General features: G+C 62.6%; 59 protein-coding genes (2 of these 59 cut by a window edge). 34 read left to right on the top strand and 25 right to left on the bottom strand.

Annotated elements, in window-relative coordinates; translation table 11 throughout:
• Window positions 1-270 carry the 3' end of an undecaprenyl-diphosphate phosphatase gene (locus NKJ67_RS18275; protein WP_127269760.1) on the top strand. 537 nt of this gene lie to the left of the window's left edge, so only the last 270 of its 807 coding nucleotides appear in the window; its start codon lies beyond the left edge, outside the window; its stop codon occupies window positions 268-270.
• 157 nt (window positions 271-427) lie between these two features.
• Here the strand turns inward: NKJ67_RS18275 and NKJ67_RS18270 are convergent, their stop codons facing one another.
• Both NKJ67_RS18270 and rsmI read right to left on the bottom strand, forming a co-directional pair.
• Window positions 428-805, bottom strand: a complete 378-nt coding sequence (locus tag NKJ67_RS18270; RefSeq protein WP_292337315.1) for a YraN family protein — start codon at window positions 803-805, stop codon at window positions 428-430.
• Window positions 798-1,724, bottom strand: coding sequence for a 16S rRNA (cytidine(1402)-2'-O)-methyltransferase (gene rsmI, locus NKJ67_RS18265; protein WP_352582193.1), 927 nt, complete (start codon window positions 1,722-1,724; stop codon window positions 798-800). The genes NKJ67_RS18270 and rsmI overlap by 8 nt, the downstream gene beginning before the upstream one ends.
• A gap of 134 nt (window positions 1,725-1,858) precedes the next feature.
• Between rsmI and NKJ67_RS18260 the strand changes: the two genes are divergently transcribed.
• Window positions 1,859-2,047: a hypothetical protein gene (locus tag NKJ67_RS18260; protein ID WP_127269534.1), complete on the top strand. Its 189-nt coding sequence runs from the start codon at window positions 1,859-1,861 to the stop codon at window positions 2,045-2,047.
• 73 nt (window positions 2,048-2,120) lie between these two features.
• Here the strand turns inward: NKJ67_RS18260 and NKJ67_RS18255 are convergent, their stop codons facing one another.
• The 5 genes from NKJ67_RS18255 to rph all read right to left on the bottom strand — a co-directional run bounded on the left by NKJ67_RS18255 (window position 2,121) and on the right by rph (window position 6,074).
• On the bottom strand, window positions 2,121-2,558 hold the full coding sequence (locus tag NKJ67_RS18255; protein ID WP_127269533.1) for an EamA family transporter: 438 nt from the start codon (window positions 2,556-2,558) through the stop codon (window positions 2,121-2,123).
• Between the two features lie 398 nt (window positions 2,559-2,956).
• Complete coding sequence (gene hemW / locus NKJ67_RS18250) at window positions 2,957-4,120, bottom strand: radical SAM family heme chaperone HemW (RefSeq protein WP_352582190.1); 1,164 nt, start codon at window positions 4,118-4,120, stop codon at window positions 2,957-2,959.
• Window positions 4,117-4,764: an RdgB/HAM1 family non-canonical purine NTP pyrophosphatase gene (rdgB, locus tag NKJ67_RS18245; protein ID WP_127269531.1), complete on the bottom strand. Its 648-nt coding sequence runs from the start codon at window positions 4,762-4,764 to the stop codon at window positions 4,117-4,119. Before rdgB ends, hemW begins: the two co-directional genes overlap by 4 nt.
• Window positions 4,764-5,174 (bottom strand): VOC family protein, encoded by a 411-nt coding sequence (locus tag NKJ67_RS18240; RefSeq protein WP_352582188.1) that lies wholly within the window; start codon window positions 5,172-5,174, stop codon window positions 4,764-4,766. Before NKJ67_RS18240 ends, rdgB begins: the two co-directional genes overlap by 1 nt.
• A 183-nt stretch (window positions 5,175-5,357) precedes the next feature.
• A complete protein-coding gene (gene rph / locus NKJ67_RS18235; RefSeq protein ID WP_056585385.1) occupies window positions 5,358-6,074 on the bottom strand; it encodes a ribonuclease PH in 717 nt (238 codons plus the stop codon).
• A gap of 198 nt (window positions 6,075-6,272) precedes the next feature.
• Between rph and hrcA the strand changes: the two genes are divergently transcribed.
• The 6 genes from hrcA (at window position 6,273) to NKJ67_RS18205 (ending at window position 11,851) form a co-directional block, all read left to right on the top strand.
• A complete protein-coding gene (gene hrcA / locus NKJ67_RS18230) occupies window positions 6,273-7,355 on the top strand; it encodes a heat-inducible transcriptional repressor HrcA (RefSeq protein WP_027040272.1) in 1,083 nt (360 codons plus the stop codon).
• 24 nt (window positions 7,356-7,379) lie between these two features.
• On the top strand, window positions 7,380-7,577 hold the full coding sequence (locus NKJ67_RS18225; RefSeq protein ID WP_023814156.1) for a hypothetical protein: 198 nt from the start codon (window positions 7,380-7,382) through the stop codon (window positions 7,575-7,577).
• A 97-nt stretch (window positions 7,578-7,674) separates the two neighbouring features.
• On the top strand, window positions 7,675-9,027 hold the full coding sequence (locus tag NKJ67_RS18220; RefSeq protein ID WP_352582185.1) for a PQQ-dependent sugar dehydrogenase: 1,353 nt from the start codon (window positions 7,675-7,677) through the stop codon (window positions 9,025-9,027).
• 274 nt (window positions 9,028-9,301) lie between these two features.
• On the top strand, window positions 9,302-9,919 hold the full coding sequence (locus NKJ67_RS18215) for a LysE family translocator (protein WP_352582183.1): 618 nt from the start codon (window positions 9,302-9,304) through the stop codon (window positions 9,917-9,919).
• A gap of 194 nt (window positions 9,920-10,113) precedes the next feature.
• A complete protein-coding gene (gene cysK / locus NKJ67_RS18210; protein ID WP_352582181.1) occupies window positions 10,114-11,094 on the top strand; it encodes a cysteine synthase A in 981 nt (326 codons plus the stop codon).
• Window positions 11,095-11,224: 130 nt separating this feature from the next.
• Entirely contained in the window at window positions 11,225-11,851 is a 627-nt protein-coding gene (locus tag NKJ67_RS18205) for a glutathione S-transferase family protein (RefSeq protein ID WP_352582179.1), read from the top strand.
• A gap of 3 nt (window positions 11,852-11,854) precedes the next feature.
• On the opposite strand, the gene NKJ67_RS18200 is transcribed toward NKJ67_RS18205, so the two are convergent.
• Window positions 11,855-13,099, bottom strand: a complete 1,245-nt coding sequence (locus tag NKJ67_RS18200) for an RNA polymerase sigma factor (protein ID WP_127382779.1) — start codon at window positions 13,097-13,099, stop codon at window positions 11,855-11,857.
• 7 nt (window positions 13,100-13,106) lie between these two features.
• Window positions 13,107-13,475 (bottom strand): YciI family protein, encoded by a 369-nt coding sequence (locus NKJ67_RS18195; RefSeq protein WP_292457134.1) that lies wholly within the window; start codon window positions 13,473-13,475, stop codon window positions 13,107-13,109.
• A gap of 274 nt (window positions 13,476-13,749) precedes the next feature.
• Here NKJ67_RS18195 and NKJ67_RS18190 point away from each other — a divergent pair, with 274 nt between their 5' ends.
• From NKJ67_RS18190 to NKJ67_RS18180, 3 genes are all read left to right on the top strand, one after another.
• Window positions 13,750-14,709: a TAXI family TRAP transporter solute-binding subunit gene (locus NKJ67_RS18190; protein ID WP_352582177.1), complete on the top strand. Its 960-nt coding sequence runs from the start codon at window positions 13,750-13,752 to the stop codon at window positions 14,707-14,709.
• 233 nt (window positions 14,710-14,942) lie between these two features.
• Window positions 14,943-17,063, top strand: a complete 2,121-nt coding sequence (locus tag NKJ67_RS18185) for a TRAP transporter permease (protein WP_352582175.1) — start codon at window positions 14,943-14,945, stop codon at window positions 17,061-17,063.
• Complete coding sequence (locus NKJ67_RS18180; protein ID WP_352582173.1) at window positions 17,060-17,443, top strand: DUF1850 domain-containing protein; 384 nt, start codon at window positions 17,060-17,062, stop codon at window positions 17,441-17,443. Before NKJ67_RS18185 ends, NKJ67_RS18180 begins: the two co-directional genes overlap by 4 nt.
• 47 nt (window positions 17,444-17,490) lie before the next feature.
• On the opposite strand, the gene NKJ67_RS18175 is transcribed toward NKJ67_RS18180, so the two are convergent.
• A complete protein-coding gene (locus tag NKJ67_RS18175; RefSeq protein WP_352582171.1) occupies window positions 17,491-17,922 on the bottom strand; it encodes a thiol-disulfide oxidoreductase DCC family protein in 432 nt (143 codons plus the stop codon).
• 60 nt (window positions 17,923-17,982) lie between these two features.
• On the opposite strand from NKJ67_RS18175, the gene NKJ67_RS18170 reads away from it, so the two are divergent.
• Complete coding sequence (locus NKJ67_RS18170; RefSeq protein ID WP_352582169.1) at window positions 17,983-18,216, top strand: hypothetical protein; 234 nt, start codon at window positions 17,983-17,985, stop codon at window positions 18,214-18,216.
• On the top strand, window positions 18,200-19,108 hold the full coding sequence (locus NKJ67_RS18165; protein WP_352582167.1) for a hypothetical protein: 909 nt from the start codon (window positions 18,200-18,202) through the stop codon (window positions 19,106-19,108). Before NKJ67_RS18170 ends, NKJ67_RS18165 begins: the two co-directional genes overlap by 17 nt.
• 202 nt (window positions 19,109-19,310) lie before the next feature.
• Here the strand turns inward: NKJ67_RS18165 and NKJ67_RS18160 are convergent, their stop codons facing one another.
• On the bottom strand, window positions 19,311-19,451 hold the full coding sequence (locus NKJ67_RS18160; protein WP_013528645.1) for a hypothetical protein: 141 nt from the start codon (window positions 19,449-19,451) through the stop codon (window positions 19,311-19,313).
• Between the two features lie 378 nt (window positions 19,452-19,829).
• Between NKJ67_RS18160 and ku the strand changes: the two genes are divergently transcribed.
• Window positions 19,830-20,687: a non-homologous end joining protein Ku gene (gene ku, locus NKJ67_RS18155; RefSeq protein ID WP_352582309.1), complete on the top strand. Its 858-nt coding sequence runs from the start codon at window positions 19,830-19,832 to the stop codon at window positions 20,685-20,687.
• 12 nt (window positions 20,688-20,699) lie between these two features.
• On the top strand, window positions 20,700-23,216 hold the full coding sequence (ligD, locus tag NKJ67_RS18150; protein ID WP_352582165.1) for a DNA ligase D: 2,517 nt from the start codon (window positions 20,700-20,702) through the stop codon (window positions 23,214-23,216).
• 12 nt (window positions 23,217-23,228) lie between these two features.
• On the opposite strand, the gene NKJ67_RS18145 is transcribed toward ligD, so the two are convergent.
• Window positions 23,229-23,903, bottom strand: coding sequence for an ArsR/SmtB family transcription factor (locus tag NKJ67_RS18145; RefSeq protein ID WP_352582163.1), 675 nt, complete (start codon window positions 23,901-23,903; stop codon window positions 23,229-23,231).
• Window positions 23,904-23,971: 68 nt separating this feature from the next.
• Between NKJ67_RS18145 and NKJ67_RS18140 the strand changes: the two genes are divergently transcribed.
• The 3 genes from NKJ67_RS18140 to NKJ67_RS18130 all read left to right on the top strand — a co-directional run bounded on the left by NKJ67_RS18140 (window position 23,972) and on the right by NKJ67_RS18130 (window position 24,924).
• Window positions 23,972-24,187, top strand: coding sequence for a DUF1127 domain-containing protein (locus NKJ67_RS18140; RefSeq protein ID WP_127321960.1), 216 nt, complete (start codon window positions 23,972-23,974; stop codon window positions 24,185-24,187).
• A gap of 63 nt (window positions 24,188-24,250) precedes the next feature.
• The gene (locus NKJ67_RS18135; protein ID WP_127268912.1) at window positions 24,251-24,583 is read left to right on the top strand and encodes an NIPSNAP family protein; all 333 of its coding nucleotides are present in this window, start codon (window positions 24,251-24,253) and stop codon (window positions 24,581-24,583) included.
• Entirely contained in the window at window positions 24,580-24,924 is a 345-nt protein-coding gene (locus tag NKJ67_RS18130; protein WP_127268914.1) for an antibiotic biosynthesis monooxygenase family protein, read from the top strand. The genes NKJ67_RS18135 and NKJ67_RS18130 overlap by 4 nt, the downstream gene beginning before the upstream one ends.
• A 164-nt stretch (window positions 24,925-25,088) precedes the next feature.
• Here the strand turns inward: NKJ67_RS18130 and mbfA are convergent, their stop codons facing one another.
• A complete protein-coding gene (gene mbfA / locus NKJ67_RS18125) occupies window positions 25,089-26,072 on the bottom strand; it encodes an iron exporter MbfA (protein ID WP_352582160.1) in 984 nt (327 codons plus the stop codon).
• A 176-nt stretch (window positions 26,073-26,248) separates the two neighbouring features.
• Here mbfA and NKJ67_RS18120 point away from each other — a divergent pair, with 176 nt between their 5' ends.
• The 3 genes from NKJ67_RS18120 to NKJ67_RS18110 all read left to right on the top strand — a co-directional run bounded on the left by NKJ67_RS18120 (window position 26,249) and on the right by NKJ67_RS18110 (window position 28,547).
• Complete coding sequence (locus NKJ67_RS18120) at window positions 26,249-26,572, top strand: hypothetical protein (protein ID WP_352582158.1); 324 nt, start codon at window positions 26,249-26,251, stop codon at window positions 26,570-26,572.
• A gap of 294 nt (window positions 26,573-26,866) precedes the next feature.
• The gene (locus NKJ67_RS18115; RefSeq protein WP_352582156.1) at window positions 26,867-27,850 is read left to right on the top strand and encodes a threonine/serine dehydratase family protein; all 984 of its coding nucleotides are present in this window, start codon (window positions 26,867-26,869) and stop codon (window positions 27,848-27,850) included.
• A 97-nt stretch (window positions 27,851-27,947) separates the two neighbouring features.
• Complete coding sequence (locus NKJ67_RS18110; RefSeq protein ID WP_352582154.1) at window positions 27,948-28,547, top strand: DNA-3-methyladenine glycosylase; 600 nt, start codon at window positions 27,948-27,950, stop codon at window positions 28,545-28,547.
• 83 nt (window positions 28,548-28,630) lie between these two features.
• Here the strand turns inward: NKJ67_RS18110 and NKJ67_RS18105 are convergent, their stop codons facing one another.
• From NKJ67_RS18105 to NKJ67_RS18090, 4 genes are read right to left on the bottom strand one after another with little or no spacing between them, the layout of a single operon-like run.
• The gene (locus NKJ67_RS18105) at window positions 28,631-29,767 is read right to left on the bottom strand and encodes an ABC transporter permease (RefSeq protein WP_352582152.1); all 1,137 of its coding nucleotides are present in this window, start codon (window positions 29,765-29,767) and stop codon (window positions 28,631-28,633) included.
• Entirely contained in the window at window positions 29,764-30,684 is a 921-nt protein-coding gene (locus tag NKJ67_RS18100) for an ABC transporter ATP-binding protein (protein ID WP_352582150.1), read from the bottom strand. The genes NKJ67_RS18105 and NKJ67_RS18100 overlap by 4 nt, the downstream gene beginning before the upstream one ends.
• On the bottom strand, window positions 30,681-31,634 hold the full coding sequence (locus NKJ67_RS18095) for an HlyD family secretion protein (RefSeq protein WP_128362696.1): 954 nt from the start codon (window positions 31,632-31,634) through the stop codon (window positions 30,681-30,683). The genes NKJ67_RS18100 and NKJ67_RS18095 overlap by 4 nt, the downstream gene beginning before the upstream one ends.
• A gap of 13 nt (window positions 31,635-31,647) precedes the next feature.
• Window positions 31,648-32,334, bottom strand: a complete 687-nt coding sequence (locus NKJ67_RS18090) for a CerR family C-terminal domain-containing protein (RefSeq protein WP_127320690.1) — start codon at window positions 32,332-32,334, stop codon at window positions 31,648-31,650.
• 90 nt (window positions 32,335-32,424) lie between these two features.
• Here NKJ67_RS18090 and NKJ67_RS18085 point away from each other — a divergent pair, with 90 nt between their 5' ends.
• From NKJ67_RS18085 to NKJ67_RS18075, 3 genes are all read left to right on the top strand, one after another.
• On the top strand, window positions 32,425-32,898 hold the full coding sequence (locus tag NKJ67_RS18085; RefSeq protein WP_352582147.1) for a CYTH domain-containing protein: 474 nt from the start codon (window positions 32,425-32,427) through the stop codon (window positions 32,896-32,898).
• The gene (locus tag NKJ67_RS18080) at window positions 32,895-33,827 is read left to right on the top strand and encodes a CHAD domain-containing protein (RefSeq protein WP_127268426.1); all 933 of its coding nucleotides are present in this window, start codon (window positions 32,895-32,897) and stop codon (window positions 33,825-33,827) included. Before NKJ67_RS18085 ends, NKJ67_RS18080 begins: the two co-directional genes overlap by 4 nt.
• A gap of 81 nt (window positions 33,828-33,908) precedes the next feature.
• Entirely contained in the window at window positions 33,909-34,715 is an 807-nt protein-coding gene (locus tag NKJ67_RS18075; protein ID WP_127269745.1) for a C40 family peptidase, read from the top strand.
• Window positions 34,716-34,787: 72 nt separating this feature from the next.
• On the opposite strand, the gene NKJ67_RS18070 is transcribed toward NKJ67_RS18075, so the two are convergent.
• On the bottom strand, window positions 34,788-35,759 hold the full coding sequence (locus NKJ67_RS18070; protein WP_127269743.1) for a helix-turn-helix transcriptional regulator: 972 nt from the start codon (window positions 35,757-35,759) through the stop codon (window positions 34,788-34,790).
• Between the two features lie 175 nt (window positions 35,760-35,934).
• On the opposite strand from NKJ67_RS18070, the gene NKJ67_RS18065 reads away from it, so the two are divergent.
• Genes NKJ67_RS18065 through NKJ67_RS18050 form a run of 4 tightly spaced genes read left to right on the top strand, consistent with a single transcriptional unit; the run spans window position 35,935 to window position 37,408 of the window.
• The gene (locus NKJ67_RS18065; protein WP_127269741.1) at window positions 35,935-36,078 is read left to right on the top strand and encodes a hypothetical protein; all 144 of its coding nucleotides are present in this window, start codon (window positions 35,935-35,937) and stop codon (window positions 36,076-36,078) included.
• A gap of 11 nt (window positions 36,079-36,089) precedes the next feature.
• Window positions 36,090-36,434, top strand: a complete 345-nt coding sequence (locus NKJ67_RS18060) for a hypothetical protein (protein WP_127398858.1) — start codon at window positions 36,090-36,092, stop codon at window positions 36,432-36,434.
• Window positions 36,427-36,945: a hypothetical protein gene (locus NKJ67_RS18055; RefSeq protein ID WP_352582143.1), complete on the top strand. Its 519-nt coding sequence runs from the start codon at window positions 36,427-36,429 to the stop codon at window positions 36,943-36,945. Before NKJ67_RS18060 ends, NKJ67_RS18055 begins: the two co-directional genes overlap by 8 nt.
• 25 nt (window positions 36,946-36,970) lie before the next feature.
• Window positions 36,971-37,408 (top strand): hypothetical protein, encoded by a 438-nt coding sequence (locus tag NKJ67_RS18050; protein WP_352582141.1) that lies wholly within the window; start codon window positions 36,971-36,973, stop codon window positions 37,406-37,408.
• A 436-nt stretch (window positions 37,409-37,844) separates the two neighbouring features.
• Here the strand turns inward: NKJ67_RS18050 and NKJ67_RS18045 are convergent, their stop codons facing one another.
• Entirely contained in the window at window positions 37,845-40,406 is a 2,562-nt protein-coding gene (locus NKJ67_RS18045) for a glycosyltransferase (RefSeq protein WP_352582139.1), read from the bottom strand.
• Between the two features lie 87 nt (window positions 40,407-40,493).
• Here NKJ67_RS18045 and gmd point away from each other — a divergent pair, with 87 nt between their 5' ends.
• The gene (gene gmd / locus NKJ67_RS18040) at window positions 40,494-41,534 is read left to right on the top strand and encodes a GDP-mannose 4,6-dehydratase (protein WP_352582137.1); all 1,041 of its coding nucleotides are present in this window, start codon (window positions 40,494-40,496) and stop codon (window positions 41,532-41,534) included.
• Between the two features lie 7 nt (window positions 41,535-41,541).
• Here the strand turns inward: gmd and NKJ67_RS18035 are convergent, their stop codons facing one another.
• Entirely contained in the window at window positions 41,542-42,330 is a 789-nt protein-coding gene (locus NKJ67_RS18035; protein ID WP_352582135.1) for a sulfotransferase family protein, read from the bottom strand.
• A gap of 126 nt (window positions 42,331-42,456) precedes the next feature.
• Between NKJ67_RS18035 and NKJ67_RS18030 the strand changes: the two genes are divergently transcribed.
• From NKJ67_RS18030 to NKJ67_RS18020, 3 genes are read left to right on the top strand one after another with little or no spacing between them, the layout of a single operon-like run.
• Complete coding sequence (locus NKJ67_RS18030) at window positions 42,457-45,201, top strand: hypothetical protein (RefSeq protein WP_352582133.1); 2,745 nt, start codon at window positions 42,457-42,459, stop codon at window positions 45,199-45,201.
• Window positions 45,198-46,112 carry a UbiA family prenyltransferase gene (locus NKJ67_RS18025; RefSeq protein ID WP_352582131.1) on the top strand — a complete coding sequence of 305 codons (915 nt, stop codon included), beginning with the start codon at window positions 45,198-45,200 and terminating at the stop codon, window positions 46,110-46,112. The genes NKJ67_RS18030 and NKJ67_RS18025 overlap by 4 nt, the downstream gene beginning before the upstream one ends.
• 52 nt (window positions 46,113-46,164) lie before the next feature.
• Complete coding sequence (locus tag NKJ67_RS18020) at window positions 46,165-46,935, top strand: glycosyltransferase family 2 protein (protein ID WP_352582129.1); 771 nt, start codon at window positions 46,165-46,167, stop codon at window positions 46,933-46,935.
• A 135-nt stretch (window positions 46,936-47,070) separates the two neighbouring features.
• Here NKJ67_RS18020 and NKJ67_RS18015 read toward each other — a convergent pair whose 3' ends face one another.
• A complete protein-coding gene (locus tag NKJ67_RS18015; protein WP_352582127.1) occupies window positions 47,071-48,972 on the bottom strand; it encodes a sulfotransferase family protein in 1,902 nt (633 codons plus the stop codon).
• A 312-nt stretch (window positions 48,973-49,284) separates the two neighbouring features.
• Here NKJ67_RS18015 and NKJ67_RS18010 point away from each other — a divergent pair, with 312 nt between their 5' ends.
• Entirely contained in the window at window positions 49,285-50,007 is a 723-nt protein-coding gene (locus NKJ67_RS18010) for a class I SAM-dependent methyltransferase (protein WP_352582125.1), read from the top strand.
• Between the two features lie 43 nt (window positions 50,008-50,050).
• On the opposite strand, the gene NKJ67_RS18005 is transcribed toward NKJ67_RS18010, so the two are convergent.
• From NKJ67_RS18005 to NKJ67_RS17990, 4 genes are all read right to left on the bottom strand, one after another.
• Complete coding sequence (locus NKJ67_RS18005; protein WP_352582123.1) at window positions 50,051-51,784, bottom strand: SulP family inorganic anion transporter; 1,734 nt, start codon at window positions 51,782-51,784, stop codon at window positions 50,051-50,053.
• 69 nt (window positions 51,785-51,853) lie between these two features.
• On the bottom strand, window positions 51,854-52,132 hold the full coding sequence (locus tag NKJ67_RS18000) for a helix-turn-helix domain-containing protein (RefSeq protein WP_127320695.1): 279 nt from the start codon (window positions 52,130-52,132) through the stop codon (window positions 51,854-51,856).
• 253 nt (window positions 52,133-52,385) lie between these two features.
• Entirely contained in the window at window positions 52,386-53,105 is a 720-nt protein-coding gene (locus tag NKJ67_RS17995; protein WP_352582121.1) for a phosphatase PAP2 family protein, read from the bottom strand.
• A 14-nt stretch (window positions 53,106-53,119) separates the two neighbouring features.
• Complete coding sequence (locus NKJ67_RS17990) at window positions 53,120-53,461, bottom strand: hypothetical protein (protein ID WP_013528672.1); 342 nt, start codon at window positions 53,459-53,461, stop codon at window positions 53,120-53,122.
• 172 nt (window positions 53,462-53,633) lie between these two features.
• Here NKJ67_RS17990 and NKJ67_RS17985 point away from each other — a divergent pair, with 172 nt between their 5' ends.
• A protein-coding gene (locus tag NKJ67_RS17985; RefSeq protein ID WP_127331926.1) for a sensor histidine kinase crosses the window boundary here: on the top strand, window positions 53,634-54,773 show its 5' portion. 255 nt of this gene lie beyond the right edge of the window; 1,140 of the gene's 1,395 nt are visible here — the first part of the coding sequence; its start codon is at window positions 53,634-53,636; its stop codon lies beyond the right edge, outside the window.

The raw sequence follows: 54,773 nt of genomic DNA, 5'->3' as shown, positions 1-54,773 counted from the left end.
GATAAGCGCGCGGCCGCGGAATTTTCCTTCTTCCTTGCAATCCCGACCATGGTCGGCGCCTTCGCCTTCGACCTGTTCAAGAACCGCAACGTGCTGAGCAGTGCCGACCTGCCGATCATCGCCGTCGGCTTCGTCGCCGCCTTTGTCACGGCGCTCATCGTCGTGCGCTTCCTGCTCGACTACGTCTCGCGCAAAGGCTACGCGCTGTTCGGCTGGTGGCGACTGGTGGTCGGCGGTGTCGGGTTGATGGCGTTGATGATCTGGGGGTGAGGAGTGGTCCGCGAAGCGGACGGAAAGCCAATTGCTTGGCTTTCCGAACGACGAACGGTGAAGGCCCGGTTCGCCTTCGGGCGGATCAAAAGGTCCGGTGGACCTTTTGAAGGGACTGAACGCCCGAAGGGCAGGGAGCCAGCGAAGGGCGAGCAACTCAACTCCTCCCGTAAAACGCGTTCTCGACATGCACCGGCCAGCGCCAGGGCAGCACCGCGACCATGTCGAAGCGCATCGACAGCCTGCCGTAGTCCGCTTGGCGCGACAGCCAGATGTCAGCCGCGCCTTCTATGCGACGTTCCGATTCGTGACCGATCGCCTCCATGGCTTCCATCAGCGTGCGGCGCGCCTTGACCTCGACGAACAGCACAAGGTCGCCGCGCCGCGCGATCAGGTCGATCTCGCCGAAGCGCGTGCGATGGCGGCGGGCGAGAATGCGATAGCCCTTCAACATCAGCGCCGCAGCCGCCAGCCATTCGCCGCGATGGCCGCGCCGATAGGCTTTTTGACGGCTGGCGCTCGGGCGCTCAGCCACCATCCTCTCCGGAGGCATCCTTAAGTTCCAGCAGACGACGATAGAGCGCCTGTTTCTGGCCGCCGGTCATTTTCGCGGCTTCCGCCGCCGCCTTGGAAGCCGGCATCTCGGCGGCGAGCGACAAAAGCAGGCGGTCGATATCGGCCGGCTCGTCGGCCTTGGCCTCGGCCGGGCCGACGCAGACGACGATCTCGCCCTTCGGCGTATCGGCCGCCGCATAGTGGTCGGCCAACGCCTGCAGCGTGCCGGTTCGCATCTCCTCGAAGGTCTTGGTCAATTCCCTGCCGATAGCGGCCTTGCGCTCGCCGCCGAGGGCCTCGACCATGGCAGCCAGGGAGTCAGCCAGCCGGCGCGGCGATTCGAAGAAGATGAGCGTCGCCGGCACGGCCTTCAGTGCTTCCAGCCGCGTCAGCCGCTGTCCTGTTTTTACCGGCAAGAATCCGGCGAACAGGAAGGCATCTGAGGGCAGGCCGGATGCGGTCAGCGCCGCAAGCGGCGCCGACGGGCCGGGGATCGGCACGACGCGAATGCCGTGGTCGAGCGCCTCGCCGACCAGCCGGTAGCCGGGATCGGACACCAGAGGCGTGCCGGCATCCGAGATCAGCGCCACGCTGTGTCCGGCCTGCAGAGCCGCGATCAGCTTCGGCCCGGCCTCGCCGGCATTGTGTTCATGATAGGCCGTGGTGCGGCGGCGAATGCCGTAGCGGTCGAGCAGCACGCGCGACACCCGCGTGTCTTCGCAGGCGACGATGTCGGCGGCGGCCAGCGTCTCCAACGCGCGCAGCGTGATGTCGGCGAGATTGCCGATCGGCGTCGCCACCAGATAGAGCGCCGGCTCCAATGGCCGTGCCGCGATCTCGGTCTGCCCTACCACATAGCTGCGCTTGCTCGTCTCTGCGGTCACCGATGACTTCTCCATTCAGCCCTGTTTGGCACGGCTGACGCGGGCTTGCAAAAGCTGACGCCGATGTAAGGAATTCGCCTTTCCTTTGCCACAGTGGGGAACCAAACCGGCGTTGGCAGATTAGCCCCCTGATTCCGGAGGAGGACAGGATGGACAGCCTGAAGATACAGGACGCTTTCGAGCCCTACTATGCCGGCCGCAAGCGCGGTGCCGCGCCCAGGGACAAGCGCCTATCTGCCAAGACCGAGCACAGCCTGGCCAAAGAGCGAGCCGTGAGCGCTTTGCCGACCAACGTCAGGCTTTCCGACAACAAACCCGATAGCACGACGGAGCACTGACCGGACGATGCCCAATCGCTTCGATATCTTCATCACCCGTCTTGAAACAAAGAATGCCCGCAACGGCGCGCAACTAGCCTCGATAGGCGACCAGCACCGCGCCCGCCGCGATAAGAGCGACGCCAAGCCAATTCGCTCCGGACAACCGCTCGCCGAGAAAGGCCGCGCCAAACACCGCCACAAGCACGACGCTTAGCTTGTCGATCGGCGCCACCTGCGCCGCATTGCCGATCTTCAGGGCGCGAAAGTAGCAGAGCCATGACGCGCCGGTCGCCAGACCGGACAGGCCTAGGAAAGCCCAAGTCTTTGCCGAGATCGTGGCCGGCGACTGGAACTGGCCGCTGGCAAGCAGGATGGCACCGAGCACGATCAGGATGATGACCGTGCGGATGAAGGTGGCGAAATCGGAATTGATGTTCTCGATGCCAACCTTGGCGAAGATCGCCGTCAGGGCAGCGAACGCAGCTGAGAGCAATGCCCAGAATTGCCAGGAGGATACGGTCAGGTTCATGCCGGTGGCCTTTGCGGATGAGGTCTCAACCGAGATACCGTGAAACGCGTGCCTTCAGAAGTGTAATCCTAAGCTTCGGAGATTGGACGAGGCTTCCCCACCTTCGTCATCCACGGGCGGAGCAGGAGCGAAGCGACGTCGCGAAGACCCGAGGATCCATTCCGTGACTTCTGAATTTCGCTACGGTGCAGAATTTGGAAAGCTGGCGTGGAGAAGATGCGCCGGCAACGAAATCTATTGTTTGACGGGACAAGTGGCAGAGCAGGCATGCCCATTCTGGACCGTGACGCCCCGCAGCAGCCGTCGCGGCATGGATCCTCGGGTCTGCGCGCCGCTTCGCGTCGCTCCGCCCGTGGATGACGAGGCGGGAGGAGCTTGGCGCAGGCAAAGCTACCTGCCTACCGCGCCAGATCGGCGACCACGGCGTCGAGCACGATCATGCCGGCGGCCGTGGCGCGCAGGCGCGCATTGCCGATCGGCGCCACCAGCCCCTCTCCCTGCAGCATCGACAGCCGTGCTGACGACAGGCCGCGTCCGGAGAACGCCTCGTAGCGGGAGAGGTCGATGCCTTCGGCGAGCCGCAGGCCCATCAGCAGGAATTCGTCGGCCTCTTCCGAACGCGTCAGGATTTCGCCGCCGGTGACGCCATGGCCCTTGGCCTCGACCAGATTGGCCCAGGTTTCCGGCATCCGCTCGGCGATCGTCACCGTGCGGCGGCCATGCTCGACGAAGCGGCCATGCGCGCCCGGCCCGACCCCGACATATTCGCCATAGCGCCAATAGGTGAGGTTGTGCCGGCTCTCGGCACCCGGCCTTGCGTGATTGGAAATCTCGTAAGCCGGCAAACCATGCGCCGTGGTGATCTCCTGCGTCAGCGCATAGAGGTCGGCGGCGTGGTCATTGTCGGGAATGATGAATTTCTTCGCCGCATGCAGGGCGTGGAAGGGCGTGCCTTCCTCGATGGTCAGCTGGTAGAGCGACAGATGGTCGGCGGCATGGCCGATCGCCTGTTCCAGCTCCGATGCCCAGGCCTCAGGCGTCTGACCGGGGCGGGCGTAGATGAGGTCGAAGGACAGCCTTGGGAATATTTCCCGCGCGAGGCCGATGGCGTGCAGGGCCTCTTCGACATTGTGCAACCGGCCGAGGAAGCGCAAATCCTTGTCATTCAGCGCCTGCACGCCGAGCGACACGCGGTTGACGCCGGCTGCCCGGTAGCCGCGAAAGCGTTCGGCCTCGACCGAGGACGGATTGGCCTCCAGCGTCACCTCGATGCCGTCAGGCACAGTCCAGCTCTTCGCCACGGCGTCAAGAACCCTGGCCACGGTTTCCGGCTTCATCAGCGACGGCGTGCCGCCGCCGAGAAAAACGCTGGTCACCTCGCGCGGCCCGGTGCGTTCGCGCATCGTCGCCAGCTCGGCCTCGAAGGCGGCGGCAAAGCGGTCCTGATCGACCGGCTGGTGGCGGACATGGCTGTTGAAGTCGCAATAGGGGCACTTGGCCGCGCAGAATGGCCAGTGGACATAGACGCCGAAGCCGGGCGTCCGGTCGAGCAGCATGCTCATGCCGAGCCCAATCTCGCTTTAGCGAACTTCTGGAAAGCGCGGGCGCGGTGCGACAGCGCCGTCGGCTGGCCGGGCCTCCAGCCGTGTTTTTCCTCAGCGCTCATTTCGCCGAAGGTCTTTTCGAAGCCGTCGGGGAGGAAGACCGGGTCGTAACCGAAGCCGAGTTCGCCGCGCGGTGGCCAGACCAGCGTGCCCTCGGCCTCGCCGCGATAATATTCGGCCTCGCCGTCGGGAAACGCCAGGCAGATGACGGCGACGAAGCGTCCCTTGCGCTGTTGCGGCAAGGCCGCTCCCACTTCCTGCAATGCCACTTCGGTGCGTTGCATGGCCATGCCGAAATCTCTGCTGCCATCCGGGGTTTCGGCCCAGTTGGCGGTGTAGACGCCGGGCGCGCCATCAAGCGCGTCGACGCATAGGCCGGAATCGTCCGACAGCGCCGGCAGGCCGGTCGCCTTGGCGGCGGCGAGCGCCTTGATGTAGGCGTTCTCCTCGAAAGTGGTGCCGGTCTCATCCGGCTCCGGCAGGCCATACTCCTTGGCCGACTTCGCTTCGAAGCCGAACGGCCCCATCAGGTCCGCGAATTCGCGCAGCTTGCCTTCATTGTGGCTGGCGACGACGATCTTCTTGCCATCAAGAGAATGCATCAAAGGCCCCAGATTCGTGGCTCGGCAAATTCGATCGAATTGCCCGAGGGGTCGCGTATATAGATCGAACGGCCGCCCTGCGGCCACTCGAATTCGCTTTCGATGGCGATCTTCTTCGCCGCGAGATGCGCTTTCCAGCCGACGATTTCATCGGCGGTCGCAGCAAAGCACAGATGGCCCTCGCCGACCGTGCCATGCGGCGGCACCGGCAGCCTTGCGTCAGGCGCCGGCGGGATTTTAGTCGCCTCGGCGTTGAAGACGAGCAGCACGCCCGGTCCGCAGCGGAAGAACAGGTGGCGACCGTCGACCTTGCCGAGCAGGGTAAGGCCGAGGATGTCGGTGTAGAACGTTTCCGCGGCGGTCAGGTCTGTGACGTAGAGGGCCGATTCCAGGATCGCGGAGGGTGTCACGAGGCGCCCCCCTCTGGCCTGCCGGCCATCTCCCCCTCAAGTGGGGAGATCGGATGCCATTTCGGTATTCGCCAATCTCCGGCGTTGCAGGGTGCGCGACAACGCAGAAGTCGCCAATCTCCCCACTTGAGGGGGAGATGGCCGGCAGGCCAGAGGGGGGCGCTCAAATTCGGCATCGAAAAACTAAGCCACCGCCATCTGCTGCAAACTCACCAACCTCTGGATGCCCTTCTTGGCCAGACCCATCAAGTCCGCGAACTGCTCTTCCGAAAAGGGCTCGCCCTCGGCGGTGCCCTGGATCTCGACGATGCCGCCCTTGCCGGTCATGACGAAATTGGCGTCGGTGCCGGCCGAAGAATCCTCGATATAGTCGAGGTCGATGACCGGCTGGCCGTCATGGATGCCGCAGGAGATCGCCGCGACATGGTCCTTCAGCACCTTGGCGACGCTGGCCATCTGGCGCGCTTCCATCCAGCGCAGGCAGTCATACAGCGCCACCCAGCCGCCGGTGATCGAGGCGGTGCGGGTGCCGCCATCGGCCTGGATGACGTCGCAGTCGACGGTGATCTGCTGCTCGCCCAGCGCCTGCAGATCAACCACGGCGCGCAGGGAGCGGCCGATCAGCCGCTGGATTTCCAGCGTGCGGCCGCCCTGCTTGCCAGCCGAAGCCTCGCGGCGCATGCGCTCGCCGGTCGAGCGCGGCAGCATGCCGTATTCCGCCGTCACCCAGCCCTTGCCCGAATTGCGCATCCAGCCCGGCACCTTCTCTTCGAGGCTGGCCGTGCACAGGACATGCGTGTCGCCGAACTTCACCAGGCATGAGCCTTCGGCATGCTTGGAGACGCCGCGCTCGAAGGAGATGGCACGCATTTCGTCGAATTGGCGTTTGGAAGGGCGCATTCAGGCTGCTTTCTTGTCATTTTTCGGAATCTTGGCCGGCTTGTAACCGCATGGGCCCCGTGGCGCAAAGGAAAATGGCCTGACGATCGGACTCAGACACCGGGTGATCTCACCAAAACACCGGGTGATCTCACACAGACACCGGGTTGCGCGGGTGCAGTGTGAGTCTGTATCCTTGGGCCGGAGGTTTTTGGCCGTATGACCAAGGCAGTCGATCCCGCTTCGCAGTCGCCCGCGCTCCAGTCGCTCGACATGCGTTCGCGCGACATCTTCCGGCGTATCGTCGACTCCTATCTAAGGGACGGCGAACCCGTGGGCTCGCGCAGCCTGTCGCGCATCCTGCCGTCTTCGCTGTCGCCGGCCACCATCCGCAACGTCATGAGCGACCTCGAGCATCTCGGCCTGATCTACGCGCCGCACATTTCGGCCGGCCGGCTGCCGACGCAGGCCGGCCTGCGTTTCTTCGTCGATGCCTTCATGGAGCTTGGCGATCTTTCCGACGAGGAGCGCCGCGCCATCGAGGCACAGGTGCGGGCGTCCGGCTCGGGCGCGACGCTGGAACACATGCTGACCGAGGCCAGCCAGATGCTGTCGGGCATGTCGCGCGGCGCCGGCCTGGTGCTGGCCGCCAAGAACGAGGTGGCGCTGAAGCACATCGAATTCATCCAGCTCGAACCGACCAAGGCGCTGGCGGTGCTGGTGTCGCAGAATGGCGACGTCGAAAACCGCGTTGTCGAGCTGCCCGCCGGCATCACCGTCTCGCAACTGCACGAGGCCTCGAATTTCCTCAACGCCCATATACGCGGCCGCACGCTGGCCGAGGCGCGGATCGAGATCGCCCGCATCAAGGAAGAAACCAGGGCCGCGCTCGACACGCTGTCGCAGGACCTGGTCGAGAAGGGGCTGGCGGTGTGGGCCGGCGCCGATAGCGGCCTGCCGGCACGGCTCATCGTGCGCGGGCGCGCCAATCTGCTCGAAAACGTCACCGCCCAGGCCGACATCGAACTGCTGCGCCATCTGTTCGAGGACATGGAGACGCAGGACGGGCTTATCCAGCTGCTCGACCTCGCCGAGGAAGGCTCGGGCGTGCGCATCTTCATCGGCTCGGAAAACAAGCTGTTTTCGCTGTCGGGCTCGTCGCTGGTGGTGGCGCCTTATCGCGACAAGGATGCCCGCGTCGTCGGCGCGCTCGGCGTCATCGGCCCGACCCGGCTGAACTACGCGCGCATCGTCCCAATGGTCGACTATACGGCGCAGCTGATTTCCCGCATGCTGCGCTGAGCTGATCCAACCGAGGAGACGATGATGGCGCTCGAAGAATTCAAGGCCCGGATCAGCCTCCTGCTGGAGGAGATGGTCAACCAGCCGGAAGACCAGCACGAGATCCAGGAGCAGTTGCGCGAAAAACTGCAGGAAATGCGCGCCATGGGCCTGCCGCTGCCGGCCGATCTCGTCGAGCTGGAAAAACGCCTCGACGACGATTTCTACGCCGCCGGGACCTGAAACGGGAAACCGGGAGCTTCCTTCACCTCATCATGTGCCGTGGAACGATCGACGAAACCGGTCGTTCCTGTTTTCACGCCAAACATTGGAGGACCGAATGATGCGTTTTGCCGGCCCCGCACTTTCCGCCGCACTGTTTCTCTCGACCGCTTCATTCGCCCAGCAGGCGGACGAGCCCGTGCTGAAAGGCGCGGACGCCTTCGGTGACTGGCGAGCGGACAAGCCGGGCACACGCCGCCTGATCGAACCGGATGATCTGCCTAAGCCCTATGCCAACAGATCGACCTCTAACAGCGCCGGCGTTGCGGACATGCCGGCAGACGCGAAGCTGCAACTGCCGCCGGGGTTCTCGGCTGAGCTGGTTGCATCGGGCATCGACAATCCACGCGTCGTGCGCGTCGCGCCGAACGGCGACCTGTTCGTCGCCGACAGCAAAGCCAACCAGGTCCGCATCTATCGCCTCGCCGAAGGCGGTGCGAGCCCTGTGCAGGACGGCATCTTTGCCGGCAGTCTCAAACGGCCCTATGGCATTGCCTTCTATCCGCCGGGCGCTGACCCGCAATGGGTCTATGTCGCCAATAGCGACAGCATCGTGCGCTTTGCCTACCGCAATGGCGACCTGAAGGCCTCCGGCGATCCGGAAACCATCGTCGGCAACATCCCGGCCAATCATCACTGGACCCGCGACATCGCCTTCTCGCCGGATGGCAAGACGCTTTATCTGTCGGTCGGCTCGGGATCGAATGTCGCCGAGCGCATGGGCAAGGAACCGAAGGGCGGCCTCGATGCCTGGGCGAAATCGCAGCCGCTCGGCGCCACATGGGGATCCGAGGACGGCCGCGCCGGCGTCCTAGCCTTCGATCCCGATGGCAAGAACGGCCGCATCCTTGCCACCGGCCTGCGCAACTGCTCGGGCATGACCGTGCAGCCGGCGACCGGCGCGCTGTGGTGCGTCGTCAACGAACGCGATGCGCTTGGCGACAATGTGCCGCCCGAATACGCAACCGTGGTCAAGGAGGGCGCCTTCTATGGCTGGCCCTGGTACTATATCGGCGACAATGAGGATCCGCGCCACAAGGGTGAGCGCCCCGATCTTGCCGGCAAAACGACCGTTCCCGATGTGCTGATGCAGGCGCATTCGGCTCCGCTCAACATCGCCTTCTACGAAGGGAAGAGCTTTCCGGCCGAATACAAGGGCGATGCTTTCGTCGCTCTGCACGGTTCATGGAACCGCGGCAACCGGACCGGCTACAAGGTGGTGCGATTGCTGTTCAAGGACGGCAAGCCGACCGGCGAATATGAGGATTTCATCACCGGCTTCGTCGTCTCCAACGGCGAGGTCTGGGGCCGGCCGGTCGGCGTAGCGGTGGCGAACGACGGCGCGCTGATCGTCAGCGAGGACGGCAACGGCACCATCTGGCGTGTCACCCATGGCGACGGTCGCTCCTGATCTGCTCGGGTAGCGCAGGCCCCCTCACCCGGATTGCCAACCGAATTGCGAAGAGCAATTCGGGACAATCCGACCTCTCCCCGGCGGGTAGAGGAGGTAGGCGGGCCCGTGCTCGTCTCTTCTCCCCAGCGGGGAGAAGGTGGCCGCGAAGCGGCCGGATGAGGGGGCTTCGTGAGGCGAGGCCCCCGATATCTGGTGCAATAGAATCCGACCCCAGGGAATTCAATCTTAGCCGGTCCCATGCGACAAGGCATTCTGATCTGAGACGAATGCCATGACCCTTACCGGATTCCTCGCCTACAGCGCCGCCCTCGGCATCGCAGCCGCGATCCCTGGTCCCGGCATCACCGCGCTGGTCGCGCGTGCGCTCGGCTCCGGCTTCCGCTCGTCGCTGGCGATGTCGTTTGGCCTGATGGTGGGCGACATCACCTACCTGACCGCCGTGGTGCTCGGCCTCGCCTTCGTCGCACAGAGTTTCGGCATGGTTGTCCTCGCCATCAAATGGCTCGGCGTCGCCTATCTCGCCTTCCTCGGCTGGCGCTTCTGGAACAGCGGCATCACGTCCGAGACCGTCGAAGCCCAAACGGGCAGGGCGGGATTGCTGTCGAGCTTTGCCGCCGGCCTGACTGTCACGCTCGGCAATCCGAAGACGATGATCTTCTATCTCGCCATCACGCCGACCATCGTCGACCTGAAAACCATCACGCTGGCAGACTATGGTATCCTCGTCGCGCTGACCGTTGTCGTGCTGTTGGTGGTGCTGGTGCCGTATCTTGCGCTGGCTGCCAAGGCGCGCTGGTTCCTGAAATCTCCGCGCGCGCTCAAGGCGCTGAACCGCACGGCTGCCGGCTTCATGGTCGGTGCTGCTGCAGCGATTGCCGCCCGCCAATAGCGAGCTTTCGGCCAAAGCATTTCGCAAACAGGCCTTTGCGGGAAATGCTTTTCCGAGACGGCACTGTTTTAGACACAGGTCCCACTCGGATATTTTCAATCGACAGTCTATCTTGCACGGTCGAAGGTCCTATCTTGCCTGCAATTCCACTTGCCTGAAATCCTTACTCGCCTGAAGTTCTGGGAGCGAAACAAATGAAGAAGCCCGCCACATCAGCCTGCGTGCCCGGCCGCGGCCGCGTCTACGATTCCATCACCGACACGATCGGCGATACGCCCCTGGTGCGGCTCGACAAGTTCGCCCGGGAAAAGGGCATCGTCGCCAATCTCATCGCCAAGCTCGAATTCTTCAATCCGATCGCCTCGGTCAAGGACCGCATCGGCGTGGCGATGATCGAGGCGCTGGAGGCGTCGGGCAAGATCTCTCCCGGCAAGACCACGCTGATCGAACCGACGTCGGGCAACACCGGCATTGCGCTTGCCTTCGCCGCTGCCGCCAAGGGCTACAAGCTGATCCTGACGATGCCCGAAACGATGTCGATCGAGCGCCGGAAAATGCTGGCGCTGCTGGGCGCCGAGCTGGTGCTGACAGAAGGCCCGAAAGGTATGAAGGGCGCCATCGCCAAGGCCGACGAACTGGCAGCGACGATCCCCAACGCGATCATCCCGCAGCAGTTCGAGAACCCGGCCAATCCAGAAATCCATCGCACGACGACGGCCGAGGAAATCTGGAACGATACGCATGGCGAGGTCGACATCTTCGTCGCCGGCATCGGTACCGGCGGCACCATCACCGGCGTCGGCCAGGTGCTGAAGAAGCGCAAGCCCTCCGTGCATGTCGTCGCCGTCGAGCCGGACTCCTCGCCTGTTCTGTCGGGCGGCCAGCCCGGCCCGCACAAGATCCAGGGCATCGGCGCCGGCTTTGCGCCCAAAATCCTCGACACGACGATCTATGACGAGATCGTCAAAGTGTCGAACGAGGATTCCGTGGCCAATGCCCGCCTCGTCGCCCGCCTCGAAGGCGTGCCGGTCGGCATCTCTTCGGGCGCCGCCCTGCAGGCGGCCATCGTCGTCGGCTCGCGGCCGGAGAACAAGGGCAAGAACCTTGTGGTGGTTATCCCGTCCTTCGCTGAGCGTTACCTGTCGACAATCCTGTTCGAGGGGCTGGGATCGTAGTCCGGCGCTTCTTCGCGACCAAGCTGGCCCGCTGAAAAAACGCCCGTGGCCGCCATCGGCGGCTTGAGCGCCACACCGCTTCCGGTTCATATCTCCCCCGGCCTGCTTTGCGCAGGCCGGGGGAGAATTTATGTACAAGCTTTATACCCGTCCCGGCAGCGGTGGCTTCGTGGTCGAGGCGGCGCTGGCGCTGGCCAATGTACCATTTGAGCAGATCGACGTGCCGAAGACCGACCGGCCCGATCCCGCCTTCCTCGACATCAGTCCGTTGAACCAGGTGCCGGTGCTGACCTTGCCCGACGGAAGCTCGATGACCGAATCGGCGGCGATCTGCATCGTGCTTGCCGAGCGCCACCCCGACGCCAATTTGGCGCCGGGAGCAGAAGCGCCTGCCCGCGCGGATTTCCTGCGCTGGATGGCCTTTATGTCGTCTGTGCTCTATTCGGCGGTGCTGCGTTTCTACTACGCATACCGCTACACTGCCGATCCCGAAGGCACCAAGGCGGTCAAGCAGGCGGCCGTGGCCGAGATGGACCGCGGCTTTGCCGTTATCGATGCCGCGCTCGAAGGCCGCGACTGGCTGGTCGGTGACCGGATGTCGCTGGCCGACATCTATCTGGTCATGCTGGTGGCCTGGTATCCCGACATCGACAGCGCGCGGACGGCATGGCCGAACATCGAACGCCTGTGGGCGCGGCTGCGCGACCATCCGCTGATGAAGACGCTCAACACCTCGCACGAGATGTGGCCGGGCTGAAGCTCAATTTCTGAGCACCGCTCTTTTTCCTTGCAGGAACCGGCGCACCGCCGGGTCGCGCTCGAGGCCGATCGCCCGGTCATAGGCTTCGCAGGCTTGCGGTACCTGACCAAGCCTGGCCAGGAGACCGGCGCGTGCGGCCCAATAGGGCTGGTACTCGTCAAGCCGCTTGTCGTCGCCCAGCACGTAAAGAGCCGCCAATCCGGCCACTGCGCCCTCGGCCTCGGCGATCGCCACCGCGCGGTTTATCGCCACCACCGGCGATCCTGCGATCGAAAGCAGCGCGTCGTAGAGTTCCTGGATTGCCACCCAGTCGGTGCGGCCGGTGAGCCTTCGTGCCGCATGCGCGGACTGCACGGCCGCCTCAAGCTGGTAGCGGCCGATGACGCCCTTGGCCGCTGCGTGGGAAAGCAGCGCTTCCGCCTCGTCGATGAGGGCACGGTCCCATAGAAGGCAATCCTGCTCCGCCAACGGCACGAAGTCGCCTTCGGCGCTGCGCCGTGCGGCGCGGCGAGACTCGGCAAACAGCATCAGCGACAACAGGCCCAGTGCCTCCGGTTCCTCCGGCATCAGCGAGGCCACCAGCCGGCCGAGCCAGATGCCTTCGGTCGCCAGGTTGCGGCGCCGCGTTTCGGTGCCGGCCGGATCGGACCAGCCTTCGGCGAAGGCGGCATAGATCGCCTCCAGCACCGCGTCCAGCCTTTCGCCGAGTTCGGCCCGCTCCGGCACGCGGAACGGAATGCCGGTTTCACGGATGCGGCTCTTGGCCCGCACCAGGCGCTGGCCCATGGTTGCGGGGGAGACCAGGAAGGCGGAGGCGATCGTCGCGGCGTCGAACCCCAGCACCGTCTGCAGAATGAGCGGCGAACGCACGCTCGATTCGATCGCCGGATGGGCGCAAGCGAACATCAGCCGCAGCCGATCGTCGGGCAGGTCTTCCTCGGTCATGCGTGCCTCCGCCTCCTGCGCAATCAGCTTGAGATGCTCGCGACCGGCCTCGCTGGTGAGCCGCCGCCGCACCGCATCGACACGGCGCCGCCGCGCCACCGCCAGCAGCCAGGCTTCCGGCTTTTCCGGCACGCCGGTTCGCGGCCAGCGCTCGAGGGCGGCGGCAAAGGCATCGGCCAGCGCGTCCTCGGCGGCGGCCACGTCGCGCGTGCGCGCAGCGAGCCAGGCGACCAGCTTGCCGTAGCTCTGCCGGGCGGCAGCCTCGGCGGCCGCCCGGGCGGTCTCGGAGCGACTGTCCATCACATCGTCATTTCTCAGACAGGTACTCGGTCAGTTCCCAGATCGGCCGCAGCTCGACAGTGCCGGCGCTGGCCGCCGGGCAGCGCGCCGCCCAGGCGATCGCGGCGTCGGCATCCGCGGCCTCGATCATGTAGAAGCCTGCAAGCTGCTCCTTGGTGTCGGCATAGGGGCCATCGAGGACGTTGGTCTTGCCATCGGCCACCCGAACCGAGGTGGTCGCCTGACTCGGGCGCAGCCGGTCACCGGCCAGCCACGCGCCGGATTTCTTCAGGGCTTCGGTATAGGCGCCATAGGCGGCACTCATCTGGTAGGTCGCCTCGGCCGGGGCATTCGCCATCGCGGCTTCGTCGGCATAGATCAAAATCATGTATCGCATGGTCTTCTCCCGTTGTTTCGAAGGCCGCTTCGTTGCGAGCCGGACGTATGTCGCGCGGCAGCATCCGATTTCGACAGGCCGCTCGAAAAAACTTTCGGCTCCGATGGCTTTTAGCGCAAGCCGCCATCTCTTTCCGGATCCGTCACCCTGATCCCTCAACCGTTCGTCTAACGAGCACAATTGCGGGTTGGCATTTGCGGCCCGCTGTCTACACTCGCCCCGGTTCGCATCCAGGGAGGCGGTGCGGTCGTCGATATTCCAGGGAGGAGATCAGATGTTGCATTTCAGAACGAAATTTGTTGCGGCCGGCGCCGTGGCGCTCTCGCTTGGTCTTGGCTCTGTCTCAGCCAAGGCGCAGGAATTCATCAATGTGCTGACCGGCGGCACATCCGGCGTCTATTATCCGCTCGGTGTGGCGCTGTCGGAAATCTACGGCAAGGGCATCGAAGGCGCCCGCACCCAGGTGCAGGCGACCAAGGCTTCGGTCGAAAACCTCAATCTGCTGCAGCAGGGCAAGGGCGAGATCGCGTTTGCGCTGGGCGATTCCGTCAAGCTGGCCGCCGAAGGCAATGCCGAGGCCGGTTTCCCCGGCAAGCTCGATAAATTGCGCGGCATCGCCGCCATCTATCCCAATTATATCCAGATCGTCGCCAGTCGGGAGTCCGGCATCAAGACGCTGGCCGATCTCAAGGGCAAGAGCCTGTCGGTCGGCGCGCCGGCATCCGGCACCGAGCTCAACGCACGCGCCATCTTCGCCGCCGCCGGGCTGAAGTATGAAGATCTCGGCCGGGTCGAATATCTGCCCTTCGCGGAATCGGTCGAGCTGATCAAGAACCGCCAGCTCGACGCCACGCTGCAATCGGCCGGGCTCGGCGTCGCCTCGATCCGCGACCTCGCCACCTCGGTGCCGATCAATGTCGTGGCGGTGCCGGCCGAGGATGTTGCGAAGATCGGCTCGCCCTATCTTTCGGTGGTCATCCCCAAGGGTACCTATGAGGGCCAGAGCGAGGATGTCGCCACCGCCGCCGTCGGCAATTTCCTCATCACACGCGCCGATGTGCCCGACGAAACCGCCTATCAGATGACCAAGCTGATGTTCGACCATCTCGACCAGCTGGCCGCGGCGCATGCCGCTGCCAAGGCGATCGATCCGACCAAGGCACTCGACGGCATGCCGGTGCCGCTACACCCCGGTGCCGAGCGGTATTACAAGGAGAAGGGCTTGTTGAAGTAGCAGAGCATGGCTCGGCAACTAGACATGTCTTCGACAAGCGCCCCCCTCTGCCCTGCCGGGCATCTCCCCCTCAAGGGGGGAGATTGGCCGACACCACTCCTTTCGCCAATCGCCAACGTTGCAAGACGAGCGCCGGCATGGATGCTGCTGATCTCCCCCCTTGAGGGGGAGATGTCCGGCAGGACAGAGGGGGGCGCCTCGCACTACACTTCGCTCCTTCTGGAGACCGTCGGATGAGCGAAGCAACGTCTGGAACAACACCCGACAACAAACCCGCCACCTTCCATCTGCCTGCCGTCGAAGAACAGGTCGAAGGCCTGCCGCCGGGCTTCGGCGACGGCCTTGCCGGCAAGGCCGCCTTTCTCATCGCCGTCGCCTTTTCCGTGTTCCAGATTTATGTCGCAGCCTATGGCAGCATTCCGAGCCAGGTGGTGCGGGCGATGCATGTCGGCTTCCTGCTGCTGCTCGGCTTCGGCCTGATCGCCAATCTGCGCGCCAAGAGCATGCCGGCCAAAGCAGCGTTCTGGGCGCTCGGGGCGCTCGGCTTCGGCACCGGCCTGTACAATTGGGTGTTCTACACCGATCTCATTCGCCGCTCCGGCTTCCTGACCACGCCGGATCTCATCGTCGGCGCGGTGCTGGTGGTGCTGGTCTTCGAGGCGGCGCGGCGGCTGATGGGCCTGCCGCTGGCGATCATCGCCCTCATCTTTCTCGCCTACTGCTTTTTCGGCAACCATCTGCCGCCGCCGCTCGTCCATCGCGGCTATGATTTCGCCCAGTTGGTCGACACCTTCGCCTACGGCACCGAAGGCATATACGGCACGCCGATCTATGTCTCGGCCGCCTACATCTTCATCTTCGTCGTCTTTGCCGCCTTCCTCGAACGCGCAGGCATGATCGCGCTGTTCAACGATTTCGCGCTGGGCCTTGTCGGCACATGGCGCGGCGGCCCGGCGCAGGTCTGCGTGCTGTCGTCGGCGCTGATGGGCACCATTTCCGGTTCGGGCGTCGCCAATGTGGTGGCCAGCGGCCAGTTCACCATCCCGCTGATGAAGCGCTTCGGCTTCCGCTCGGCCTTTGCCGGAGCCGTCGAGGCGACCTCCTCGATGGGCGGCCAGATCATGCCGCCGGTGATGGGCGCGGTCGCCTTCATCATGGCCGAGACGCTGAACGTGCCTTATGCCGAGGTGGTCAAGGCGGCGATCATCCCGGCGCTGCTCTATTTCGGCGCCTGCTTCTGGCAGGTGCATCTGGAAGCCGGCAAGGCCGGCCTGCACGGCATGGCCAAGGCCGAGCTGCCCAACCCGTGGGACGCGGTGCGGCAACACTGGCCGCTGGTGCTACCGCTGGCAGCGCTGATCTATCTGCTGTTTGCCGGCTACACGCCGATCTTCGCCGGCACGATGGGCCTGGCGCTGACCATCGTGCTCATCCTCGGCACGCCGCTGGCAGCAGCGATCGGACCGCTCGCCTTCCGCATCGTCTTCTGGATCGCGCTCGGGCTTGCCGCCGCTTCGTTCATGAAGTTCGGCGTCAATCTCCTCGGCCTGGTGATCGCCGCACTGGTCGTCGCCTGCTTCACGTTCAAGGGCGGCCGCGCGACGTTGCAAATCTGTGTCGACTCGCTTGCCGAAGGCGCCAAGAACGCACTGCCGGTCGGCATTGCCTGCGCCATCGTCGGCATCGTCATCGGCACGCTGACGCTGACCGGCATCGCTTCGACCTTCATCGGCTGGATCATCTCGATCGGCGAGAACAATCTGTTCCTGTCGCTGTTGCTGACCATGCTCACCTGCCTGGTGCTCGGCATGGGCATCCCGACCATTCCCAACTACATCATCACCTCGTCGCTGGCCGGGCCGGCGCTGCTCGAGCTTGGCGTGCCGCTGCTGGTCAGCCACATGTTCGTCTTCTATTTCGGCATCATGGCCGATCTGACGCCGCCAGTGGCGCTGGCCGCCTTTGCCGCGGCACCCATGGCCAAGGAAAGTGGCCTGAAGATCGGCATCCAGGCGACCAAACTCGCCATTGCCGGCTTCGTCGTGCCATTCATGGCGGTCTACACGCCAGCGCTGATGCTGCAGGACGCCGGGCCGATCGCTGCCCAGTTCGGTTATCCGGTCGAGGTTGCCTACATCGTCGCCAAGGCGTGCATGGGCATCGTGCTGTGGGGTGCCGCCGCCGTCGGTTTCCTCGCCAGCCGCATGGCATTGTGGGAACGGCTCATCGCCTTCGCGGCCGGCGTGCTGCTGGTCGCCGCGGTGCCGCTGACCGACGAGGCCGGCTGGGCGCTGGCGCTGGCCTGGATCGGCTGGCACTGCTTTCGTGCGCGGCGGGCTTCAGGCAGAACATGAGCCTGTGCATCCTGGCCGCTGGCAAGACGGTAACGCTCTCCGTCGCCGCCTTCACGCTGTCCTGGACGCATTCGGTGGAACGGACGCGCTGGCAGGAGGACTGGAAGGTCACGCCTTCCGGCCTGCAGCTGATCGAGGCGCGGATCAAGGGCTCGGGCGCCGGCATGGAGCCTCCGGAAGACGCGGTGCTGAAGAATGGCTGGTGGATCTACGCGCCTGGTGTCGGTCCACAGCGGCGCGTCGTGCTCGCCGCCTCGGGCACAACCGGCGAAGGCTGGATGCTGTGCTCGGTCCAAGGCTGCCGGGAACTCGGCAAGGCGGCCGGCGATACAATCGCGCTGGAGCCGTGCGGATCGGACGGCACGAGCCAGCCGCGGTAGCATAATCAAGCCGGTGAGCGGCGGCTCATTCTCCAGCAGCCACACCCTCAGCCAAGGAACCGCTCGCGCAGCTCCGGAGAAGGAATGTCGCAACTATCCTTCCTGCCGAATAGCGCGTAGCGGTTCTTGGCAACGCGATCATAGAGCCAGTCGCGTAGCGGGCGCGGCAGCAGCAGCAAAGCCTTCATCGCCCGCCACGGCCAGCCGAGTTCCGACATGACGGCGACAAAACTGTCGAGGCGCGTGAAGGCGACGCCGTCGATCAGGACGAGGTTGGTTTCGTAGGAGTCCGTGCGCAGTCCATGCTTCCGGAACAGCGCGTCACCGAAGGGCGACTGCGCGGTGGCGAAGCGGAAACGGCCTTGGCGGTCGAGCCTGACCACCATGCGCACGAAGCCGGAGCAGAGCACGCAGACGCCATCGAAGACGATCAGCGGATGATGGACGTCGAACGGAGAAGGACTGGGAAGGTCGGTCACGCTGGCCTCGGCAGCTCATGTCCCTGGGAGATTAAGCCAGCCGGGGGCGGCGTCAAAGACTTGGCAGTGTCGCATGTCGCCGTCGGCGAAAACCGGGCGCTCGCCGCGATAGGCGATAGCGGCACAATCGGTGAGCTGGTGATACTTGAACAGAAGGCTGGTAACAACTCGACTGCCTGCACTTATCAAAGCTGGCAAATGTCGCATTTATGCTTGGCTAAAGAGAGATTATTAACAGAGTTCATAGCAGTCTACACCCGGATCAAGGGGTTCAACGATGTCAGCCAATTCTGAACGCGCTAAGCTGATTGAAGAATTTCGAGCTTGGAAGAACAATATTTTCAACGTTACCAGGCAGATTGTCGATCAGCGAGAGTTTGCGGCGGGAAAAGAACACCTCGCGAAGACCCTGAGGGATATGCCGATCCGGGACTTCGATTTTGTTCTCGGGCTCGGGATCGGTGATGAGAAAGCCGATATCCAGCGCTCGATCTCAGAACTGTTCAACGCCATAGAACATGACCACGGCACCATCGATCAGATCGTTGGCCTGAGCATCGATATTTCAGATCACGAGCAGCTGGGCGACGCCAAACACGGTTTCACGCAAGGCGTCGACGTCAGTCTCTACAATCGCAACGTCTATGATTTTCTTGTGAAATCAGACGAGGACATAGGGCTTCAATACGCTGCAACCGCGAGCAAATGGCAAGGTGGCTTCGACCAGGTCGGTGTCGCCGAGATCGATGGGATGCATGAAGTACTCGCCTTCAAGAGATCGATCGTTCGCGGCGACCATTCGCGGTACGGGTTCGTCGTGCAAGATGCCGGAACAGCGTCCGAAAAAGTCGGGCGCGACGCCGCGCCTTATACCGAGACCATTTTCAATGCGCTTGTCGCTGTAGAGTTTCACCGCTTCATCTACGAGCTTGTGCCGCAATTGACCCTTCCGCACGACATGGTGGTCGTCGCGGGGAACCATGACATGATCTATGTGCCCCACACGCACTACCGCGTGAAAGGAAGCCCGGATTGGAAGGGCCGGCCCGCGCCGAAGCCTGAAATAGCTGAAATGGTTGACGACACATATCGTCGACTTGCCGAGATGGGCCGCTTCGCTCGCGGTCTCGGTATTGTCACCGGCAGCGGACCAAAGGTTTTTGGGCGCCGGGGGAACAAGCCTTAGTCATCGGCTTGAGGTGGTAGTCGATGGAGACTTCGGCAGCCCGTCTTAAAGAGACAGGCTCGCCAGCGATCGCATCAAAGCCGTGGCGTTGTCGCACGGCGCCTGTCGGCGAGAGCGGGACGCTCGGCGCGATAGGTGGTGGCGCGGGTAGAGGCGGCCGGCCTGCAGATCCTGCTGTTGTGGCGATTTTCGAAAGCCATGATCAGTGCGCACCCAGCGAGTTGCCGCGACGGGCGCAAGCAGGGCCGGGGCCGCGCATGTAATAGCGCTCGGGCCGATAGGTCGGCGCGACGAATTCGCGGATGGCGGCGGCATAGCCGATGAGGTGCGCGAGGAAGTTCATTACCCTTGTCCCTGTCCCGATTTTCGGATGTCCCTTCCGAATTGCGGTCATCATAGCGTCGAGGCGTGAATAGTCGGTGAACGTGATGTTAATATCTGGTCGAAAATGCCTTGCTTCGTGGCTGGATTGCGGCTGATTCGGGGTCTTTCGGTGCAGTTCGTCGGCATTCCGGCCAATGTGACTTTTGCATCACATATGTTTCGTTTGAATGTCGCGCGTGCGCGGTTCTGTTTCAACTTTTGTGGCACCCGCGAAATTTCCATGCTGACGGCCAGAACCACTCAAAGCGGCCCTTGGCATCCAGATCGGTCCGTGAGCGCGGAACTGGAGCGCGGTCTGTCCGTTCTCACCTTCATCTGGTCTGGAAGGGAAGATATCATGGCGCCGCGTCCGGCCTGGAAAGGCTATTTGAAGCTTTCGCTGGTCACCTGTGCCGTCGAACTCACCAATGTCGTCACCCACACGGAGCGGGTCTCGTTTCGCATTCTCAACCGCAAGACCGGCAACACGGTGAAGCGGCTCTATGTCGACGCCGAAACAGGCAAGCCGCTGGAGGAGGATGACGAGATCAAAGGCTATGAACTCGACGACGGCGATTTCATCCATATCGAGGAAGACGAGATCGAGGCGGTGCAGATCGAATCCTCGCACACGATGGCGCTCGACGGTTTCGTCGACAAAGCTTCGATCCAGCAGATCTATCTCGATACGCCGTATTATGTCGCCCCGGCCGACAAGGTGTCGGAAGAAGCGTTCGCCGTCATTCGGGACGCGATGGCGGGCAAGAAGATGGCCGGGTTGGCGCGTATCGTGCTCTACCGACGCGAACGGCCGGTGGTTATCGAGCCGCTCGGCAAAGGCATGGTGCTGACGACGCTGCGCTACGACAACACGGTGCGCCAACCGGACACCGTCTTCGGCGACATCGAGTCGGTGAAGACCGATCAGGAGATGACCGACCTCGCCGAGTTGATCATCGACAAGAAGAAGACGAAGTTCGATCCCTCGAAATTTGACGACAAATACGAGGACGCGCTGCTGGAACTGATCCGCGCCAAGAAGGCCGGCCACAAGGCGCCGAAGGCCAAGGCGGCGCCCAAACCTTCCAATGTCGTCAATCTGTTCGACGCGCTGAAGAAGAGCCTGTCGGCGGATGGCGGCTCGGCCAAAGCTTCTTCGACGAAGTCCAAACGCGCCAAGCCGAAAGCAAGCGCGCCCAAACGCAAATCGGCCTGAGGAACCCAACGGATGGCCAGCCTCGAACAATATCATTCCAAGCGCGATTTCAAGAAGACCGCCGAACCGGCCGGCAAGGTCGCCCGGACCAAGCAGGGCGGCGCGGGCGGCATCTTCGTCATCCACAAGCATGCCGCGACGCGGCTGCATTACGACCTGCGGCTCGAGCATGACGGCGTGCTGTGGAGCTGGGCGGTGACGCGCGGCCCGAGCCTTGATCCGCATGAGAAGCGACTGGCCGTGCATGTCGAGGATCACCCGATCGACTATGCGCCGTTCGAGGGCACCATTCCCAAGGGCGAATATGGCGGCGGTTCGGTCATCGTTTGGGACGAGGGCACCTGGACCCCCGAGATCGACCCGGCCAAGGCGATGAAGAAGGGCCATATCAGCTTTGAGCTCAAGGGACACAAGCTGCATGGGGCATGGCATCTGGTGCGACTGAAGCCGCGTGCGGGTGAAAAGCGCGACAACTGGCTGCTGATCAAGTCGGACGATGCCGCAGCGCGTCCCGGCGAGGACATCCTCAAGGAGGCGCCGGAATCGGTGAAGTCGGGCCTGACGATCGAGGAGGTCGGCGAGGGCAAGACCGCGAAGGGTGAGAAGCCGAAGGTCTGGCATTCCAACAAGCCGGCCGCCGGCAAGACGAAGGCCGCGGGCAAGAAACTCGACTTCATCGAGCCGCAGCTGGCCACGCTGGAGCGCGATGCGCCGCCGGGCAAGGACTGGCTGCATGAGGTGAAGTTCGACGGCTATCGCATGCAGGCACAGATAGCCGGCACCGACGTGCGGCTGCTGACCCGCACCGGCCTCGACTGGACGACGAAATTCGGCGGCGAGATCGTCGCGGAGCTGGCCGGGCTGAAGTGCAGCGACGCCATCATCGATGGCGAGGTGGTCGTGCTGGCCGACAGCGGCGTCTCGTCTTTCGCGCTGTTGCAGCAGGATCTGTCGGCGAAGCGGACAAATCGCTTCATCTATTACGTATTCGATCTGATGCGCCTCGATGGAAGGGATTTGCGGCGCGAGCCGCTGGTCGAGCGCAAGCAGGCCTTGCAGGATTTGCTCGGCAAGCAGTCCGACAATCCGGCGGTCCGCTTCAGCGACCACTTTTCCGAACCCGGCAAGATCATGCTGGAGCATGCCTGCCGGATGGGCCTGGAAGGCGTCGTCTCCAAGCGTGCCGATGCACCCTATCGCAGCGGCCGCGGCCCGACCTGGGTGAAGTCGAAATGCACGGCGCGGCAGGAATTCGTCATCGGCGGCTATCTGCCGTCGGACAAGACCGGGCGCGGCCTGCGCTCGATCCTGGTCGGCTTCCACGAGGGCGGCAAGCTGCATTATGCCGGGCGCGTCGGCACTGGTTTCTCCGGCAAGGGCGCCAATGAGCTGAAGGCAAAACTCGATGCATTGACGGCAAAGACATCGCCCTTCTCCACCGCGGTGCCGAAGGGCAAGGGCCTGGTCTGGGTCAAGCCCGAACTTGTCGGCGAAGTGGAGTTTCGCAGCTGGACCTCGGACCGTATAATACGCCACGCCTCGTTCCAGGGATTGCGCGAGGACAAGCCGGCGGAGGAAGTCGTGCAGGAAAAGCCCAAAGCGTCGACAGGCAAGCCATCGACAGGCAAGAGCACGGCCAAGCCGGCATCGGGCGGCAAAGCCGCCGGATCGATGACGACCACGGTAAAACTCTCGCATCCCGACAAGCTGCTGTGGCCGGACGAAAACATATCCAAGCAGGGCCTGCTCGACCATTACGCGCAGGTTTGGCCGCGCATGGAACAGTTTGTCGTCAACCGGCCGCTCAGCCTGGTGCGGGCGCCGGACGGTGTCGGTGGCCAGCGTTTCTTCCAGAAACATGCCTCGGCCGGTATGAGCGACAAGATCGCGCGCATGAAGGATCCGACTGACGGCGAGGAGATCTTGTACATCCGGGATTTCGATGGTGTCGCCGCATTGGTCCAGTATGGCGTGGTCGAGATCCACATCTGGGGGTGCACGATCGACGAGATCGAAAAGCCCGACCAGATCATCTTCGATCTCGATCCCGATGAAGGTGTCGACGTGAAAGCGGTCCGCGAGGCGGCACTCGATATCAGGGGCAAGCTCGACGAGCTGTCGCTGCCGAATTTCGTCAAGACTTCGGGCGGCAAGGGTTTTCACGTCATGGTGCCGCTGAGACCAGCGGCGGATTGGGAGGAGGTCAAAACCTTCGCCCATGATTTTGCCCGTGCGCTGGAGCAGGGTGCTCCCGACCGCTACACGGCGACGCTGTCGAAAAAAGCGCGCACGGGAAAGATCTTCGTCGACTATCTGCGCAATGGCAGGGGCTCGACGACGGTCGCGCCCTATTCGTCACGCGCCAAGAAGGGCGCCACCGTGTCGATGCCGGTGACCTGGCCAGAGATCGATGCCGGCTTGGCGCCGAACGCTTTCCCGATCGGCGGCAAGACTACGCTGAAACAGCTGGCGAAAGCCGATCCGTGGTCGGATTTCTTTAAGCAGGGCAAGGCTCTGAGGCGGGGTTAACGCTTCGCCCGTTCAAGACAGAAACACCCTCTCAAACGCCTGTCTACCCGGCGGCGAGAAGATCACCGCGCGGCTGTCCTTCTCGCGGCGCGCCCATTTCTCGGCCAGGATCTTCTCGAGGATGGCGGCGCCCAGCGTGCCGGCGAGGTGCGAACGGCGCACGCTCCAGTCGAGGCAGGCGCGGCACACCGGCCGGCGCGGCTTGGTATAAACGTCGATGCCGATCGCCGCGAAATGCGAAGCCGCCGATGGCCCGAGCCTGATCTCCTGTTCGTCGCGGACCAATACGTTTTTGGCGACGAGCCGATCGAGCATCGCCACCGCCTGCTCGCCGGCGAGGTGATCGTAGCAGACGCGCGCCACGCGCATGGCGCCATCGCGCGGACCCGGGCGCACACGCTTTGGACCGACGGCTTCCGCGACGCTTGTGATGGCTTCGATCATGCCCGCCACCTGCGGTCCGGCGAGGCCGTAATAGCGATGCCGGCCCTGGCTCGCCACCGTGAGCAGCCCACCTTCCATCAGTTTGCCCAGGTGCGAGCTGGCGGTCGGCAGCGAAACGCCGGCCTCGAGCGCCAGTTCGCTCGCCGTCAGCGCCGTGCCGCCCATCAGGGCATTCAGCATGTTTGCCCGTGCCGGGTCGCCGACCAGGCTGGCGATGCGGGCGATGTCGGGTCCTTCACGCATAGTTCGTTCCTCATCGAAGCGTTCTTGTCAGATAATCACTATTCTCAGGTGAGATCAAGGAGACGACGATGGCCGAACGAACCGCTTTCCCCTCAGCCCCGCTCCCCAGCCGTCAATTCTTCCCGTTCGTCAGCTGGCTGCGTTCGCGGCTGCTGGCCCGCTGGTATGACCGCCATTTGCAGCGTCTGGACCTTGCCGAGATCGATGATCATCAGCTGCGCGATCTTGGGCTAACGCGGCAAGACGTGCGCCGCGAATGCGCGAAGTCCTTCTGGCAGCCCTAGCAGACCAGACGACACAATTTTTCGATGCCGCTCGAACTATCGACGCACCCCAAGGAGACCACAATGACCATCACCTGCTTCATCCGCTACGAGATCGACCCGTTCGGCAAGGCGGCCTTCGAGGAGTATGCGCGCAATTGGGGCCAGGCCATTCCACGCTGCGGCGCCGATCTGATCGGTTACTACGCGCCGCATGAGGGCTCGGCGACGACCGCCTATGCCGCCTACAACATCGAGAGCCTGGCCGCCTACGAAGCCTATCGCGCCCGGCTTGCCGCCGATCCCACCGGCAAGGCAAACTACGAATTCGCCAAGCGCGAGAGGTTCATCCTGAAGGAGGATCGCATGTTTCTGAAACTGGCCTCAGGCCCGCACGCGAAACTGGTGCTGCCGTGATTGCCGTCATCTTCGAGGTCGAGCCGGCGGAAGGCCGGCGCGACGCCTATCTGAGCATCGCCGCGGACCTGCGTCCACTGCTCGACGGCATCGACGGCTTTCTTTCCATCGAGCGTTTCCAGAGCCTGGCCGATCCGAACCGCATCCTGTCGCTGTCATTCTGGCGCGACGAGGAAGCCGTGAAGGCCTGGCGCAACACCGAGGAACACCGCCAGGCGCAGAAGGCCGGCCGGGGCGGTATCTTTGCCGGCTACCGTCTGCGCATCGCCCATGTGATGAGGGATTATGGACTGACGGAGAGAGACGAGGCGCCTAGGGATAGCCGGGCGGTGAATGGGTGAGTGGCAAGTTTCTTCCTTCTCCCCCTGTGGGAGAAGGTGTCGCCGCAGGCGACGGATGAGGGGTGTTCCAGGGAACGCCAACGTCTCACTCCGCTGGAACACCCCTCATCCGTCTCGGCGCTGCGCGCCGATCCACCTTCCCCCACAAGGGGGAAGGGAAAAAACTATGCATTCCCGATCAGCACGCCGGCCGCGAACACCAGGGCGCCGCCCAGCACCACCTGGAAGGCGGCGCGCAGGAAAGGCGTCTGCATGTAGCGGTTCTGGACAAAGGCGATCGCCCACAATTCGAAGAAAACCACCACCGCGGCAACCCCGGTGGCCGTCCAGAAATGCGGAATGACATAGGGGAGCGCGTGTCCGAGACCACCCAGCGTCGTCATAATACCGACGGTCAGACCGCGCTTGATCGGCGAGCCGCGGCCCGACAGCTTGCCGTCGTCGGAAGCGACTTCGGTGAAGCCCATCGAAATGCCGGCGCCGATCGAGGCGGCAAGCCCGACCAGCAGCGTCTGCCAGGTGTCGTGCGTGGCAAAGGCAGCGGCAAAGATCGGCGCCAGAGTGGACACCGACCCGTCCATCAGCCCGGCCAGCCCTGGTTGCACATAGGTGAGGATGAACTGGCGCTGCTCGGCGCTGGCCTCGTCGGCCTTGACGGCGCCCGGCACATGTTTCTGTTCCAGCCGCTGCGCCAGGGTCTCATGGCCCAGTTCGGCCACCGCCAGATCGTCGAGCAGTTTTCGCGTCGAAGCATCTGCCGTGCGCTTGGCCGCCTCGACATAGAAAAGGTAGGCTTGCCGCTCCATCGCCTCGGCATGGCTGCGCACGTGCTCGATGCCGAGCGGCCGGACCAGCCAGTCGGGCTTGCGCTCGTAATAACCCTTCACATGTTCGCGCCGGATCAGCGGTATGCGCTCGCCGAACCGCTTGCGGAAAAGCTCGATCAACGCATCGCGATGGCCATCCTCTTCCTCGGCCATCTCCTCGAACACTTTTGCCGATTGCGGGAAGTTTTCCGTCAGCCCGTCGGCATAGGCCCGGTAAATGCGACCGTCATCCTCCTCGGAGGAAATGGCCAGCGCCAGGATCTCCTGTTCGGAGAGCGATTCGAAGGGGCGGCGGCCGAAGCCGAAAACACGGGAAAGCATGAGGAATTCACCCTAGTTTAGAATAGTTCTAAACTAGGGTTTTGAACACCTTCGGTCAATTGCGCGCTTGGGTCGCGGTCAAGAATTGTTGAAGCCCCACGCCCGCGGTGACTCTTCATTATCAGTGAATGTTCACCTATATTGCTGGACTCAAGCCAAGAACAAGGAACCGGCAGATGACGGCAAAACAGCCTCCGCACCACTATGATCCCAAGCCCGTTCTCGATCTCATCGCCAGCATCGAGGCCGATCTGCAGCGCCTGAAGGGGCTGGTCGAGCAGCAGGTCGAGAAATTCGACCCCGCCAACCCGCACAACAAGGCGCCGGACGGCAAACTGACGGAGGAGGGCGTCGAGTGCTGCTACCGCATGTTCGACGAGGGCAAGTCGCGCTACTCGGTCGCCCAGCAGATGAAGATATCCTTTGCCGCCGCCAGCCACCGTTTCAACAACTGGCGCAAGCTGGGTGGGGGCAAGAGGCAGAGGACGTTACTCGGCTGAACATGGGGGATGTCTGCGGGCCAGCGCCCCCCTCTGTCCTGCCGGACATCTCCCCCTCAAGGGGGGAGATTGGCAGCTTCGTCGTTCCGCTCACCTTGCAGCGTTAATAGGTGGCGAAGTCGACTGAGTGCGTAATCTCCCCCCTCGAGGGGGAGATGGCCGGCAGGCCAGAGGGGGGCGTGCAGCCGTGGCGTAGGCGATCGCCCGCCAAACTTTGTAACGGTCACATTTTTTCATTGGTGCGCCACATCTGTTTGCGGGCATCATGAAAAGACCCTGTCCACTGGACCTCACATGAACGCCATATCCCTTCCCGGCATCGCCGACATCCACGCCGCCGCCGCGCGTCTCTCCGGCTTGATCATCGAAACCCCCTTGATCGAATCGCAGGAGCTGAACAGACGCTTCGGGGGCCGCATCCTGTTCAAGCCGGAGACGCTGCAGCGCACCGGCTCGTTCAAGTTCCGCGGCGCCTACAACAAGCTGTCGTCGCTCAGCGAGGCGGAACGCAGCCAAGGTGTCGTCGCTTTCTCATCGGGCAATCATGCGCAGGGCGTCGCCGCTTCGGCCGCGATGTTCGGCGTCAAGGCGGTGATCGCCATGCCTTCGGACGCGCCGGCGATGAAAATTGCCAATGTGCGCAAGATGGGCGCGGAGGTGGTCCCGTTCGACCGCTTTCGCGACGACCGCATGACCGTGATCCGTCCTTACATGGAAAGAGGCATGGTGCTGGTGCCGCCTTTCGACGATCCGGCCATCATTGCCGGCCAGGGCACGATCGGCCTCGAATTGATGCGCCAGGCAAAAGCGCTTGGCGTCGACCTCGACGCGGTGATCGTCCCCTGCGGCGGCGGCGGCTTGTCGAGTGGCATCTCCGTTGCCGTCAAGGATGCCTCGCCTGACACCTCGGTCTGGGCCGTGGAGCCCGAGCATTTCGACGACACCCGCCAGTCGCTGGCCGCCGGTGCAAGGGTTTCGAACGAGCCCGGCCATAGTTCGATCTGCGACGCGCTGCTGACCGCCGAGCCTGGCGTGATCACCTTCGAGATCAACCGCAGGAATCTCACCGGTGGCATCGCCGTCTCGGACCAGGCGGCGGCGCAGGCGATGCGCGACGCCATGGCCTATCTCAAGCTGGTGGTCGAGCCCGGCGGCTGTGTGGCGCTGGCGGCACTGTCATCGGGCGAGATCGAGCTGTCCGGCAAATGCATTGCCGTGGTGCTGTCCGGCGGCAATGTCGATTTCGGCACTTATGCCGGGATCATGGCGGCTGCTTGAGACGGCGATGTCCAGGGGTATCTGATATGGAGTATCTGGCGACGGGCTCCGCCTTGGATCACTCCTCGCCCGCCGCCAAATCGTCGCCGCGCTGAGCATGGTCATCTACCGCCCGCTCACGCGTTCCGAGCTGCCCGACGATACGGCATCCCTTGCCCGCACCCTCATCGGCAAGGTCGTGGTGCGCGAACTGCCCGAAGGCATCGCCAGCGGCCGCATCGTCGAGACCGAGGCCTATGTGACCGGTGACGCCGCCGGGCATGGCTACCGGGGGATGGCGCCGCGCAACCGTTCGCTGTTTCTCGAACCCGGGCACGCCTATGTCTATCTCGCCTACGGCATCTCCTACATGCTCAACGTTTCGAGCGAGATGGCAGGGGTCGGAACCGGCGTGCTCATCAGGGCGCTCGAGCCGCTCGAAGGCATTGCGCTCATGCGGCTCAATCGCGGCATCGACCGCTTGCGCGACCTGGCGCGAGGACCGGGAAGGCTGGCCCAGGCATTGCGGATCGATCGTTCGCTCGACGGGCTCGATCTTTGCCGCAAAGGCCCGCTATGGCTGGCAACCGACGAGCATCAAGCCGGCGACATCGCCCAAGGCATCCGGATCGGCATTACAAAGGATGCCGATCGCCCGCTGCGGTTTTACGTCAAGGGGAGCGCCTTCGTCAGCGGCCCGAAATCGCTCAACGGTTAGTGGCAGTTACAAACCATGGAGATTGGCGAAAGCATTTCTCCCTTCCGCAAAGGCTGGTGCCAAGACTGGAGGTCGTGCGGCATCTAATCCAGCGTCCGCCTGAACCGCACCAGCGCAACCCCGGCAAACAGCGCCACGAACACCATCAGCCAGCCGATCTCGCCGGCCACTGCCGGCAGTTCCGCGCCCTTCAGCATCACCGCGCGGGTGATGCGCAGGAAGTGCGTCAGCGGGAAGATTTCGCCGAAGATTTGTGCCCAGTCCGGCATGCCCCGATAGGGGAACATGAAACCCGACAGCATGATCGACGGCAGGAAGAAGAAGAAGGTGAGCTGCAGCGCCTGCATCTGGGTGCGGGCGATGGTCGAAATCGTATAGCCGAGCAGCACCAGCGCCAGCACGAAGATCAGCACGGCGGTCAGGAGCAGCGACATCGGTCCGGTGAAGGGGATGGCGAACAGAAGCTTCGCCGCCGCCAGCACCACCACCACCTGCACGCCGCCGACCGCCAGATAGGGCAGCACCTTGCCCATCATGATCTCGAGCGGGCTGGACGGCATCGCCAGCAGGTTCTCCATCGTGCCGCGCTCGGTCTCGCGGGTCAGCGCGATCGAGGTCATCATCACCATGGTCATCTGCAGGATGACGCCGAGCAGGCCGGGCACGATGTTGTATTGCGAGATGCCTTCGGGATTGTAGCGCCGGTGTACGACGACATCGAGCCGACCCTTGGCGGCCTCGGCGGCGGCTTCCTGCGTGCCTTGCGCCCTCAGCAGCGCCTGGCTGGCGACTGTGCCGAGCGTCGAGATGGCGCCACTGGCCACCGCCGGGTCGGTGGCGTCCGCCTCGATGAGTATCTGCGGGTTGTTGCCGCTCTCCACCCTCCTGGCGAAATCGGCGGGGATGGTGACGACGAAGGCGACGTCGCCGCGCGATATCAGGAACTCGGCCTCGGCGGCACTTTGCGCGACATGGTCGAAACGATAGTAGCCGGTGGTCTGCAGCGCCGCGACAATGGCACGCGTGTAGGGATCGTTGCTCGTCGCCACGAGTGCTGCCGGCAGGCTTTTCGGGTCGTTGTTGATGGCGTAGCCGAAAAGCACCAACTGTATCAGCGGCACGCCGAGCATCATGGCGAAGGTGATGCGGTCGCGCCGCATCTGGATGAATTCCTTGATCAGCAGCGCGCCAAGCCGGGCGAAGGAAAAGACGCTGTTCATGCCATGTTGTCCTTCGAGCCGGACATGAACTGGATGAAGACGTCCTCGAGGCTGGTTTCGCCGGGCGAAACTTTCACGCCCTTGTGCTCTTTCTCGACGTCGGCGAGTGCGGCTTCGAGCTTCTTTTTGTCGGAGCCGACGACATGCAGCGTCGCGCCGAAAGGCGCCACCTGGTCGACGCCGGAGCGGCCCTGGAGCGCTTCGGCGACCTGATCGAGCCGCGGACCCTGCAGCACAAACGTGGTCAGCCCGGCATTTTTCACCACCTCGGCGACCGTGCCGGTGGCCAGCATCTTGCCGTAGGAGATATAGCTGATGCGGTGGCAGCGCTCGGCTTCGTCCATGTAGTGGGTGGAGACCAGTACGGTCAGCCCGCCGCTGGCCAGGCGATGGATCTCGTCCCAGAATTCGCGCCGTGCCTTCGGATCGACACCGGCCGTAGGCTCGTCAAGCAGCAGCAATTTCGGCTTGTGCATGATGCAGGCGGCCAGCGCCAGCCGCTGCTTCCAGCCGCCCGACAAGGTGCCGGCCAACTGGTTGCGGCGCGTGGTCAGGCCGAGGTCTTCAAGCGTCCCGGCGACATATTCCTCGACCGGCTTCAGCCGATAGAGGCGCGCCACGAATTCGAGATTCTCGCCGATCGTCAGATCCTCGTAGAACGAGAATTTCTGCGTCATGTAGCCGACTTCACGCTTGATGCGCAGGCTGTCGGTGCGGATGTTGAAGCCGAGCACCGTGCCTTCGCCTTCGTCCGGCGTCAGCAGGCCGCACATGATGCGGATGGTTGTGGTCTTGCCAGAACCGTTGGGGCCGAGAAAGCCGACGATCTCGCCCTCGGCGACCGACATCGTCACATGGTCGACGACGGTCTTGTCGCCAAATCGCTTGACCAGGCCGTGGACGTCGATGGCGTTCATCTTGCGCTGTCCGCGAGATCAACATCGACGATCTGGCCGGGCTGCAGCGGCCCGGCATCGCCCTCCGGCCGCGCCTCGACCAGGTAGACCAGCTTCTGCCGGTTCTCCAACGAATAGATCACCGGCGGCGTGAACTCAGGATCGGGCGACACGTAGCTGACGCGCGCCTTCACATCCGGGCCGCAGCCGTCGCAATGGACGCCGAGCAAGGTGCCGACCTTGACCGAGGAGAAGGCGCTCTCCGGGATGTAGACGCTGAGCTTGACCGCGCCGTCGGGCAGGATCGAAATCACCGGCGCGGTCGGACCTGATGTGTCGCCCGGATTGCGGATGACATCGTTGACGCGGCCCGGCGAAGGCGCTGCCAGCACCCGTTTCGACAGCCGCCACTGAGCTTGCTCCAACGCGGCCTGCGCCTGCTTGACCTGATTGTCGGCGGCCTTGATCGTTTCGGCCCGTGCAGGCAGGCCGCCGACGGCGAGATTGGCATTGGCCTGGCCGACCTGCGCATTGGCCGTTTCCAGCGTGGCCGACGCGGTGTCGAAATCGGCTTGCGTGCCGGCGCCGCGCTTGAACAGATCGGCGGCGCGGTCGTATTTGCGCTTGGCGTCGGCGGCCTGGGCGCTGGCCATGTCGACCTCGGCCTTCAGCACGGCGATCTCTTCCGGCCGCTTGCCGATCTGCAGATCGGCCAATTGCGCCTGCGCCTGGGCAAGGCCGGCCTGCGCCTGCGCCACCGCGATCTTGGCATCGGCACTTTCCAGCGTCACCACGGTCGTGCCAGGCACCACACGGTCGCCGCGCTTCACCGTGACGGTCTCGACCTGCGCCACCTCGATCGGCGCCAGCAGCACATAGTCGCCTTCGACATAGCCGACGGCCAGCGGGGCAGCCGGGGCACAGGCCGAGAAGAGCTGCGCGGCGAGCGGCAGCGAACACAGAAAGCTCATGGTCTTTGCCCCTTCATGCTTTGCTCTTTTTGGAAGCCAATATGGCCTTGAGATTACCCGATGTGACCGCCACCACCTTGGCCGCCTCGGCGGCGCCGATGTCTTTCCAGCCCATGCGGCGCATCACCGCCTCGCGGCCGATGCGGAAATAGATGACCTGGCCAATCAGCGTGAACACGGTGAGCCTTGTGGCCTCGCTTTCGGCGGGCTCGCCGGTCGCCTGTTCCCAGAGCTGGCACAGCCGGCGATGCGTCGGCTCGAAGACGCCGTCATAGATGCGGTCGAGGGCTGCCGTCGGATGCGAAAGCTCACGCAACACGAACTGCACGATCTCGCCGGCCTGCGGGCTGGCCACGACAAAGCCGACCATCCGCTCCAGCGCCGCGAAGAGTAGCGCTTGCGCCGCCTCCGGATTGGCTGGTCCCGGCGCAGGCGCCTGTACATTGCCGAGCGCCTGGCCGGCTACACCCTGGATGGTCTCGACGATAAAGTCGGCGGCAGCGGCGCGAAGACCCTCCTTGCCGCCGAAATGATAGGCGATTGAGCCTATATTGGCTCGCGCCTCGGCGGCGATCTCGCGCGTCGAGGTGCCATCGAAGCCCTGCCTTCCGAACAGCTTCAGCGCCGCCTGGACAAGGGCCGCGCGCGTCATCTCGGCGGGCTCGCGGCGAAGAATTTTGGGCTCAGGCAGTTTGACCATGAGCGCAGTTTAATCAATCGATTGATTAAAGTCAACTTCTGTTCGTCATTATCTTGCCATCGACGGCGGCAAACGCTTTAGTGCCCGGCCATGGGCAAGGAAGTCGAACGAAAATTCCTGGTCACCAGCACCGCATGGCGGGAACTGGCCGAGGCCAATATCCGCATTCTCCAGTTCTATCTCGCTGCCGGCCCCGGGCGCACGGTGCGCATCCGCATCAGCGATGGCGGTTCCGCCAAGCTGACACTCAAATTCGGCAGCAAGGCGCGCGAACGCGACGAATTCGAATACCCGATCCCGCTCTCGGAGGCGGTGGAGATGCTGGACTTCGCCATCGGACGTGTCATCGAGAAGACACGTCACCATGTTAGGCACCGTGGCTATCTCTACGAAATCGATGTCTTCGGCGGTCCGCTTGCGGGACTTGTGATCGCCGAACTTGAGACGCCGGAGGACGTGCCGGACGAAATGCTGCCTGATTGGCTCGGCCGCGAAGTCACCGGCGAGTCAAAATTCTACAACGCGTCGCTCGCCCTTGGGGGGATACCGGAGATCGCCGCATGAGCTTTCGTATCGATCCGCGCCTGCCGCTGACCGGCGAGGTCAGGCGTATCCTTGCCGAGGAAATCGGCAAGGCGCTGCATCACCTTGACGCCGCACGGAGCCGGCCGGAACAGGCGCTGCACAAGTGCCGCAAGCGGCTGAAGAGCGCCCGCGCCCTGCTGCGGCTTGTTCGTTCCGGCGACGAAACATTCTGCGAGACCGAGAACCAGTGCTATCGCAATGTAGCAGGCCTGCTTGCCGGTCCGCGCGAGGCGACAGCGCTGATCGAAACCATCGACCGGCTGGCGGCGAGCTTTCCCAAGGAGAGCGCCGACGATGGGCTTACTGCTGCGCGCGACAGGCTGATCGCGCGCCAGCATGAACTGCACGAAGGCAGCGGGCTCGAAGCGGCGATCGGTGCGGCGACCGCCGCTTGCGAGGATGGCCTCAAACGCGTCGAAGCGTTGGCCTTGCCCGACCAGCCGGAACAGGCGGCCGACGTGCTTGCCGAAGGTGCCCGCGTCACGCTGCGCCGTGCCAGGAAGGCGCTCGACAAGGCCAGATCGCGGGGCGCGGCCGATGATTTCCACGATTTGCGCAAGGCGGCCAAGACCCACGGCATGCATCTGTCGCTGCTCGGCAGGCTGTGGCCGACACCGATCAAGGCCCGGCGCAAGGCGGTCGACGAACTGGGCGAGCGGCTGGGCGACCTGCACGATGTGCTGGTGATGCGCGCGCTGCTTGAGGCCGACGACCAGCCACTCGGGCTGCCCGAGGACACGAAACTTCTGGGCAAGCTGCTGAAGCGGTCGGAGAAGCAGCTGAAGAAGAGCTGCCTGGCCGAAGCGGCCGAGCTGTTCGGCGACAATCCCAAACGCTCGACACGCAAACTGGCCCGCAAGGCGCGCGACGATCTGGCTGCGCCGCCGGAAGAGGCCGCGGCATCGTAGGACGCTCTTCCTCGCGCTCCGGACGGGGGAGGAAGGCGTGCGCTAGCCCTCATTACCCGCCCATGCTAATCGCCATGGGGCATGACCGAGCCCGGCGACACGCTTCTGGATCGACTTGGCCGCTGGCTTGCCGGCCGGCTGCAGGGAGAATCGTCCGGCTACGAGCCCTACACTCCGTCCGATGCCGAAACGCTGCGCCGCACGCTTGAGCCGGGCGACATCCTGCTGATCGAGGGCAATCAGAAGATCTCGGCGGCGATCAAGTACCTGACCCAGTCGACCTGGTCGCATGCGGCCTTCTATGTCGGCGATGCCTTGCCCGCGCCGGAAGACGGCTCGGAACGGCCGCGCCTGATCGAGGTCACGATCGGCGAAGGCTGCGTCGCCGTGCCATTGTCGCGCTACCGCACCTACAACACCCGCATCTGCCGGGCGAGCGGGCTGGCGCCGGAGGATCGCGACAAGGTCGTCGCCTTCATGATCGGCAGGCTCGGCCTGAAATACGACCTCAAGAACATTTTCGACATGCTGCGTTTTTTCTTGCCCACACCGCCGGTGCCGGTGCGCTGGCGCCGCCGCATGCTGGCCTTCGGCTCCGGCGACCCGACACGGGCGATCTGCTCGACGCTGATCGCCGAGGCCTATGGCCAGATCCGCTATCCGATCCTGCCCGAAATCACCCGTGCGCCCGGCCGAGCCTCCGCGCAGTCGAACTATTCGCGCAAGGAAATCCTGCACATCCGCCACCACTCGCTCTACACGCCGCGCGATTTCGACCTGTCGCCCTATTTCCGCATCGTCAAACCGACGCTGGAATATGGTTTCGACTACCGGCAGATGGTCTGGGACGACAAGGTTGCCGATCCCGGGGCAAAGGCCGCCGAATAGACGCGATCAAATGAGTCCAACAGCATGGACGGCACGGCACGGGAGCGCCGCCCGGCAGGCGGCGCTTTGGCGTCAGTGCTTGCAAGCCGCAACGCGCACGTCCGAGGGAGTGGCGTCATAACGGCGGCGGAACGCCCGGTTGAAATAGGAAAGATCGTTGAAGCCGGCCTCGTAGGCGATCGCGGTGATGCTGCGTCCGGCATGGCGCGGATCGCCAAGCATGCGATGGGCACGCGCCAGCCGCTGGTTCATCATGAAATCAATCAAGGATGTGCCATCGCTCTCGAACAGCTTGCGGACATAGCGGGCCGACAGTCCGTGGCGGGCGGCGACGTCCCGCGCCGACAGGTCGACATGGCCACCATGCGCGACGATATCGGCCTTGATGGCGCGCAAGCGGGCAACGCTGACGCCACGGCCGCGTGCGATCTGGGCCGCATCCCTGGTCGCGCCCATGGCGAGTGCGGCAAGGTCGAAGACATGCGTCGCCGCAAGGTGACAGGCCTCCGCAGTCAACTCGTCTCCGACCTCCTGGATCGAGTTGATATAGTCGAGCAACAGCCGCATCGCCCCGCTTTGGGTCGGCAAGGGCCGCATAAGGACCGCTGCCGGATCGCCGATCAGAGGCGAAAGCTGCTTGCGCGAAAAACTCAGATTGATGAAGCGGAACCCGCCGGCGCCGATCAGGTTGAGGCCAACCTCGTCACCGCTCATCATCAGCGCCTGGCCGTTGCCGACCGCCTCCTCGCGGCCGCGGTGCTTCATCACGCTGCCCCCATCGAGGGCCGCCAGAAGAACGAAGTCGTCGTTGTCGATCAGCGACGATGTGCGATGCACCCGGAATTCCGATGAGCTGCCGGTGGCGATGCCGAGGCCCGGCAACGCGCGCACCCGCATGTCGATCTGCGCCGGCGCAAGCGGATCGAGGTCCACCCTCAGAACCGTGCGGCCGTAAACCTCGCGCGTAATCTCGACGCGATCCCGCTCCGGAAACATCTCCGTCGCCAGCCTGAACGAAGCTGACGGCCCCATCGTCGCAGTCATCGACACCCCCATGCCAAGAGCGCGGTCATATGCGCCGCGGCCTGCAAAACGTCAATACCGGGCCGTTTTGGCCGCTTTCAGTGCCGTTCTGTCCAAGCTGTCCCCCTTCGATGCCCCTAGTTTGCGGCGCGATTCCGAAACCGGAACCGTATTGGCGGCAATCCAAGGGGGCACGATGTTTCATTTGCAACTGTTCAAGACGCTGTCGGCACTGGCCGCGGCGGGCTTCAATCCGCGTGCCTATCTGCTGTCGATCTCGTTGGGCAACACGGTGACCGATCACCGCGAGGTCAAGCTGCCGCCGCGCGCTGCCCGATGATGAGGAGCACCATGAAAAAAAGCATTTTCGTGGCCCTGACCATTGCCCTGGCGGGCTGCCAAACGGGCCAGGCCGACAGCAACCCGGCATCGATCGCGAGCGCGGCCGGCAGCAACAAGGCCCGGAACGAACCATCGACGGAAACCGCCTGCGCCGAGGCCGCCAAGAAGGCGGCGAAGGCGCAGACCAATGCGGCTCTGCTCGGCGGTGTCCTGTCGATGGCGGGGGGTCTTGGCGGTCTGGCCGGCAATGGTGGGGTCATTGCCGGCCAGGCCGCCTCGATCGGCGGCTCGGTTCTGCAGTCCCAGGCGACGAGCAGTGCCCGGGCCGGCGTTGTGGAGGACTGTTATGGCTGAGCGGCGTTTCGCAGCCATGCGCCGGCTGGCCGGCGCGCTCGCACTTGCCGGCATGATGTTCGACAGCCCGCATGCCTTGGCGCTGACAGCGCGGGATGCGTCGGCGGTCGTCGGCCTGATCGAGGCCTTGCAGCCCGAATTCGGTCAGTTCGCCTATGACGAGGAGATCGCCGCCGACTGGTACGAGCGCGATGCCGCGGACAAGGGCTTGATCGGCACAGCCGGCTTCACCGCCGACAGCTGGAAGGTCGCGCTTGGCGAGACCATGCGCGGGTTCCTGGCGACGATGTCGGTCGCGGAACTCGATGCCATTTTCGCCAAGCTCAGGGGTGCCATATCCGGCATGAGGGAGCTGACCGACGCACAGAAGTCAGAGACCATCTCGGCCATCGACGAAGAGGTCGAAGGATTGATGGCTTTGCGGGCCGAGGGCGACCCCTTCGCCGACGTCGTCAGGCCGCTGACGCCGAAAATCCGCAGCCTCGTCCTCGGCCCGGCGATGGCGCGATAGGATGTTGGGCAACAGGAAATGGGCGGTGGGAAAAGCAACTCCGGGCGGCGGCCTCGAGGCCAAATATCGCGGCATTTTCCCAGCCACGGCACGTGTCAGGCGGGGCAGCCCGATCGCGATGCTTATCTGCCTGCTGGCTTCCAGCTGCAGCCAGACGGCCGCCAGCCCGCCGATCACGCCAGACCAGCATGCGCAATTGGCGGAGCTGGCGGCCGGCGCGGACTCGCCGGAAGGTCTTGGCGAAGCCCTGGCTGCAGTCGAGGCGACCAGAAAAATGCAGGATTGCCGGGCGCGCATGAACGAGACCGCCGGGCAGATGAAGATGATGGGCGCGGTCAATGGCGCCGTCGGCATCGCCGGCCGCATGGCAGGTCCGGGCGGCAAGACAGCGGCGAAAATAGTGGCGGTCGGCACCGCCAGGGCCGTGCGCGGCAAGCTCAGCCGCCAGATGCAATCATGCTGAGACGATTGGCGCGGTGCCTGGTCAGGCAGGCAGCGACACCATCGACGCTACCGCCTACATGACCGGCACGCTCTATCGTGCCGGCGGAACCACCGGAAAACGATGGCGCATTCCAAGCCTGGCAGCGCCGACATCGGCGCCGCCAAGTCGATCCTTTATGTGCCGTTGATGAACGAGGGCGAAGTGGCGGCGCTGAAGCTCGATTGAGCGCCACGGTCGACGCCTCAGGGCCGAGCTGCGAGATGTTCGCAGCCGTGAGGTGAAGGTCGTTCGTCGGCGATGATCACCAACTCGAACTTGTCTTGTGGCTAACAAACGGCGTCCCCGGATCGGCCCACCTGTGCCAAGCGCAACAGCGGACGTCACCGAGCAGATGCTTTGATGTCACCTTTTTGGGGACCGGAAGCTGCCGGTCCGCTGACGTCCCTGGCGAACATCAATAGGTATCCAAAATGGAATTCCTATATCCTTGGATGTCTTGGAGGCGACTAGCGATCACCTTGCCGACCGCCTCGGGGCTGTGCACCGCGGCCATGTACCTCCGAGCACGCTCGCCCATAGCGGCCACGACCTCAACGTTGTCGGCAAGTTGCGCCATGACCCGTGCGGCTTCATCTATGTCGGGATCGGCCCATTTCTGGCCTTCGATGAAATAGGGGTATTGATCGGGTTCGACGCCGATCAATCGGTATGGAATAGGAAACCCCGTCTGCGTGCCAACAAAATCCTTACTTCCCGAAAAGTCTGTTGCAACAACGGCTTTGCCCATAGCCATGGCTTCGGCAATTCCCAACCCGAAGCCCTCCGAGCGATGCAACGAGACAAAGACATCGCACGATTTTGTCAGACAATAGGTTTCGGTTCGAGTGAGAACCTCATCAATCAACACAACCCTGTTGTCGGTCTGCGCCAGGCTACGAATAGAATTCAGAATTGTTCGCTTGTGGGGGCTGTTACCCATCGTCTTGATAACCAAAGAAACCCGTCGATTTCGATCATGCCCGAACGCGCGCAGGTAGGCCTGTAAAACAGCGTCCGGGTTCTTCCGGTCCGGGTAGGACGAAAAATCGAATGCAAACAGAAATGCGGTAGAATTCTTTGGAATCTTGAAACGCTCGCGACTCGCCTCGATGTCGGGCGGGACGGATATAGCCACCGGAATATGCACAACGGGGCGGTCGGTACCGGCCATGAAGGCATCCCGAACGAAGGCGGTCGGGGCCCAGATTTCGTCCATATGTTGCAGACTGTTCAGCCATTGCGGGTGGATCGAAGGCAGTTCCCAGAAAGGCCTGACGATGTTGTATCTGTTTTGGAGAACACCCCCGCCAATGCCATGAATGGTTGACCCCAGCATGTCGGCGTTTACGCAGAAAACGTTCACCATTTTGGACGGCCGAACAACGATACGAGACGTCAGGGCTCTATCCCTCCTCGACGAAAGAACCTGCTCGTCAAAGTTCGTGACATCATAGGTGATGTTGGCACCGTCGACTGAACGAGCGAGCGAGCGCATTGCTTCACCCACGCCCGTTTCTGAAAATGGATAACCGATCAGGGACAGGCCGGGCCCAAGGGCGGCCTTCGATGTCGTGTCGAAATTTGCGGGCCACGCATGCCTGAACATCGCATCGAGAAATTGCTTTCGCTTGGCCGGTGGTACCATTCCATAGAGCCAGCGAATGTGAGGCTGGGCTTTCATGAGAGTCCGATAAGCGCGGCGCGCGATACGCGGCGCGATCACCGATTTTTCTGTGGCGGAAACATCTGCAGTTCCGTGACCTAGTTGGCGGATTCTCTTGACGACAGTTTGCGTGAACCTGGGAGGAATCCCTGCCGACGTTGCGCCACCGGCGATATACCAGTCGGCGTAGTTTATCTGGGATTTCCCCTCTTGGAGAGGGAAGTAGGATTGTAGGTCGCGCCTCGTCGTCCAGAGTGCGTGCGCAAGCTGTGTGACCACACCACCGGGGTTGGGCTTGATGCCGGCTGGGCGGTCCAGATGGTCCGGCATCAGAGTGAAAGGATCGCCCTCGAAAGGCTCGAGCTTCTCACGAAAGAGAATTCGCGCCAGTTTCGGAATCTTGGTGCCGTCGGAGAACGTCCCGAAGCCATAGGGGACTGAAGAAGAACTGCTTGCCCCGAAACCTTCCAGCTGGTCATGATAACCCGCCGTGAGGCTTGCCAACGCTTCCGTAGATGTTGGTTTCCATCGCTGCTGGTGCTTCGACAGGACGCCCCTGTCGCCGGGAGTGATCCCGCTGAAATGGAAGAAGGCGAGTGGCGAGCCGTTGACCTCGTAGTTCTCATTCGTGGCTTTGATGGTGCGGGTGTCCAGGTTCCAGTACGCCACGTTGTAAGCTGGGTCGCGCAGGATGTGTGTGCCTGGGCAATAGGCGGGCCACAGGTCCATGAATTTCTGGTCAACGAAAATCCCGTCGCTGAGGCGATCGGTGACGCACTCGTTTTGCAGACGCGACTCCCACCATTCCAGCAAAGCCGACGTCTCGTCCGTCCTGGCAAGGGCCAAAAATCCCAGATTGTAAATGCCGGATCGCATAAAGGTCAGGTCGTTTGGGCTCTCGGAATGGAGATTGGGGGCGAGGGAGTGCGGTGTCAGGATGGAAGTCGCTCCCTCGTCGAATGCCCGCAATATCTCGTCGAAGCGACGATAGGCGAAGATATCCGGATCAAGGTAAATCACGCGGTCAAAACCTTCGGCAAAAAGTCGCCGGAATACCGTAGGCTTGATGGCCGTGTTCAGTTCCATGACATCGTAGCGAAAACTGAATGAGCGACGGTCAGGCAGATCGAGTTCGTCGAAAAAAATATGAGCGTCGAATTCGGGGAAGGCGCCCTGTTGCATGTCGTTTCGAGGTGTGTCAGCGATGGCAAGTATGCGTGAGAAGTCTGGATGGTGGCGAGCAAACGAAGACGCCAGCGTCCGCGAATAGTGGAGATAGTTCCACGATGAAATCGTAAAGAACGCATTCCTCATGCTGGGCCCGAATCTTCCTTTGCCTTGGCATCCAAACGTTGCCATAGCCCACGACAGGGGAAATCCACAATCGCAAGGAAACGGGCTGTGGCAAATAAGACCGCTTTGATAACGGGCATCACGGGGCAGGATGGAGCTTATCTATCAAAGCTGCTTCTCGACAAGGGATACCGTGTGGTGGGCTCCATGCGCCGCACGTCGGGGATAGGCACATGGCGTCTCCAGGATATGCAGGTTCTGCGAGATATCGAATTCGTGTCGATGGAACTGACCGAGGACTCAAACGTGCGTGTGGTGCTGGAGAATGTCCAGCCTGATGAGATATACAATCTTGCGGCTCAGAGTTTTGTCGGAGATTCGTTTAGACAGCCAATCTATACATCTCAGGTGACCGCGATTGGAACATTGAGACTTCTGGAAGGCGTTAGATCTGTCGTCCCGGAAGCTAAATTCTACCAGGCTTCGACGTCCGAGATGTTTGGTAAAGTGCAAGAGGTCCCGCAAAATGAAAGAACTCCCTTCTATCCACGGAGCCCTTATGGAGTGTCCAAGCTGTTCGCGCATTGGACTGTTGTGAACTACAGAGAGGCGTATGGCTTGCATTGCTGTAGCGGGATCCTCTTCAATCACGAGTCGCCTCTGAGGGGCGTGGAGTTTCTCCCTCGAAAAGTAACACTTGGTATGGCCAAATATGCGTTGCGCGGCGAAGGGCCTCTGCGGGTCGGAAATCTAGAGGCGAAAAGAGATTGGGGCCACGCCCGAGATTACGTCGATGCAATGTGGAGGATGCTGCAAACGACGCCTGTAATGGATTTCGTTGTGGCGACCGGGAGAACGCACACGGTTCGTGAATTTGTCGAGATGGCCGCGAAAGCCTGCGGCATCTTTCTGGATTGGCAAGGAACGGGGCACAACGAGCAAGGTATCGACCGGACTACCGGAAAAGTCGTTGTATCTGTTGACCCGGCTTTCTACAGGCCCTTGGAAGTCGACCTACTTGTCGGCGACCCTTCGCGTGCCAGGGAGGTGCTTGGCTGGAGCCCCACGGTTCGACTGGAGGATCTGGTCGCCGAGATGGTCGAGGCTGACATGCAACGGGTCTCGTCGAACCATGCGGCAGGGTTCTAGCAGCGATCTAGTACCCCCATAGCTTGGCCAGATCGCGGCCGATCAGGTCGCTGGTCGTGGACACGTCTGCCGCGAACAGCTTTTTCAAATCGACTGCCATATCGCCAGCGATTTTCGTTTCGAACCCTACCGCGCGGTTGTCGTGGTACTCCTGGTTTACATTGACACCCAGGAACCGCTGCAATTGCCGCGCCCAGAGACCCCGGTGGAACGGACGCCGTCGCGTTAGGTCCTCATAGACCAGCACGAGCATCTGGTTTTTGGGGAATCTCTGATAGTAAGCTTGCAAATGCTTTCCGTAAAATGAGTGGTTTATATTCATTGCTGCGGAATACCACGAATTATCCTCCAATTTATTGTTGTATATATCCGCCACTCCCTTTCTGATATAGGAATTTATATCGAGTTCAAGTTCGGGACCCAAATACGGATCTATCTTCCCCTTCATGTGCCTATACTGTGAAATCACTCGGCTGACAGGGTCCCTGAGCGTTGCGATGATTTTCGCGTCCGGATTGTAGGCTTTTATCGCCTCCGCCACCTGGATGCTTGAAAGATAGACGGGAGAAATGTCGGCGAGATAGCGATGCTCAGTCGTCGCCTCCGAGAAGCGCATGTCGTACACGCTTTCTGTTACATCCGCGTCGATGCCGAAGCCATTCATCTCTTTCTCTTCGGGCACGAAGACCTTTCCCGTACCCCGCAGCATCCATGCCAGGCTACTGGTGGCGGTCCTTGGGGCTCCGATGCCGATCAGATTTACCCGCCTCGCGGTGTGCGTTTCCAACAGTGGCAATCTTTATCCCCCAAATCGCCGGCAGGCCGGTTTGATCTAAATATTTGTATGTCCGGTTGAAGCCGCAACGCGATCGTTGTACGAGCGCTACACGTCTCACTATGAGCTTTGGAACGGGAAAGATCGTTGATCGTGGCAATGACCGCCCACGTTCCGAGCCAGATGGTGTCGACGCTGGCTTTTCGACGCATCCGCGCACGCGATGTCGCGATCGCTTTGCTCCTCGGGCTCCTCTCCCTCCTGGTCTTCAACGCGAATATGCGCTCGATCGCGGCAGCGGACAGCTTCGCAGCGCGCTATCTGCCCTTTTCAATCTGGCAGAATCACAGCCTGACCCTGAACCCGATCCTAGACCTGGTCGCTCAGGGCCGAAAGCCTCCGTCAACGCCGGACAAGACTTACAATGCCCATTGGATCGTGAAGGTTCGGGGGGGCGATTACGTATCGAAATTTCCCATCGTTGTTCCCGTCGTCCTCTCCCCACTCTATCTGCCGGCTGTCATCTATCTGGACCGACATGGTTCCGACCCGCTGCTGTTGGACAAGCTCGCCCGCATCATGGAAAAGCTCTGCGCTTCTTCGATAGCGGCGGTCTCTGTGGGGCTGCTCTACTTGCTGCTTCGGCGCAGGACCGATGAAGGGTGGGCAGCCATTCTGAGCTTGCTCTATGCATTCGGCACCACGACATGGGTCATCAGCAGTCAGGCCCTCTGGATGCACGGCCTGGCGCAGTTGCTGGTCATAGGCACAATGCTTTTGCTTACAGGCCCTGCCAAGCCGTGGCGGGTCCTGCTCGCCGGTCTGCTCTGCGCGCTTATTGCGGCCAACCGCCAGCCGGATGCCATACTGGCTGCGGGCTTGGGTATCTATGGCCTGTGGTGGGCTGGCCGCATGAGAGCACTGCTCGTTTTTTCAGGCATGGTCCCCGTCGCTCTAACCCTTGCCTACAATGTCATGCTCGTCGGCAATATTGCGGGTGCTTATGCAGTGCATGTCGGGGTCGGCGATTTAAATGACAGCTTGATGGGCGGTATCGCGGGTCTGCTTTTCAGCCCGACTCGAGGCCTCTTCGTCTTCTCCCCGTTCTTGCTGTTTGTCCCGATTTTTTTCCGCCGCATCGCGGCTGAACAGCCGGGACGAGGTCTAACGGCGGCAGTCGGTTGCTCGATGATCGTGCAGGTGTTGTTCTACGCCATGATCGACTGGCGGCAAGGCATGTCGTGGGGGCCGCGATGGCTTACCGATATGTTGCCCATGCTGATATGGATGCTCCCGCCGGTTGTGACAGCTCTGTTGCGCAGCGGTCGCGCGGCGTTCGGCCTTGCATCGCTGGCGGCGGTCTCGACCCAGGCGATCGGCGCTTTCTGGTACACTGGCATTTTCGACATGCCCGTTATCTCAACCCAGGGCCCGGACAGAATGCGGCCGGCCTGGGACATTCATAACGCGGCCTTCATCGCCGAACTCTCTCACCCGCATGTGCGCGCCGACCTCGTTGTCGATTTAACAGGCAACATCGACGCCGTTAACATCTTGCCCGCAGGTCAAGCCGTCGGCGCCGAAGCAGGCCGACAGCTCGAGATCCTGGGATGGGCGCTCACCAACAATCACTCTCCAGCCGATGTCGGTGTGCTGATCGACGGCCGGCAGCTGGGTGGAACCAGGGATTTCTTTGGCAGAGCCGATGTAGAGAAGGCTTTGGGGCAATCGAGCCCGGCTGGCTGGCGCGTGACCATCCCGATTGATCATATGACGCCGGGCGAGCATTTGCTGGCGGTTCTGGTGCGCGCCACCCAGGGTGGCGACCCGCGCCTGCTCAAGCAGATCTCTTTCCTTGTTCCTGAGGACAAAGTTGCAGTTGAGCATGTCAGCGATCTGCCCAGCGCGGCGCGGCACGCCAGGCAGATGCTCGCGAACGATCAGCAGGCCGGCGGCTACTGGCTTACATCCTATACCAGCGCGAGCCGGTTCGAGCAGCCGCGCCTGGAACTCAATACCTATCTCAACGCCGTCATGCTTGACGTGGCGAGCCCGGTGGCCGAAGCCGCCGGCGTGAGAGACATGCTTGCAGGAGCGCGGCAGTTCCTGTCTGCACAGATCGAGGAAAGCGGCCTTGTGCGCTATCATGGTCGGCCGGATGCGCCCACGATCGGCACGCTTGGCTGCGCCATCACTCCCGATTCGGACGACACAGCCCTGGCGTGGCGGGTTGCGCCCAGCGACAAGCGCGAACTGCTGCAACCCGCGCTTGCCACCATCACGCAATTCAGGCGGGCTGACGGGCTTTACCAGACCTGGCTTGCGACAAGGGACAAGTACCAATGCCTCGACCCGGGGCACGACCCTAATCCTGCGGATGCCGCAATCCAGATGCACATCTTCCTCCTTCTTGACCAAGTGGACAAACCCGCCGCGCGGTCGCTATGCGAAGTCCTCTCGAAGAAGGCGGCCGATGACGATATCTGGGTTTACTATGCCGATGCGCCCCTCATGCCGATGCTGCGGTTGGCGGACCTGGAAAGAGCCGGCTGCCTGCTGCCGGTTCCGCAATCGCGACTGCAGACCGACATTCCCGGCCAGGACATCTGGGTTCGGGCCGCAGGCGCGCTTCGGCAAATGGAAAGCCATGCCGGCTCATCCGAGACTTATCAACGCACGGCCCAGTTGCTGAAGGATATTGCGGCCGATGACTTTTCCTTATTGAGCCACACACCTCCGCTTCTGTATCACAATGACCTTAGCGCGACGGTAAGACGATTCTACTGGTCGCAAGATTTCGGCTATGCCCTCTGGTTGCGGCTCTATTTCGAGAATGAACTCATGCATTCGAAGCTTGCCTGCGGCTCGAAACAGGAATGTGGTGACAAGTGACGCAAATCGTCGGCGATGCAGCCTCTCGAAGTCGCCTCTCGGCGATGCAGTTGTTGCTGCGTTGGCTTTCTTGCATCCGTTATGATGAGGTCGCGGCCCTGCAGGCCACGCCTTTCATCGGAGCCGTTTTCTCAGTTGGAGCCTTGTCGGCCAGCCATGTGCTCACCGGGGTCATCATGATGGCCGGCAATCTGTGCCTGATGGCTCATGTGTTCGTTCTCAACGACTGGTCAGGTATCTTCGGCGATCTCAAGGATCCGGACCGGGCCGGCCGGACATTCGCTGCAAAAGGCCTGACGCGCACGGAAGCCGGCTATCTCGCCGGCTCGTTGCTGGTGATCAGTCTGCTCCTCCTTGCGCTGGTCGAAACGAGAACGCTTCTTATCGCAGCAACGATCGCCGGGCTAAGTGCCTTGTATTCCAGCCCCGCCTTGCATTTGAAAGCGGCGCCGCTGTTCAACTCGGCCCTGCATTTTGTCGGCGGTTGCCTGCATTTCCTGCTTGGATACACGGCCTTTGGCGCGATCGATGCACAGGGCGTCGTCCTGAGTTGTTTCTTTGGACTGGTATTCACTGCCGGCCATTTCACGCATGAGGCGCGGGACCACGAGATTGACCTGATCAACGGCATACGCACGAACGCCGTGGCGTTCGGCAAGACGCAAAGCTTTGTCGCCGGCCTGGTGCTTTTTATCTCCTCCTACATCTACCTAGTCGCGCTGGCTGCACTCGGGTTCGTTCCGTTTGCTCTCGTCTATGCCGCTGGGCTCGTCCCGTTGCATCTGTTGGCGTCCCGCCGCGCCATGCGGGCCGGCCTGACGTCCGAGAGCCTGCGTCGACTGCAGCGGTGCTATCGGGCGCTCTTCGCCACCATTGGCATCGGCATGATCTTGATGGTCGCTCTATCCTAGCCGGCGGTGTCGGGTTCCACCGCAACAGCTGACATGCCGGCCTCGAGGTTCCATGCTCTCCGTAATCGTACCGGTCTTCAACGAAGCAGCGACATTGCCACATGTTCTGGCGATGGTGAGTACAGCACTTCCCGAGGTGGCGAAGGAGATCATCGTCGTCGACGACGGCTCTTCCGACGGCACCCGCGAGTGGCTCCAGGCCAATTTTCCAACCGGGTCCCGCTGCGCCACGACTCTGACAGTCGGCGTCGAAGGAGGTCTCGTCTTCTCCGAGGGACAGGCGAGTGCCCCAGTTGCGGTGCGCGTGTTCTATCACGACAGAAATAGCGGAAAAGGCGCCGCGCTGCAGACCGGGCTGGCAGAAGTCAAGGGCGACGTCATTGTCATCCAGGACGCCGACCTTGAATACGATTCTGCGGATTGGACCGTTATGTATGACCTCATTGTCAGGCGAAAAGTTGCTGATGTCGTTTATGGCTCACGCTTCTACGGCCGGCCTCACCGCTCTCTCTATTTCCATCATTATCTGGCCAATCGCCTCATCTCTCTGGCGTTCAATCTGCTCTTCAACCAGACACTTACCGATATTGAATGCTGCTACAAGATGTTCACGCGAGACGTGTTGAGCCGGCTGCGTCTGACCTGCAACGACTTTGGCTGTGAAATCCAGCTCAGTGCCCAGATCGCGCTTGCAGGCCGTTGGCGCATCTACGAGATGGGCATTAGCTACTTCGGTCGCACCTACGAGGAGGGCAAGAAAATCGGATGGCGCGATGGTGTCAAGGCAATCTGGTATCTCGCCCGTTTCCGGCTTTTTTCCTAAACCGCCGACGGCAGTTAAGCATGCCTAGCCGTGTTCTAGGCAAAACCAGCGCGGCGTCAGGCACGGAATGCCGATGCCTGGCCGGTTATAAATGAGGTGGCTTGGTCAAATGTGCCGGTTCTAAGCTCTTCGCCGTCAGCTTTGTGTAGTCGGGTTGACTTTTTCTAGTTCTGCCTCCAGCGACTTGGCATACTCCTCTGTTTCAGCTCGCGACCGTTCAAGACCTCGGGCGTATTCGGCCGCGGCCTCGTTCGCCTTCCGCAACAGGGCCACTGTGCCCTCTAGTGAGTTCGCATAACGCGCCGCCTCCGCAGCATCTCTCGATCGCGCTTCGAGGGCTGCTTGCAAGCTGTGCACATACTGGCCGACCTCCATATCCAGCGCATTGCCGCCAGCGGCCGCCTCGATCTGAATCCGCGACTGTTCGAGACTTCTGGCGTATTCGGCCGCGGTCTGATTCGCCTTCCTCAATTGATCCACCGTGCCTTCTAGGGAGGTCGCGTAACGTGCCGCCTCTGAGGCATCTCTCGATCGCTCCTCGAGGGCTATCCGCAGACTGTGTACATACCGGCCGACCTCGCCCTTCAGCGCATTGCTGTTTGCGGCAATGATCGCTTGAGCGGTATTTCGCTCGACTGCCATTTTTTCCAGGTATTCGATGCCGATCGTCACGAGAGTTGATGGAAGCGCACCATCCTTTTGCCTGATCCAGTCGGGGCTCCCCGCGGCAACAACGGCAAGAGAAATGCCATCGAGCGTCAACCCGGTCTGCTTTGCCACGGCGCTTGCGCTGCCAAGGGCATTCTGGTCCTGAAAGAGAATGGCATCGAAACGCCGCGCCCGGGCGTATCTCAATAACCGGATCGTTGAAGCAAGGAAGGATGGCTCGATTGGCGGGTCGTCCTCGTCGGGATACTCGATGTCGAAGGAATGGCTTTCGGCAAAGGCGGCAAAGGCGGTCTCATCTGCATCGGTGAAGGCGTCGATGTCGACGATGGAAATTTCAGTGTCGTCGGCTATGGCGGCTTCGACCGCGGCCATCGCCGCGCCGTCACCATGGGTAGCCTTCCAAAACAGGCCGCCGACAAGACATATCTTTCGCCTGCCCCTACACCGGCGCATGACGCGCAGACGAGATCGCCCTGATGGTGGCTGCTGAACCGGAGGAGACTGAATACCGGTAGAGATATCGGTATAGATATCGCTGAACGACTGCTTCACTGCACCGAAAATGGCCGGGTCAGGGCCACGACCTTCGGTTGCGCCACGCAACTCCGAAAAAATCGGCGCGATCCATTCGGACCACACCCCATGGCGGTGATCCAAGTCTTCGGGCTCTTGATGGTGCCGCAGGTCGCGCGAAAGAAAACCGTCGATCTCGGAAGCGGCATCCGGGATGGATTTCGGCCATGCGATATTGAGTTCATCGCCCAGGCGGCGCACGACCGATCTCCAGTCCTCGAGCAATTTCGGATAGTCGCAGAACGCCCTATCGACGCCGCGCGTGTATTCCTCGGCTGCAAGATTGTAGCGCAACCACAGAAGTCCGCCCCTCTCCAGCGGCCACGATTGCCAATCACCTGCCACGCCCTGTCGCTTCGCCAGCGAGAGCGCAACCTCCACTGGATTGCGCGAGATGACGACAGCGGCGCACCTTATCTTTAGTCTACCCAGCGCGACGCGCCACAAGGGAAACAGCAGCGCGATTCGGGGATCCTTCAGCACGAACAGCGGATCGTCGCCATATTCGTCGACAATCAGATCCACCAGCCTGTCGACGAAGGCGAGAGCCTCAGGCCGTTGCAGCCATTCGCCGGCCGGCCCTTGGACGTCGTTTACGGGGGACTCGGCCAGATTTAGAATCTGGTCATTGAGGCGAACAGCAGCCTCCGGCTCCCAATGGCCGATCTCGTTGCCCAATCCCGCGGGATTGAGGTTGCGTGGCAAGGCTGCTCCGAGAAGACTGAGCACCCGCGCCAGCGCAGACGTCCCGCTGCGGTGCATACCGACAACAACTATGGCGGTTCTGTTGGTCATGACGCCTCCAGGGAAACGCGCTCAACGCCTGGGGCAGATCCAGGAGCCGTGTGAAACGATAGTACGTGCAAAGTTGTTTCAAAGCAGGCGGATGAGGACCGTGGCGTGAAACGGTGAAGCGCTCCGGCAACAGTCGGTCGTTGCAGAAGGGGGTATTCATTCGCCCATCGCGACTGTTGGGGAAATCGGTTGCACTGTTGGCAACGGTGGAACCCGCATGCATAGTCGCGGCCTGGCGTGCATCGCCGGCATATGAGGCTCGGGTCAAAAATTTCTCCTGAGTGAGGCAGGACCTGATTGGAGATTAGAGATATGTACCCTGCAGCACCAGCTTCGACGTCACTCGATCGCGACCGCGCTCGGGCGATCGTTGCAGAGGTAACCCATTGGCACCACAAGTTTGAAGTCTTCCCAGGCGTGGTCACTCCGGGTTCCTATGACCCAGGATTCCTGCTCGAAAAACTCCAATTGCCGAAAGATATGTCTGCCCTCAAGGTTTTAGACATAGGTCCATCGGACGGTTTTTTTTCGATGAACATGGCGCGTCGCGGAGCGCGGGTGACGGTCATCGACTATCGGGCCAAGAACGTCCATGGTTTCGGAGCCATGGAGCAGCTGACTGCTTTGGACTTCGATTATCGCCAAATGAACCTGTACGATATCCCTGCATCAGACATTGGCGCGTTCGACATCGTGCTTTTTCTGGGCGTTCTCTATCATTTGCCCGACATGGTGCGCGCGCTGAACATCGTTGCCGGACTGTGTCAGGGTCGCCTGCTGGTTGAAACGGAATTTGCGCCCGCCCTGATGCCTGGCGTCGCGGTCGCGCAATACTACGAAGCGGCTTCCCTTGCCGGCGACATCACCAATTTCTGGGTGCCCAATAGGGATTGTCTCTTTGCCATGGTGCGCGACGTTGGCTTTAAGATTGATCGCATCGACAGTTGGGGCACACGCATCCTTGTGGACGCCTCGCAAAGCAGCACGGCAGAGACGGAAAAGATGGCCTATGCCTATGGGCTGCTGCCAGGCTGACTGATTGACGGCCAATATGGATCAGCGCATCCTGCCGTGACCCCTACCGCACCTCGATCTTGCCTTTCAACTGCGCCCGCGCCTCCTCGATCGACGCTGCATAAGTCACCAGCGGACGCTTCACGCCGTGGTTGATCAGCATGCGCCGGATCTGCGGCGCGGCGCCTGATATGATGAAGCGGACGCCGGCGCGCCTGGCCTTGTGGGCGGCGCCCTCGATGACGTTGGCCGCCGTCGAATCGAAGAACGGTACGGCCGAGCAGTCGAGGATGAAGTTTTTGCGCTGGTCGGCGATGCGGTCGAGCACGGTGCCGACGGTCGAAGCGGCGCCGAAGAAGAAGGCGCCGGAGATGCGGTAGACCACGGTGTCGGCGTCGGTCGCCTCGCTGGCATCGTAGGCGTTGGCGCTGTCGGCGACATCCTCCTGCACCAGCGGCTGATCGGCCTCGACCGCAATCGACTTGGCCATGCGGTCGATGAACAGGATCGAGCCCAGCACAAAGCCGACGACGATGCCTTCGGTGAGATCGCGGAAGATGACGAGCAGAAAGGTCGCCATCAGCACCAGCGCATCGCCGCGCGAGGCGCGCAGCAAGGTGGCGAAGGCCTGCTTCTCGAACATGTTCCAGCACACGACCGCCAGCACGCCAGCCAGGGCGGCGAGCGGGATGTAGCTGGCGAGCGGCGCCGCCACCAGCATCAAAGCGAGCAGGATGGCTGAGTGGACAATGCCGGAAACCGGTCCGTGGGCGCCGGCCCGCACATTGGTCGCGGTGCGGGCGATGGTGCCGGTGGCGCAGATGCCGCCGAACAGGGCGGACGCGATGTTGGCGAAGCCTTGCGCCACCAGTTCGCAGTTGGAACGATGCCGCCGGCCCGTCATCCCGTCGGCGACCACCGCCGACAGCAGCGATTCGATCGCGCCGAGCAGGGCAAAGGCAATGGCATCCGGCAGCACGTCAATCATCCTGCCCAGGCTGATCGGCGGCAGAGCGGGCATTTGCAGGCTACGCGGGATGCCGCCAAAGCGAGTGCCGATCGTCTCCGCGGGCAGCGAGAGAAGCGCCACGACCAGCGATGCCAGGCCGATGGCGATGAGCATGGCAGGCCATGTCGGCCGCCAGCGCTTCAGGCCGGCGATGGTGAAGATGGTCAACACCGCCACGAAGGTCGCCGCAAGATTGATGGTGCCGGCCGCCTCACCGACCGCGATCAACTTCGGCACCAGCGGTCCCGGCTCCCTGCCGGCAAGCTTCAGCCCGAACAGTTCGACGATCTGTCCTGAAAAGATGATGACGGCGATGCCGGCGGTGAAGCCGACCGTCACCGGATAGGGAATGAACTTGATGTAGGTGCCGAGGCGGAGATAGCCGATGGCGAGCAGGAAGACCCCTGCCATCATCGTTGCCAACAGCAGTCCATCGATGCCGACCCGGGCAACCGTCGCGGCCACCAGCACGATGAAGGCGCCGGCCGGACCACCGATCTGGAAGCGGCTGCCGCCGAGCGCCGAAATGATGAAGCCGCCGACGATCGAGGTGTAGAGGCCGCGCTCGGGCGTCACGCCCGAGGCGATGGCGATCGCCATCGACAAGGGCAGCGCGACGATGGCGACCGTCAGCCCGGCAATGGCGTCCGCCTTGAAGTCGGCGAACGTGTAGCCCTCGCGCCAGACCGTCACCAGCTTCGGCGTGAACAATTCGGAAAATGTCGGTTTTACCGGCCTATGGGCCGACCTGTGGGCCGGTTGATGCACTGCCCGCTGCGTCTGATCCATGGACTGCCTTTCGCACCCTGAAAGGCGGCGGGATCGTCGGCAGGGCTGTCGGCGGTCGCCGTCGCGACTTTATGCCGGCTCAGCCTTGGGATCCCGCGGCACGGCAGGCTTGAGGCGCACGCCCCGGCCGCCGCGCTCGCTGGTCTGGTTCTCGCCGATCAGCTCCACCCCGGCCTCGTCGAGAGCCTGGATGACCTTCATCAGCGTGTCGACCACGCCCCTGACCACGCCATCGCTCGCCTCCATGCGCTGGATGGTTGGAAGCGAAACGCCGGCGCGCTCGGCGAGCGTCTTCTGATCGATGCCGGCCAGCGCCCTTGCGGCGCGCATCTGCGCGGCAGTGATCATCGGCCGGAATCCCCGTCTGAGTCTGCAGGAATAAGGTATAATACCATTATTGTGATGTTTCAAGCATTAGTATGAAGGTCTGAGGCGTAAGGCGCGGCGTATTGACTGATCATTTTTTCAGATACTTCCCGGGATTGCGCGCTAGGTGTCCATCTAGGCAGGGGGTAACGCGGTTGAATATCTTCAAGACCTTCATGACCTGGGCGGCCTTGCTGTCGGTGGGCTGCGGGCACGGGCTAATCAACCGGCTGATCTAGTCTCCAGTCTCGCTGTCGCCGTTCAGGCGCTGCCCGCGCCATCGCTGCCACGCCCGGGCAGCGAGCCAGCACAGCATCGCCCAGACGAAGCCGGCGCACCAGCCGGCAAGCACATCCGATGGCCAGTGGACGCCAAGATAGATGCGGCTGATGCCGACCAGCAGCGTCGTCAGCACCGCCAGCGACAGCACATAGATCTTCGTCGTTCGACCGGGCAGGAAGCGTGCCGCCAGCGCGCCGAGCGTCAGATAGGTCACGGCCGACAGCATGGCGTGGCCGCTCGGAAAAGACAGCGTCGTTTCGTTGACGAGATGCGAGACGAGTTCGGGGCGCGGCCGGTCGATGCCGGCTTTCAGCAGGCTCGACAGCACCTGACCGCCGGCCACCGCCACGAAGATGAAAAGGGCGGTCGCCGGCCTGCGGATAAGCAGGAGATAGACGATTACCGCCGTCACGATCAGCACCAACACGCTGCCGCTGCCAAGGCTTGTGATGTCGCGCATCGCCCCTTGCAGCCACAGCGGGCCGATCGGGCTGTCAGGGCGCCCCGCCTGGCGGAAGGCGAGCAGGATTTCGGTGTCGAAGGCGTGCGGCGTGGTGGCGCGCGCCATCTCCATCAGCTCCTCGAATCCCCACAGGCCGGCGGCGATGACCAGGCCGGCCAGCAGCACCGGGAATTCGACCCGGTTGAGCAAAGCGTTCGCGGCGTTCTTCATCGGCAATTCGCCCGTTACAGCCGGCCTTGCAGATAGGGTCCGAGCGTGATCAGCGCCACCGCTGCGATCGCCAGCATGATGCCGGTCGCCTGCAGCGCATTGACGCGCTCGCCGAAGAAGACCAGCGCCACGACGTTCACGGAGACCAGCTGGATGACGGCGGAAAGGCTGAACGACACCGACATGCCGAATTCGCGGATCAGCCGCAGCATGATCAGATTGCCCAGCGAATAGAGCGCCAGCGTCAGCGCGATCTTGCCAAGGCTCGGCGCAAGGCCCCATTGCTTGGCGGCTGTCGCCGCCAGCAGGAAAATGACCGTCGAAAAGCCGAGCTGCAGCAATCCCGAAAAACTCAACGTTTCGCCCCCTCTCGAAGCGGCTCCCGCCGCATGCGTCGCGGACGTTGTTTCCCAAGCGCGCCGGGACGTCAAGCGACCTCGACCAAACGAAGCCCTTGGCAATGGCAAGCCGGAAGCTCAAAGTACTAACATCGCCCAATCTGTCGGTTCGAAGGGCGGTCAGGGGCTCATGATTCGCAGTTTTCAAAACCTGATGCGGCGCTGGAGCGAGCTTTCCCTTGCCCTGCAATTCGTCGTTGCCGGCGGCTTTGGCCTGCTGGCCGTCATGTTGGTGGTGGGCACCTGGGTGACGGCGCAGATCCGGGACGGCGTCATCCGCAATTCGGCCGCCACGACGGCGCTCTATGTCGACAGCGTGATTGCGCCGCTGCTTCCCGACTTGCGCAAGGACCAGGAGCTCAGCGAGTCCGTCAAGCAGGCGCTGGACGAGACGCTTGGCCAGGGCGCGCTCGGCAAGCGCCTCCAATCGTTCGTGCTCTGGCGCCGCGACGGCACGGTTCTCTACGCTAAGGAGGCGTCCCTGATCGGCCGCCGCTTCGGTCCGAGCGACAATCTGCGTTCCGCCTTCGAAGGCAATGTCGTCGCTGAATTCAATACATTCGATGATGATGAACGCGAGGAGAAGGCTACCGGCTTGCCATTGCTGGAGATCTACAATCCCGTGCGCGAGCCCTGGTCCGGCGAGGTGGTGGCGGTCACCGAGTTTTATGAGATCGCCGACGATTTCCAGGCCACCCTGGCGTCCGCCCTGTGGTCGAGCTGGCTGATCGTGGCCGGCGCGACGCTCGCGGCATTCCTGCTCCTGTCGGGCATCGTCCTGCGCGGCAGCCGCACCATCGACGATCAGCGTGGGGCACTGCGCCGCCAGGTCTCGGAGCTGCAGGGTCTGGTGGCGCAAAACAGTGCCTTGCGGCTGCGCGTGCAACGGGCGTCCCGCCGCGCCACCGCGCTCAACGAAAGATATCTGCGCCGGATCGGCGCCGACCTCCATGACGGCCCGGCCCAACTCGTGGCACTGGCGGCGCTGCGCATGGACAGCCCTATTTTTTCCAGCGATGGCCATTCGAGCGTAAGCCGTTCGACCGAGGTCGCAATGATCCGCAAGACACTGGAGGACGCGATGCGCGAAATACGCGGCATCTGCACCGGCCTTGTTTTGCCGCAGATCGAGACGGCTGCCGCAACCGACATTCTGCGGCTGGCGGTCAAGGAACACGAGCAGAGGACGGGAACGTCGGTGACGCTGACGCTGACCGGGCAGTTGCCGGAGCCCGGCGCCTCCGAGAAGATCAGCATCTATCGTTTCGTC

It is taken from the genome of Mesorhizobium sp. M0088, assembly GCF_040322895.1.
Classification (GTDB): Bacteria; Pseudomonadota; Alphaproteobacteria; order Rhizobiales; family Rhizobiaceae; genus Mesorhizobium.
This window is presented reverse-complemented; position numbering and strand designations above follow the sequence as displayed.

Excerpts from the sequence above, each read along its gene's own strand:
- rsmI (WP_352582193.1), bottom strand. The coding sequence starts at position 1,724 with ATGGAGAAGTCATCGGTGACCGCAGAGACGAGCAAGCGCAGCTATGTG.
- NKJ67_RS18260 (WP_127269534.1), top strand. The coding sequence starts at position 1,859 with ATGGACAGCCTGAAGATACAGGACGCTTTCGAGCCCTACTATGCCGGC.
- NKJ67_RS18255 (WP_127269533.1), bottom strand. The coding sequence starts at position 2,558 with ATGAACCTGACCGTATCCTCCTGGCAATTCTGGGCATTGCTCTCAGCT.
- hemW (WP_352582190.1), bottom strand. The coding sequence starts at position 4,120 with ATGAGCATGCTGCTCGACCGGACGCCCGGCTTCGGCGTCTATGTCCAC.
- rdgB (WP_127269531.1), bottom strand. The coding sequence starts at position 4,764 with ATGCATTCTCTTGATGGCAAGAAGATCGTCGTCGCCAGCCACAATGAA.
- rph (WP_056585385.1), bottom strand. The coding sequence starts at position 6,074 with ATGCGCCCTTCCAAACGCCAATTCGACGAAATGCGTGCCATCTCCTTC.
- hrcA (WP_027040272.1), top strand. The coding sequence starts at position 6,273 with ATGACCAAGGCAGTCGATCCCGCTTCGCAGTCGCCCGCGCTCCAGTCG.
- NKJ67_RS18225 (WP_023814156.1), top strand. The coding sequence starts at position 7,380 with ATGGCGCTCGAAGAATTCAAGGCCCGGATCAGCCTCCTGCTGGAGGAG.
- NKJ67_RS18220 (WP_352582185.1), top strand. The coding sequence starts at position 7,675 with ATGATGCGTTTTGCCGGCCCCGCACTTTCCGCCGCACTGTTTCTCTCG.
- NKJ67_RS18215 (WP_352582183.1), top strand. The coding sequence starts at position 9,302 with ATGACCCTTACCGGATTCCTCGCCTACAGCGCCGCCCTCGGCATCGCA.
- cysK (WP_352582181.1), top strand. The coding sequence starts at position 10,114 with ATGAAGAAGCCCGCCACATCAGCCTGCGTGCCCGGCCGCGGCCGCGTC.
- NKJ67_RS18205 (WP_352582179.1), top strand. The coding sequence starts at position 11,225 with ATGTACAAGCTTTATACCCGTCCCGGCAGCGGTGGCTTCGTGGTCGAG.
- NKJ67_RS18200 (WP_127382779.1), bottom strand. The coding sequence starts at position 13,099 with ATGGACAGTCGCTCCGAGACCGCCCGGGCGGCCGCCGAGGCTGCCGCC.
- NKJ67_RS18195 (WP_292457134.1), bottom strand. The coding sequence starts at position 13,475 with ATGCGATACATGATTTTGATCTATGCCGACGAAGCCGCGATGGCGAAT.
- NKJ67_RS18190 (WP_352582177.1), top strand. The coding sequence starts at position 13,750 with ATGTTGCATTTCAGAACGAAATTTGTTGCGGCCGGCGCCGTGGCGCTC.
- NKJ67_RS18185 (WP_352582175.1), top strand. The coding sequence starts at position 14,943 with ATGAGCGAAGCAACGTCTGGAACAACACCCGACAACAAACCCGCCACC.
- NKJ67_RS18180 (WP_352582173.1), top strand. The coding sequence starts at position 17,060 with ATGAGCCTGTGCATCCTGGCCGCTGGCAAGACGGTAACGCTCTCCGTC.
- NKJ67_RS18165 (WP_352582167.1), top strand. The coding sequence starts at position 18,200 with ATGTCAGCCAATTCTGAACGCGCTAAGCTGATTGAAGAATTTCGAGCT.
- NKJ67_RS18160 (WP_013528645.1), bottom strand. The coding sequence starts at position 19,451 with ATGAACTTCCTCGCGCACCTCATCGGCTATGCCGCCGCCATCCGCGAA.
- ku (WP_352582309.1), top strand. The coding sequence starts at position 19,830 with ATGGCGCCGCGTCCGGCCTGGAAAGGCTATTTGAAGCTTTCGCTGGTC.
- ligD (WP_352582165.1), top strand. The coding sequence starts at position 20,700 with ATGGCCAGCCTCGAACAATATCATTCCAAGCGCGATTTCAAGAAGACC.
- NKJ67_RS18145 (WP_352582163.1), bottom strand. The coding sequence starts at position 23,903 with ATGCGTGAAGGACCCGACATCGCCCGCATCGCCAGCCTGGTCGGCGAC.
- NKJ67_RS18140 (WP_127321960.1), top strand. The coding sequence starts at position 23,972 with ATGGCCGAACGAACCGCTTTCCCCTCAGCCCCGCTCCCCAGCCGTCAA.
- NKJ67_RS18135 (WP_127268912.1), top strand. The coding sequence starts at position 24,251 with ATGACCATCACCTGCTTCATCCGCTACGAGATCGACCCGTTCGGCAAG.
- mbfA (WP_352582160.1), bottom strand. The coding sequence starts at position 26,072 with ATGCTTTCCCGTGTTTTCGGCTTCGGCCGCCGCCCCTTCGAATCGCTC.
- NKJ67_RS18120 (WP_352582158.1), top strand. The coding sequence starts at position 26,249 with ATGACGGCAAAACAGCCTCCGCACCACTATGATCCCAAGCCCGTTCTC.
- NKJ67_RS18115 (WP_352582156.1), top strand. The coding sequence starts at position 26,867 with ATGAACGCCATATCCCTTCCCGGCATCGCCGACATCCACGCCGCCGCC.
- NKJ67_RS18110 (WP_352582154.1), top strand. The coding sequence starts at position 27,948 with ATGGTCATCTACCGCCCGCTCACGCGTTCCGAGCTGCCCGACGATACG.
- NKJ67_RS18105 (WP_352582152.1), bottom strand. The coding sequence starts at position 29,767 with ATGAACAGCGTCTTTTCCTTCGCCCGGCTTGGCGCGCTGCTGATCAAG.
- NKJ67_RS18100 (WP_352582150.1), bottom strand. The coding sequence starts at position 30,684 with ATGAACGCCATCGACGTCCACGGCCTGGTCAAGCGATTTGGCGACAAG.
- NKJ67_RS18095 (WP_128362696.1), bottom strand. The coding sequence starts at position 31,634 with ATGAGCTTTCTGTGTTCGCTGCCGCTCGCCGCGCAGCTCTTCTCGGCC.
- NKJ67_RS18090 (WP_127320690.1), bottom strand. The coding sequence starts at position 32,334 with ATGGTCAAACTGCCTGAGCCCAAAATTCTTCGCCGCGAGCCCGCCGAG.
- NKJ67_RS18085 (WP_352582147.1), top strand. The coding sequence starts at position 32,425 with ATGGGCAAGGAAGTCGAACGAAAATTCCTGGTCACCAGCACCGCATGG.
- NKJ67_RS18080 (WP_127268426.1), top strand. The coding sequence starts at position 32,895 with ATGAGCTTTCGTATCGATCCGCGCCTGCCGCTGACCGGCGAGGTCAGG.
- NKJ67_RS18075 (WP_127269745.1), top strand. The coding sequence starts at position 33,909 with ATGACCGAGCCCGGCGACACGCTTCTGGATCGACTTGGCCGCTGGCTT.
- NKJ67_RS18070 (WP_127269743.1), bottom strand. The coding sequence starts at position 35,759 with ATGACTGCGACGATGGGGCCGTCAGCTTCGTTCAGGCTGGCGACGGAG.
- NKJ67_RS18065 (WP_127269741.1), top strand. The coding sequence starts at position 35,935 with ATGTTTCATTTGCAACTGTTCAAGACGCTGTCGGCACTGGCCGCGGCG.
- NKJ67_RS18060 (WP_127398858.1), top strand. The coding sequence starts at position 36,090 with ATGAAAAAAAGCATTTTCGTGGCCCTGACCATTGCCCTGGCGGGCTGC.
- NKJ67_RS18055 (WP_352582143.1), top strand. The coding sequence starts at position 36,427 with ATGGCTGAGCGGCGTTTCGCAGCCATGCGCCGGCTGGCCGGCGCGCTC.
- NKJ67_RS18045 (WP_352582139.1), bottom strand. The coding sequence starts at position 40,406 with ATGAGGAATGCGTTCTTTACGATTTCATCGTGGAACTATCTCCACTAT.
- NKJ67_RS18020 (WP_352582129.1), top strand. The coding sequence starts at position 46,165 with ATGCTCTCCGTAATCGTACCGGTCTTCAACGAAGCAGCGACATTGCCA.
- NKJ67_RS18015 (WP_352582127.1), bottom strand. The coding sequence starts at position 48,972 with ATGACCAACAGAACCGCCATAGTTGTTGTCGGTATGCACCGCAGCGGG.
- NKJ67_RS18010 (WP_352582125.1), top strand. The coding sequence starts at position 49,285 with ATGTACCCTGCAGCACCAGCTTCGACGTCACTCGATCGCGACCGCGCT.
- NKJ67_RS18005 (WP_352582123.1), bottom strand. The coding sequence starts at position 51,784 with ATGGATCAGACGCAGCGGGCAGTGCATCAACCGGCCCACAGGTCGGCC.
- NKJ67_RS18000 (WP_127320695.1), bottom strand. The coding sequence starts at position 52,132 with ATGATCACTGCCGCGCAGATGCGCGCCGCAAGGGCGCTGGCCGGCATC.
- NKJ67_RS17995 (WP_352582121.1), bottom strand. The coding sequence starts at position 53,105 with ATGAAGAACGCCGCGAACGCTTTGCTCAACCGGGTCGAATTCCCGGTG.